At 39.8% G+C, this 57,671-nt stretch carries 47 protein-coding genes (2 of these 47 cut by a window edge); 5 read left to right on the plus strand and 42 right to left on the minus strand.

Annotated elements, in window-relative coordinates; all coding sequences use genetic code 11:
• The 6 genes from NSU15_RS26990 to NSU15_RS27015 form a co-directional block, all read right to left on the minus strand.
• A protein-coding gene (locus NSU15_RS26990; RefSeq protein ID WP_339288202.1) for a cation diffusion facilitator family transporter crosses the window boundary here: on the minus strand, window positions 1-491 show its 5' portion. Its footprint begins 520 nt before the window's first position; the window shows 491 of its 1,011 coding nt (coding positions 1-491); it begins with the start codon at window positions 489-491; its stop codon lies off the left edge, out of view.
• A gap of 238 nt (window positions 492-729) precedes the next feature.
• Window positions 730-1,446, minus strand: coding sequence for a purine-nucleoside phosphorylase (gene deoD, locus NSU15_RS26995; protein WP_042131124.1), 717 nt, complete (start codon window positions 1,444-1,446; stop codon window positions 730-732).
• Between the two features lie 114 nt (window positions 1,447-1,560).
• Window positions 1,561-2,382, minus strand: a complete 822-nt coding sequence (locus NSU15_RS27000) for a methyl-accepting chemotaxis protein (RefSeq protein WP_042131125.1) — start codon at window positions 2,380-2,382, stop codon at window positions 1,561-1,563.
• A gap of 221 nt (window positions 2,383-2,603) precedes the next feature.
• Window positions 2,604-4,133 (minus strand): alkyl hydroperoxide reductase subunit F, encoded by a 1,530-nt coding sequence (ahpF, locus tag NSU15_RS27005; protein WP_283909160.1) that lies wholly within the window; start codon window positions 4,131-4,133, stop codon window positions 2,604-2,606.
• Window positions 4,134-4,147: 14 nt separating this feature from the next.
• Window positions 4,148-4,711 carry an alkyl hydroperoxide reductase subunit C gene (gene ahpC, locus NSU15_RS27010; RefSeq protein WP_042131127.1) on the minus strand — a complete coding sequence of 188 codons (564 nt, stop codon included), beginning with the start codon at window positions 4,709-4,711 and terminating at the stop codon, window positions 4,148-4,150.
• Window positions 4,712-4,942: 231 nt separating this feature from the next.
• The gene (locus tag NSU15_RS27015; protein WP_339291485.1) at window positions 4,943-5,821 is read right to left on the minus strand and encodes an aminoglycoside phosphotransferase family protein; all 879 of its coding nucleotides are present in this window, start codon (window positions 5,819-5,821) and stop codon (window positions 4,943-4,945) included.
• Window positions 5,822-5,991: 170 nt separating this feature from the next.
• Here NSU15_RS27015 and NSU15_RS27020 point away from each other — a divergent pair, with 170 nt between their 5' ends.
• Window positions 5,992-6,585, plus strand: a complete 594-nt coding sequence (locus NSU15_RS27020; protein WP_339288204.1) for a YdeI family protein — start codon at window positions 5,992-5,994, stop codon at window positions 6,583-6,585.
• Window positions 6,586-6,667: 82 nt separating this feature from the next.
• Here the strand turns inward: NSU15_RS27020 and NSU15_RS27025 are convergent, their stop codons facing one another.
• The 4 genes from NSU15_RS27025 to yidC all read right to left on the minus strand — a co-directional run bounded on the left by NSU15_RS27025 (window position 6,668) and on the right by yidC (window position 13,250).
• A complete protein-coding gene (locus tag NSU15_RS27025; protein WP_339288206.1) occupies window positions 6,668-10,225 on the minus strand; it encodes an alpha-amylase family glycosyl hydrolase in 3,558 nt (1,185 codons plus the stop codon).
• Window positions 10,226-10,970: 745 nt separating this feature from the next.
• Window positions 10,971-11,375 carry a GNAT family N-acetyltransferase gene (locus NSU15_RS27030; protein ID WP_076120971.1) on the minus strand — a complete coding sequence of 135 codons (405 nt, stop codon included), beginning with the start codon at window positions 11,373-11,375 and terminating at the stop codon, window positions 10,971-10,973.
• Window positions 11,376-11,747: 372 nt separating this feature from the next.
• The gene (locus tag NSU15_RS27035; protein ID WP_339288208.1) at window positions 11,748-12,098 is read right to left on the minus strand and encodes a DUF6678 family protein; all 351 of its coding nucleotides are present in this window, start codon (window positions 12,096-12,098) and stop codon (window positions 11,748-11,750) included.
• Between the two features lie 309 nt (window positions 12,099-12,407).
• Window positions 12,408-13,250: a membrane protein insertase YidC gene (gene yidC / locus NSU15_RS27040; protein ID WP_339288210.1), complete on the minus strand. Its 843-nt coding sequence runs from the start codon at window positions 13,248-13,250 to the stop codon at window positions 12,408-12,410.
• Between the two features lie 23 nt (window positions 13,251-13,273).
• Between yidC and NSU15_RS27045 the strand changes: the two genes are divergently transcribed.
• Window positions 13,274-13,423 (plus strand): hypothetical protein, encoded by a 150-nt coding sequence (locus tag NSU15_RS27045; protein WP_170880363.1) that lies wholly within the window; start codon window positions 13,274-13,276, stop codon window positions 13,421-13,423.
• Between the two features lie 438 nt (window positions 13,424-13,861).
• Here the strand turns inward: NSU15_RS27045 and NSU15_RS27050 are convergent, their stop codons facing one another.
• From NSU15_RS27050 to NSU15_RS27065, 4 genes are all read right to left on the minus strand, one after another.
• On the minus strand, window positions 13,862-14,350 hold the full coding sequence (locus NSU15_RS27050) for a DUF2199 domain-containing protein (protein WP_076120972.1): 489 nt from the start codon (window positions 14,348-14,350) through the stop codon (window positions 13,862-13,864).
• Window positions 14,351-14,565: 215 nt separating this feature from the next.
• Entirely contained in the window at window positions 14,566-15,234 is a 669-nt protein-coding gene (locus tag NSU15_RS27055) for a Type 1 glutamine amidotransferase-like domain-containing protein (RefSeq protein ID WP_076300934.1), read from the minus strand.
• Window positions 15,235-15,339: 105 nt separating this feature from the next.
• Window positions 15,340-15,840 (minus strand): isochorismatase family protein, encoded by a 501-nt coding sequence (locus NSU15_RS27060; RefSeq protein WP_339291487.1) that lies wholly within the window; start codon window positions 15,838-15,840, stop codon window positions 15,340-15,342.
• Between the two features lie 100 nt (window positions 15,841-15,940).
• Entirely contained in the window at window positions 15,941-16,846 is a 906-nt protein-coding gene (locus NSU15_RS27065; protein ID WP_339288211.1) for an NAD(P)/FAD-dependent oxidoreductase, read from the minus strand.
• Window positions 16,847-17,371: 525 nt separating this feature from the next.
• Between NSU15_RS27065 and NSU15_RS27070 the strand changes: the two genes are divergently transcribed.
• On the plus strand, window positions 17,372-17,530 hold the full coding sequence (locus NSU15_RS27070) for a hypothetical protein (protein WP_170880364.1): 159 nt from the start codon (window positions 17,372-17,374) through the stop codon (window positions 17,528-17,530).
• A 498-nt stretch (window positions 17,531-18,028) separates the two neighbouring features.
• Here NSU15_RS27070 and NSU15_RS27075 read toward each other — a convergent pair whose 3' ends face one another.
• The 14 genes from NSU15_RS27075 to NSU15_RS27140 form a co-directional block, all read right to left on the minus strand.
• Window positions 18,029-18,994 (minus strand): glycoside hydrolase family 43 protein, encoded by a 966-nt coding sequence (locus tag NSU15_RS27075; protein WP_339288212.1) that lies wholly within the window; start codon window positions 18,992-18,994, stop codon window positions 18,029-18,031.
• A 154-nt stretch (window positions 18,995-19,148) separates the two neighbouring features.
• Window positions 19,149-20,003: a carbohydrate ABC transporter permease gene (locus NSU15_RS27080; RefSeq protein ID WP_042131138.1), complete on the minus strand. Its 855-nt coding sequence runs from the start codon at window positions 20,001-20,003 to the stop codon at window positions 19,149-19,151.
• Window positions 19,993-20,979, minus strand: a complete 987-nt coding sequence (locus tag NSU15_RS27085) for a sugar ABC transporter permease (protein ID WP_339288214.1) — start codon at window positions 20,977-20,979, stop codon at window positions 19,993-19,995. Before NSU15_RS27085 ends, NSU15_RS27080 begins: the two co-directional genes overlap by 11 nt.
• A gap of 62 nt (window positions 20,980-21,041) precedes the next feature.
• Complete coding sequence (locus NSU15_RS27090) at window positions 21,042-22,448, minus strand: carbohydrate ABC transporter substrate-binding protein (protein WP_339288216.1); 1,407 nt, start codon at window positions 22,446-22,448, stop codon at window positions 21,042-21,044.
• Window positions 22,449-22,649: 201 nt separating this feature from the next.
• Entirely contained in the window at window positions 22,650-23,906 is a 1,257-nt protein-coding gene (locus tag NSU15_RS27095) for an extracellular solute-binding protein (protein WP_339288217.1), read from the minus strand.
• A 66-nt stretch (window positions 23,907-23,972) separates the two neighbouring features.
• Window positions 23,973-24,776, minus strand: coding sequence for a response regulator (locus NSU15_RS27100; RefSeq protein WP_042131141.1), 804 nt, complete (start codon window positions 24,774-24,776; stop codon window positions 23,973-23,975).
• Window positions 24,773-26,524, minus strand: a complete 1,752-nt coding sequence (locus tag NSU15_RS27105) for a sensor histidine kinase (protein ID WP_339288218.1) — start codon at window positions 26,522-26,524, stop codon at window positions 24,773-24,775. Before NSU15_RS27105 ends, NSU15_RS27100 begins: the two co-directional genes overlap by 4 nt.
• A gap of 254 nt (window positions 26,525-26,778) precedes the next feature.
• On the minus strand, window positions 26,779-27,150 hold the full coding sequence (locus tag NSU15_RS27110; protein ID WP_339288219.1) for an iron chaperone: 372 nt from the start codon (window positions 27,148-27,150) through the stop codon (window positions 26,779-26,781).
• Between the two features lie 141 nt (window positions 27,151-27,291).
• Complete coding sequence (locus tag NSU15_RS27115; protein WP_339288220.1) at window positions 27,292-28,389, minus strand: Ger(x)C family spore germination protein; 1,098 nt, start codon at window positions 28,387-28,389, stop codon at window positions 27,292-27,294.
• Entirely contained in the window at window positions 28,386-29,504 is a 1,119-nt protein-coding gene (locus NSU15_RS27120; protein WP_339288221.1) for a GerAB/ArcD/ProY family transporter, read from the minus strand. Before NSU15_RS27120 ends, NSU15_RS27115 begins: the two co-directional genes overlap by 4 nt.
• Window positions 29,501-30,832: a spore germination protein gene (locus NSU15_RS27125; protein WP_339288223.1), complete on the minus strand. Its 1,332-nt coding sequence runs from the start codon at window positions 30,830-30,832 to the stop codon at window positions 29,501-29,503. The genes NSU15_RS27120 and NSU15_RS27125 overlap by 4 nt, the downstream gene beginning before the upstream one ends.
• A 175-nt stretch (window positions 30,833-31,007) precedes the next feature.
• The gene (locus tag NSU15_RS27130; protein WP_339288224.1) at window positions 31,008-31,793 is read right to left on the minus strand and encodes a hypothetical protein; all 786 of its coding nucleotides are present in this window, start codon (window positions 31,791-31,793) and stop codon (window positions 31,008-31,010) included.
• A gap of 5 nt (window positions 31,794-31,798) precedes the next feature.
• Complete coding sequence (locus NSU15_RS27135; protein WP_339288226.1) at window positions 31,799-32,770, minus strand: ABC transporter substrate-binding protein; 972 nt, start codon at window positions 32,768-32,770, stop codon at window positions 31,799-31,801.
• A gap of 127 nt (window positions 32,771-32,897) precedes the next feature.
• Window positions 32,898-34,514, minus strand: a complete 1,617-nt coding sequence (locus tag NSU15_RS27140) for a helix-turn-helix domain-containing protein (protein ID WP_339288228.1) — start codon at window positions 34,512-34,514, stop codon at window positions 32,898-32,900.
• 271 nt (window positions 34,515-34,785) lie between these two features.
• Between NSU15_RS27140 and NSU15_RS27145 the strand changes: the two genes are divergently transcribed.
• Complete coding sequence (locus NSU15_RS27145; RefSeq protein ID WP_339288229.1) at window positions 34,786-35,187, plus strand: VOC family protein; 402 nt, start codon at window positions 34,786-34,788, stop codon at window positions 35,185-35,187.
• A gap of 896 nt (window positions 35,188-36,083) precedes the next feature.
• On the opposite strand, the gene NSU15_RS27150 is transcribed toward NSU15_RS27145, so the two are convergent.
• The gene (locus NSU15_RS27150; RefSeq protein ID WP_339288231.1) at window positions 36,084-37,772 is read right to left on the minus strand and encodes a hypothetical protein; all 1,689 of its coding nucleotides are present in this window, start codon (window positions 37,770-37,772) and stop codon (window positions 36,084-36,086) included.
• An 813-nt stretch (window positions 37,773-38,585) separates the two neighbouring features.
• On the opposite strand from NSU15_RS27150, the gene NSU15_RS27155 reads away from it, so the two are divergent.
• Window positions 38,586-39,937 (plus strand): IS3 family transposase gene (locus tag NSU15_RS27155; RefSeq protein WP_139328450.1). Its coding sequence is split into 2 segments (ribosomal slippage): window positions 38,586-38,973 and window positions 38,973-39,937, totalling 1,353 coding nucleotides; the frame shifts between segments, so codons are not numbered across the junction.
• Window positions 39,938-40,247: 310 nt separating this feature from the next.
• Here the strand turns inward: NSU15_RS27155 and NSU15_RS27160 are convergent.
• The 13 genes from NSU15_RS27160 to NSU15_RS27220 form a co-directional block, all read right to left on the minus strand.
• Entirely contained in the window at window positions 40,248-43,829 is a 3,582-nt protein-coding gene (locus NSU15_RS27160) for a P-loop NTPase fold protein (protein ID WP_339288232.1), read from the minus strand.
• 119 nt (window positions 43,830-43,948) lie between these two features.
• A complete protein-coding gene (locus NSU15_RS27165) occupies window positions 43,949-45,532 on the minus strand; it encodes a TnsD family Tn7-like transposition protein (RefSeq protein WP_339288233.1) in 1,584 nt (527 codons plus the stop codon).
• Window positions 45,533-45,556: 24 nt separating this feature from the next.
• A complete protein-coding gene (locus NSU15_RS27170; RefSeq protein WP_339288234.1) occupies window positions 45,557-47,473 on the minus strand; it encodes a TnsD family Tn7-like transposition protein in 1,917 nt (638 codons plus the stop codon).
• Window positions 47,474-47,493: 20 nt separating this feature from the next.
• The gene (locus NSU15_RS27175; RefSeq protein ID WP_042131149.1) at window positions 47,494-49,209 is read right to left on the minus strand and encodes an ATP-binding protein; all 1,716 of its coding nucleotides are present in this window, start codon (window positions 49,207-49,209) and stop codon (window positions 47,494-47,496) included.
• Window positions 49,199-51,343 carry a Mu transposase C-terminal domain-containing protein gene (locus tag NSU15_RS27180; RefSeq protein ID WP_339288235.1) on the minus strand — a complete coding sequence of 715 codons (2,145 nt, stop codon included), beginning with the start codon at window positions 51,341-51,343 and terminating at the stop codon, window positions 49,199-49,201. Before NSU15_RS27180 ends, NSU15_RS27175 begins: the two co-directional genes overlap by 11 nt.
• The gene (locus tag NSU15_RS27185) at window positions 51,343-52,293 is read right to left on the minus strand and encodes a TnsA endonuclease C-terminal domain-containing protein (RefSeq protein ID WP_339288236.1); all 951 of its coding nucleotides are present in this window, start codon (window positions 52,291-52,293) and stop codon (window positions 51,343-51,345) included. Before NSU15_RS27185 ends, NSU15_RS27180 begins: the two co-directional genes overlap by 1 nt.
• A gap of 790 nt (window positions 52,294-53,083) precedes the next feature.
• Window positions 53,084-53,356, minus strand: coding sequence for a hypothetical protein (locus NSU15_RS27190; protein WP_339288237.1), 273 nt, complete (start codon window positions 53,354-53,356; stop codon window positions 53,084-53,086).
• 462 nt (window positions 53,357-53,818) lie between these two features.
• The gene (locus NSU15_RS27195) at window positions 53,819-54,259 is read right to left on the minus strand and encodes a MarR family winged helix-turn-helix transcriptional regulator (protein WP_339288239.1); all 441 of its coding nucleotides are present in this window, start codon (window positions 54,257-54,259) and stop codon (window positions 53,819-53,821) included.
• A 73-nt stretch (window positions 54,260-54,332) separates the two neighbouring features.
• Window positions 54,333-54,605 (minus strand): hypothetical protein, encoded by a 273-nt coding sequence (locus tag NSU15_RS27200; RefSeq protein ID WP_339288241.1) that lies wholly within the window; start codon window positions 54,603-54,605, stop codon window positions 54,333-54,335.
• A gap of 22 nt (window positions 54,606-54,627) precedes the next feature.
• A complete protein-coding gene (arsA, locus tag NSU15_RS27205; protein ID WP_339288242.1) occupies window positions 54,628-56,394 on the minus strand; it encodes an arsenical pump-driving ATPase in 1,767 nt (588 codons plus the stop codon).
• 26 nt (window positions 56,395-56,420) lie between these two features.
• Window positions 56,421-56,774, minus strand: a complete 354-nt coding sequence (locus NSU15_RS27210) for an arsenic metallochaperone ArsD family protein (protein WP_339288243.1) — start codon at window positions 56,772-56,774, stop codon at window positions 56,421-56,423.
• Between the two features lie 55 nt (window positions 56,775-56,829).
• Window positions 56,830-56,964 (minus strand): hypothetical protein, encoded by a 135-nt coding sequence (locus NSU15_RS27215; protein ID WP_339288244.1) that lies wholly within the window; start codon window positions 56,962-56,964, stop codon window positions 56,830-56,832.
• A gap of 226 nt (window positions 56,965-57,190) precedes the next feature.
• On the minus strand, window positions 57,191-57,671 hold the end of the coding sequence (locus NSU15_RS27220) for an FAD-dependent oxidoreductase (RefSeq protein WP_339288245.1). The gene runs 581 nt beyond the window's last position; only the last 481 of its 1,062 coding nucleotides appear in the window; its start codon lies beyond the right edge, outside the window — the gene reads right to left on this strand; its stop codon occupies window positions 57,191-57,193.

The following is a 57,671-nucleotide window of genomic DNA, read 5'->3' on the forward strand; positions in this document are numbered from 1 at the left end:
ATACATGCGATCAGCATCATAGAACCACTTGCAACCGTAGGCGGCTCGAAGAATCGGCCATAAGCTTCCACGATGATAAAACCAGCAACTACAAATAAGGTGACCCCATTCAATAGTGCCGCTAGAATTTCAAACCGATGAAATCCATATGTTTTATTAGGAGAGGCAGGTTTAGTTGCAAACCAGACCGCTACTAAGCTTAATGCTAAGGAGCTTGCATCGTTTAGCATATGCCCACTGTCCGATAGCAGCGCTAAGCTGTTAGTGACCAGTCCGCCAAAAAACTCCAAAAACATAATTCCTACTGTAATTATTAATGCAATCATTAGTCCTTTTTTGTTTCCGCTAGGATCAAAATGATGATGACCGTGAGGTCCATGGGAATGATCGTGTCCTGCATGGGAATGATTGTGATCGCTGTGATCGTGATCGGAGTGTTGCCCGTCTACATGCTCAATCTGATGATTGTGATTATTCTTCTTGTTCTTCATGATTTACCTCCTATTTACCTTCAGCAAAATATTATTTGTATGCGCGCGCAGTGGTATTCAAAAGCTCCAGATCATAATAACATATGAACAAGTGCTCATATGTTATTATGATCTGGATTTTTCTTCTTGTCAATAATTAACCTAAGGGGTATAGTCTCTTAAATCTTGAAAACGCAAAAAAACATCTCTATACAATTTCTGTATAAAGATGTTTTAGTTTATCTTTCACTTCTTAATCTTAAAGGGAAATCGCTGCTTCTAATGCAACTTCCATCATGCTGTTGAAAGAATTTTGTCTTTCTTCTGCCGTGGTTACTGCATGGGTAACTAATGAATCCGAAATGGTAAGAATACATGCTGCTTGTTTACCTAATACTTTCGCATTATGGAACAGTGCATAGCTCTCCATTTCTACACATACACAACCATGCTCATTGTAAAATTCATTGTGGCCTGGCACGTTGTCTTCATGATAGAACACATCGCTGGAATGAATTCTTGCAGTCAAAAGTGGCTTATTAATGCGTTTTGCTGCTGCTTCAATGATCTCATTCAATTCTTTACTTGGCAGTTGCACGTCTCCTTCTACACCACTTTGCACATAGGCGTATGTAGATTCACTCCAAGCACTATCCGCCAGCACTACGTCAAATAAGTTCAATTTATCTGTGTAGGCACCTGCACTACCGATGCGGATGATGTTCTCCACACCATAGTTTTTGTATAGTTCATAAGAATAAATACCGATACTTGGCATTCCCATTCCCGAACCCATTACTGACACTTCTTTTCCTTTGTAAGTACCTGTATATCCAAACATATTCCGTACCGTATTAAATTGGGTTGGGTTCTCCAAATAGGTTTCTGCGATATACTTCGCTCTTAACGGATCTCCTGGCATTAATACTGTTTTGGCGATTTCACCATTCTGTGCTGCATTGTGCGGTGTTGACATGATTTATTCCTCCTAAGTTTGTTACTCCACTACTATCTTACTATACCATCCATGAATTTAAATATACGTTTAAAATATTCTTTTGTTTCAACAAAAAAAGAACTGATTCTCTTACTACAATTTATTCGCAAACTCGTTAAGCTTTTGGGACATCATTTTTATTTCCTCAATAAATGCAGAAGTATGCTGAACAGATGCCGCCTGTTCTTGTCCGATCGCAGCTATCTTCTCTATCGAGTTAGCCATTTGGTTCGTAATCCCCTTAATCTGTAGCATGGTTTCATTTATATTTTGTGTTGAGGAAACGGTTTCCCGTGAAAATTTTCGAATTTCCTTGGCTACGACTTCAAATCCTCTTCCCTTCTCACCTGCATGCGCCGCTTCAATGGCTGCATTTAGCCCGAGTAAATTCGTTTGGTCAGCAACCTTTTTAATAATCGATAGGACCTCTGTAGTATTCTCCACATCTCTTCCAGCTTGCTGGGATTGTATAAGTAGTTGCTGAGTGTACTCCGCAAGTGAACTTGCGCCATATGAAATATTATCAATTTGCTCATTGGCTTGGGTTAGTGATTCTGAGATCTGTTCTACAATAGCTTTTAATTCACTTTGTCTGCGAATCTGAACTGCAATCCCGCCAATGACTTGACCCGTTTGATCGTGAAGAGGTGTCGCAGTACCCGTAAACTCGAATCCATAGAAGTTGGCCGGCACATCGGACTTCAAAGCTTGATTATCTCGCATAGCTAAGTAAAGTGGTTCTTCTTTGTTTAACAGTTGACCTTCATTAATGTTTAAATCAATGGTGTCGCCAGGAAAATAAGCAACAAACCTTTCCAGATCACAGATGGCTATGGATAAATCAGCCGGAATAGATAATTTAATAATAGGTATAAACGAGATAAATTTGTTTAAGGATTCAATGTTGTTAATCACAAAAATCTAGTCTCCATTCCAGCAAAAAGAATTTTCTAATCATGCTAAATTCTAAATTTTGCTTAGTTCATATTTGAAATATGTATTCGAGGAATCCTCATAAAATCCTCCAAAAAAGTTTACAAATCCCCTTTTTTCTCATACAACATACGGATAACATAACAAAAGCCCCCACTTTGAAGTGAGGGCTTTTGATTTCTTGCTTTTATTAACAGTATCGATTAGTTACGGATCAGATAATCAAATGCACCTAAAGCTGCTGTTGCACCTGATCCCATCGAAATGATGATTTGTTTATAAGCACTATTAGTGCAATCGCCAGCAGCAAATACTCCTGGGACATTTGTGGCACCATGGCTATCTACAACGATCTCGCCAACGCGAGTACGTTCAACCATGTCACCTAACCAATCTGTGTTCGGAACCAAACCGATCTGTACAAACACACCCTGTAATTCAATATGGTGAGTTTCTTCTGTCGCACGATCGATATAAGAAATACCATCTACCTTATCCGTTCCAGTAATTTCTTTCGTTTGCACGTTCTTAAGCACAGTAACGTTAGGTAGGCTGTAGAGACGATCTTGCAGTACAGCATCCGCTTTGAGCTCTGGAGCAAACTCCAGAACCGTTACATGCTTCACTATACCCGCAAGGTCAATCGCTGCTTCAATCCCTGAATTACCGCCGCCGACAACGGCAACATCTTTGCCTGCAAATAAAGGACCGTCACAGTGTGGGCAGTAGGCTACGCCTTTATTCTTGAATTCAGCTTCACCAGGCACACCCATATTGCGCCAACGAGCACCTGTCGACAGGATGACCGTCTTACTCTTTAGAACAGCACCGTTCTCGAGCTCAACTTCAATTAAATCATTCTTATCTAAACGTGTGGCACGTTGTAACTTCATCACATCAATACCGTACTCTTTCACTTGCTCTTCGAGTTTAGCCACTAGCTGAGGACCTTCAATGTAATTAACACTGATAAAGTTCTCAATGCCAAGGGTATCGTTGACCTGACCGCCTAAGCGTTCAGCGACAATCCCTGTGCGAATCCCTTTACGTGCCGCATAAATTGCTGCACTTGCACCTGCTGGGCCACCGCCAACAACAAGTACATCATAAGGAGCTTTGTTGTCAAACTCTGATGCATCCACAGTACTACCCATTTTAGCCAGAATTTCTTCAACCGTCATACGACCGCTTTCGAAAAATTCACCGTTAAGGTAAACGCTTGGAACAGACATAATTTCTTTGCGTTCTACCTCTTCTTTGAACACTCCGCCGTCAATCATAGTATGGGTAATGCCAGGATTGAAGATACTCATTAGGTTCAGTGCTTGTACAACATCAGGGCAATTATGACAGCTTAGGCTGACATAAGTTTCAAACTTATATTCGCCACTAATGCTCTTGATCTGATCAATAACACTTTGCTCAACCTTAGGTGCTCTTCCGCTAACTTGCAATAGAGCCAACACTAATGAAGTAAACTCATGTCCTAGCGGAGTTCCAGCAAAGGTAACGCCTGTATCTTCACCCACACGATTTACGCTAAAGCTTGGGGTTCTAGGCAGTTCGGTTTTTTCTACCGTGATCCTAGCTGACATTTTGGCAATTTCATCAACCAGCGCTTCCATCTCTTGAGATGCTTCGTCAGAGCCTGCACTGATTTTCAGTACTACGTCGCCTTCCAAGAGTTCTAGGTATTGAGCTAGTTGAGCTTTGATTTCTTGATCTAATTTCATTTAGCTTTCGCTCCTTAAATCTTACCTACAAGATCGAGACTTGGTTTAAGCGTTTCTGCACCTTCGGACCATTTTGCTGGGCAAACTTCACCTGGATGATTGCGTACATATTGTGCTGCTTTGATTTTGTTAACAAGTGCACTAGCATCGCGACCAATACCACCAGCGTTAATTTCAACGGTTTGGATAATACCGTCTGGATCAATGATGAATGTACCACGATCAGCAAGACCGTCAGCTTCGATCAGAACATCAAAGTTGCGGGAAATCACATGAGAAGGATCGCCGATCATAATGTATTTTACCTTGCCGATGGCTGCAGAGCTTTCATGCCATGCTTTATGTGTAAAGTGAGTATCTGTGGAAACGGAATATACTTCAACACCCAGTTGTTTCAGGGTTTCATATTGGTTCTGCAGATCTTCAAGTTCAGTTGGGCATACGAATGTAAAGTCAGCTGGGTAGAAGCAAACTACACTCCATTTACCTTTAAAGTTTTCTTCTGTAACATCGATGAATTTCCCATCTTGAAATGCGCTTGCTTTAAATGGTAGGACTTCTGTTCCGATAAGTGACATATTATTTAAATCTCCTTTAAGTTTTATTTTTTTTGTGGATACAATATTCAAATCTGCAAACATCACATATCTGAATACTATTTGTAATTATTATAATTAACCAAATTAAGGCCTGTCAAGTTATTTATAATAATTCTAATATGATAATCGTTGTCAGTCGCTAAATGTTCATAAATTATCATACTTATGAACTAGTATGGGCTAGTTTAGACGTTTTATGTAGGGCAATTTCTACAATTCGAAGTCATCTGCTATGAGATTAATTATTTTTAAGGATTCCCTCGCTACCTTTGGGTTAAAATATCGATTTCCATTATATGTGATTAAAGCTTTCCATAAAGCCCATCCTCTTGCTCTATTCCAAGTCTCTTCATCCATCTGTAATACATCCTTAAATACCTTTCTGCTATCCTCATCAAAAAAGGTCCATGCCATTGCCGCATCACAAGCAGGATCGCCTACACCCAAGATTCCGAAATCAATGACTGCACACAGCTTTCCATCTTTGACTAGTAAATTCCCTGGCGCAATATCTCCATGAACCCAAACCGGCTTGGAATTCCATTTAGAAGCTAATGCCAGTTCCCAGATTCCTCTCAATAGCTTCTCATTAAAAATATCTTTATTATGCTCAATCGCATGTCTAGACTCTTCATCATATACAGCTAAAGCTCCACCTCTATAGAAATTATGCTCTCCTGCTAAAGGTCCTCCACTAGCATCAATAGATTGTAACTCTATTAAGAATGCTCCCAAATCTCTTGCAAACTGATTAAGATTATTAATATTTTGGTACGTTAATGTTTCACCCTCTACCCACTTATTGATAGACCACGGCAATGGATATTCTTCGTTAGGCTTCCCTTTGGCTAATGGTATTTGAATAGGTAACGTGAGTTCTTTACTTAATATGGGCAACCATAGTTGCTCTTTCTCTACTTGTGGAGCATAAGCTGCTGCACTTGGTAACCTCACGCTCATATGCTCGCCTAAATGAAACGTTCGATTATCATTCCCACTGAATTTTACTGGTCTAATCTCTAAATCGGACCACGCGGGAAATTGTTCATTAATTAATCTTGCAACTAAATCGACGGTAATTGTATTCATAAATACCTCGCTAACATAAGTTTTACTAGCCATTTCCATATGAGACATCTAATATTATGTTAGCTATACTAGTGTCTGTATGCAAACTATGCAATTAGATCAACCGCAAAAGGGACAAGCTAAGCAAATAGAAAGCTTTATATAATTACGAGGAAGAAGGGTGTTCCTTAATGACAAATAGCAGAACCAACGCTAAGGTGGACGGATTCTTAAGAAAAGTAAAACAGTGGCAGGAAGAATACGAGACGTTGAGAAATATCATTCTTGACTGTGAGTTGACCGAAGACTTTAAATGGATGCATCCTTGTTACACGTTTGAGAACAAAAACATAGTCTTAATCCATGGATTTAAAGAATATATTGCACTGCTGTTTCATAAAGGTGTCTTATTAAAGGATACCCATGGGATTCTGATTCAACAAACGGAGAATGTACAAGCAGCACGCCAGATCCGGTTCACCAATGTTCAAGAGATCCTTGAAAAAGAAAGCATCATAAAAGACTATATTTATGAAGCCATCGAAATTGAAAAAGCTGGTTTGGAAGTAGAATTTAAAAAGAATACTGATTTCATCATTCCTGATGAATTTCAAACTAAACTCGATGAACAACCTGCCTTGAAAAATGCTTTTGAAGCCTTGACGCCCGGGCGGCAAAGAGCATACCTTCATCATTTTTCGGAACCCAAGCAATCCAAAACCCGTGTGTCTAGGGTTGAGAAATGGATTCCGCAAATTCTGGATGGTAAAGGATTAAATGATTAAGTTGTATATGAAGAAGCAACCTTAGATCGGTGAATAATCCGAACTGAGGTTGCTTCTTCTCTTTTTACTAAAAGACTTTATTCTACTTCAGGTAGGTTCCGGTTACTCCAATTCCACCGCTACCGTTCAATACATACACTCTCGCATTTCCTTTTCCGGAGCATACCAGAGTGATTGTGCCGTTAGTAACGTTTTTGGTATCGCCAGTCACCGCATCCACGTAAGTTCCGTTCGGTATTCCGGTAAATGTCGCATTTCCTGAGATCGTAACTAACGCAAAGCTATCAATACCTTTCGCGCTGTCGGTATATCTTCTTTTAAACGCCAAATCACCGGATACATTTTCTGTGGAATACTGGCCTTTTTGCAAGGCTGGAACAGCTCTTCTGATTAAATTGAGTTGTCTGATATGTTTTGCCAAAGGATAGTTCAATGAATCGGCAAGTGTACCAGTAGCATTTGTATACTTACCGTAGTCCTGTACCGTAACGCTACCCTCAATATGATCTCCAAAGTAAGCACGCCCTGTTGAGCTTAGGGGTGCATTTGGACCTACATCGATGACTGATCCTTTTTTAAACTCGATTTCAGAACCATAATAGATCGCAGGTATTCCCCGGAAGGTGAACATCAGCGAGAGATTCTCAGCCCAAGTGTCTTGAGTCCCTGCAAATCGTTGATTCTCAGGGGCTTGGTCAGGTGCATAGTCATGAGAGTCAACATAAGTTACATTCCAAGTAGCATCGTTATAGTACTGATCACCGCTCTTCATACTGAATGCTTCCTGTGCAGTCTTGAATGCCCAATGCATTGGGAAATCAATAACATCCATACCCGATTTCATCGAATAGTCAGGTGCATGATAATTATTGCCTATTAAAAAAGCATTATTTGAGGTTGGTTGCCCCGCTGTAGTAGAGTTATCTGCCCACTCTTGTTCTACTGACAGCTTGTTGGAAGCGTAGTCATTTTGTCCGTCACCCGGATAGGCTTTCGAGCTTTTCCAAGTATAGAATGGAGTCGATATTGCCGGAATTCCACTATTCCATACATCTCTGTACCGAGTAGCCACTTCACCAAAGACAAAGAAGTTTGAGCCCCCTCTTGTTTTCCAGGCAGGAACAAAGTATTTGTTAAAAATATACCGGCTCACATGCTTCACAGTATCGACCCGGAAAGCATCAACACCCATATCAATATACTGATTATAGCTGTCAATTAGATACTGATTCACTACAGGATTTTCCGTGTTCAAGTCCACAGCGTCTCCTGCAATCTGTCCTGTCTGTACGGTGTAAGATTCCCAGGAAAGACTTTTTTCAGTATGATACATGTTATTGTTGGTTTCCGCATTTTTCATGATTGCGAGTCTGGCCTGATATTGCTGATCAGGGGTCATCGTATCATAGTTAGCTGGCAGTTTATCCGTAATTTTGATCATGTTATTCACAGTGTCCGCTGCAGCCGGATCTTTTTTGAACATAGGCAACAGATTCTCTTCCCCAAAATTACCGGTATGATTTACAACAACATCCTGAATTACCTTTATCCCTTTGGCATGAGCTGCATTAATTAATTCCTGATATGAAGCTCCTGCTGACTCATACCTTGGATCTACTTTGGAAAAATTAATCGCATGATAGCCATGATAATCATACCCGCTGGCATTCTGCACAACTGGGGTAATCCAAATAGCACTGAATCCGAGCGCTTTAATGTAGTCGAGCTTTTGAATCAGTCCTTTAAAGTCACCTCTCCAAGCTGGGTCTGAATCCGGATTGCCTGCCTTGGCATCCTCCCATGAATGCACGTTATTACTCGGATCACCATCATAGAATCGTGAAGTAATCACGAAATATATGGTGTCTTCACGGAAATCGCCTTTATTTCCAATCGTATAGACAAAGCTCTGTTTCGTTTCATTTCCGGCACCGTCGACCACCAGGAATTTCAGTGTCGTCGTCTTATTAATAAGAATGGACGGTCCTGCCAGAGCAGTTAAAGCATTGCCAGAGATATAGAGATTTGAACTAGTAGTTGGTTCCGTACCATTATCTGTGTAATATGCTGTGGTCGTTGCTGCTTTGTTATCTTTTATATTAAAAGAGACGGTAACCGCAGAGCTTGAATTCCCAACAGGTAGATTAGCTGTTATGGTTGGGGCTTGCAGGTCGAGATTTAGGTCAATGACATAAGCAAAAGTGCCTACACTGCCTGCTTGACCTAAGGAGTTAACACCAAAAGCCTTAATAGTTGTAGTAGAGGCTACTTGAATTGGTGTCGTGTATAAGGTAGAAGCTGTCGTAGGGGTCGACCCGTCTGTCGTATAGTAAATTTTATCGCCAGTATTGATACTGGAGAGCTTCACAGTTTGAGCAGAATCATATGTTTTCGGCGTAGGAGAGACTGAAATCACAGGAATCTTCGGAATTTCCGGATTAGCGTCATACCATACGTTATCTGAAGAATACCAGCCCTCTTTTACACTGCGGGACAAGTCAGCAGTCTGTTTGCCGTTGCCATCATTGAAGATAAGGCTTGTGCCAGTAGCGTTGGAAATAGTATAGCTGTACCAGTCATTTCCGTCCGATTTCATCAGAATTCCCGGCCAAGCCCCGCTTGTTGGAACCGTTGACGGACTCAGATTCCAGTAATGAATTCGGATCGTTGAACTCCAATTTGCTGGTTTCTTAAAATGAACCGTTAAGCCAGCCGTAGTTGGCGTTGGGGTTGGCGTCACAGTTGGGGTCGGCGTTGGTGTAGGAGTTGCAGTTGGTGTTACGGTCGGCGTTGGCGTTGGTGTAGGAGTTGGTGTTACGGTCGGTGTTGGTGTTGGTGTTGGTGTTGGTGTTGGTGTTGGTGTTGGTGTTGGTGTTGGTGTTGGTGTTGGTGTTGGTGTTGCGGTAGATGTTGGTGTTGGTGCGTTTGAGAGAGTTACATAGTCAATATTTATATTCCCAGTATCATCCGAGTCATATTTGTAAGCGATCGTATTATTGCCTGCTTGTAAGGAGAGCGTTTCTGTTTGGTCCCCCCATTCATCCCAGTTTGCCAAGTTCGCTAAAGTGGTCTGCTTTACCTTTACTCCATTCACATAAATAGAAACTTTCTTGGCACTGCCCGTCGCATTGGCATAGTGGAGCGTTGCGTTATAGTCACCTGCAGCAGAAGACTGAACGTTAAAGGTGGTTGTTGCTCCTGTAGTTGTGTATCCATCAACAAAACCGGTGCCAGTATATCCGGTGTGATTCGTATTTATTTTTGCGCCACCTGACAAGGCTGCGCTCTCAGCTTCGTATTTACCAGCAACCGGAATAACAACCGTCCAGTTCTTCCCTCCGTTGCTGTCCCAACTATCCGTTGGGGCTGTGATGTGATAACAATATATAAGTGTGGCGCCCTCCTGAACATTGAGGTTGGCCGTAAATGTGGTCCCATTTTTAGTCATGACCGTGTCGGTAATATTCGTCCAGTTATTCGTGGTCCAATGTAGTGTTACAGCAGATGCTGTGGAGTTCGTATAAGAGACTGTATAATCAGTGTTGCTGGCTGAAGCCCCGCCGGATAAACCGAATAAACTAAAAATAAGCGAAAAAATGATCAACCAAGAAACAAACCGCCTAGATTGTTTACGTACCAAATAAATAACCTCCTCATTAATTTTTAAGTGCAAAATCCGTTGTGCAAACGTTTGCAAAAATGAGAAAAAAAGAAACAATCTAACTTATACAATCTCCTCCTTCTAAGAAAACATGGAAAAACCTCATTGTATGCGTTTACATATAGGACTGTTGAGAAATCCTCAGGTTACAGATAGCTCTATATCTAATGAATTTTCCCTGTTTATGATTATAGGCTCCAACCTTTTCCGGGTCAATGCATCTTTTAGGCTAAAAATATATAAATTTAGTGGTCTAATTTCAAAAGTTCAATCGTTTTCATTCATCAGTTGTTCAAGGCATTTTAAAAATTTTAAACTACCGCTATTTATAGAACTATAGTTTCCCGTTTGTTGAACGAATGATTATCAAGACTTGGGTGACAACTTCTTCGTACTTACCCAGTACTTCCGAAATCAGTTCTCGGGATCATGTACTTTATTCACCCATCCGTGTTTTCAATGGTTCTAAAACTTCCGTTAATGATACGGAAGACCCTCCCTTCTTCGCAATACTGTTTAAGACTGTACAAAAAAATAGCCCAGTTATAATTACATACGCGATAAAATGAGGTCACTTCCACCCATTTCATCTGACGAAGAATGATTGACCGTTGAAGCTGGAACATTCACGGTCTGTAAGTGCTCGATATTTGCCATATTGCTCATCCCTTTTTATAAGGATTTAATTTATGTAATTATTTGTATACAAAAATTATACCATCAATCATATCAACTCTGAGATAAACATTGGTGTAGCTCCATCCTCTGTATTAAAGCCAAATTTATTATAGAAATCCACTGCATGAGGATAAGAAATTAATACTTTTGTTTTACACCCTTTATATCTATCAAGCATTATATTCATCATTTTCTTACCTATACCGATACTCTGATAACTCGGATTAATAAGCATATAATGAAAATATACCGTTAAAACACCATCTGACAAAGCATTTATTAAACCGACAAGCTTTCCTCCTTCCCAAGCGGTAACAATTGAATGAGACCCTCCGATTGCTTGTAAAAGCTCGTTTGGATACTTGCCAGACTCCCATTCTACCGAAAGAAATAACTCTTGGAGTGCATCCTTAGTGATATCCTCTTTGCTTGAAGCGTAATAAATGCTCACTCTATACCTTCCTTTCATAAAACTAACTACGGCACAACATCTGTTTTAAACTCCCATTTGTCGATGGATTTGCAATCCTTAAGAAGCCATAAAATAATACCGACATAGCAATTTCGGATTTATCAAAGTGAATAATTACTTTATTTACCTCAATATACTCTTAAAAATATGTATAGATAATGGATTAACTGAAGTGTAATTTGTATTTATTTACATTAGAGAATTCTTGAGAATACTTCTTTTACCTAAGCATACTAATCCTAAGAGGTTTATAGCGTTAATCTGCCCGTTAGTTGAATAAAGGCAGCTGATGACGTTGACTGACGGCTGCCTAATCGTATTTGAGCTAACGCTACCCGTTGGTGTAATTATTCAAATATAACCAATGAATTCATTAGTTTTGTTATATCCATAAATTATGATGGAGTCGGTAGTTACTTCACCTGGAACATGTATTTTTTTCAGGAATTGAATTAAATCAGTTTTTATCAAGTCATCTTCAGCATGAATTTCTAACCACTCAATAAATTTGTAGCCACCATCTGAAAAATGGTAATACCAATCTCCATCCCAAAGGCTGATATAGCCAGTATCAATGTCTTTAGTTCTCCATTTGGTTGGAAAGGCATAGTTGAGCATTGCTTGTCTTATTTCTTCCCATTTTGTGTTGTTCATTAAAGGTTTTAGTTCATTTGAATCCATATATTCACCTTTTTCTCCCATCAGTACTGCAAGTGTTTATTCCAGCTTATCATTTTCTCTTGTACAAAGCTGCCGATTCAAGTCGGCAGCTTCGTTCTGATGTTATTGAGCTATAGTTTCCCATTAGCTTAATCGTTATTTATGATACGGTTCTCTGCGCTGTCTGTAACGGTAAGTTTTAGGGCCATCCTTTTGTGGGATGGCCCTTTCACTTTTCTCATTATGTTGAACTATGTTCCCCGTTAACGAGCCGCCAACATAAAAACAGAGCATCCGAGGTCGCGCCTCAGATGCCTTGTATTTAGTATTGTTTTATGACCTGGTTCAATTTTATAAATCTTCTACACCGGTGGGTAAGTTTTTACTCGCTACATTTGGCTTCGTGTACATTTTATTGAGTATGATCGTTTGCACGATAATGAATATACCGCCAACTGCCCAATATAATGGTAACGCGGCGGGCATCTGAAAAGAAAATACACCCATCATAATTGGTGACAACAATCCGATGAAAGCCATTTGGTTATTTTGATTTTGCTGATACTGCGCTGAAACGGATTGAGACACGCGGAACTGAATGTAATACACCGCAGCGGCAATAAGCGGCAAAATCATATCTGTTTTCCCCAAGCTAAACCACAGAAAATCGTCCGCTGCAATCTCTGGGGTACGACGAATGGCGTAGTAAAATGCGAGGGTGATCGGCCATTGGAGAAGCATCGGTAAACACCCCATATTTAAGGGATTAAATTGATGCTTCTGGTAGAGCTGCATCATCTCGACTTGCTGTTGTTTTTTTGCATCCGCACTGACGTCGTTCTTATACTTCTCCTTAAGTGCAGTTAACTCCGGCTGGAGGACGGCCATCTTTTCTTTCATGTCCATTTGTTTCTTGGTTTGATTCATCATGAGCGGCATGATCGCGAGTCTGATGATGAAAGTCATCAGCACGATCGATAATCCGTAGTTTCCGTGAAATGCATTCGCAAAGAATTTGATCAAGATCGAAAATGGATAAATAAAAAAGTGGTTAAATACCCCTGCTGAATCGGCATTAATCGAGTTTGAATGAGATGCTGTCGAACACCCGCTGAGCACAATGATCGGAATAACTCCAATCAACATGACGAGAATGGGCTTGGCCCATTTTTGAAACAACAAAATCTTTTTCATCGTTGTCCTCCCTAATTGAAAGTATGGAATATCAATGTGGGGAAGGACTATGGTCTTCTTCATTAGGTGCTTCTCTTCGTCTGGCAGTACGTACTATCCACCGCAGAATGCTGCTCGGTTGTGACAGTCTGACAGCCACAAACCAAGTTAAACCGGCTGGAGCAATTTCGTAACCCCAGTGAATCTCTTGTGTAGAAAAAAAGGTGAATGGAATTGACACTAAGGAATAGATGAGAGCGATCGAGAACGCCAATTGAACCAAGTCATAAAAATGCTCCAGTCAAGTTCACCTCTGTATGAGCAGTATTGGAAAAAATTTGAATAATGATTATACGTTTAAGAAAACTGTGTGGTTTCACTAACCTGCCCGTTAGTTGAACAAATAAAAAAAAGGCTGCCGAAGCAACCGCTATTCCACTAATGTGCCCCGCTAGCTTAATCGACATTACGCACCGAGTCCAATGGATTTAGCCTTGCGGGGTTATCTGCTGATTACGCCTCACCGAAAACCGCTTAGTAGACCAAGGAGAGCAGTGACGCGGCGTAGATACGATTTTATAAGCTGTCGGCACGGCAGCTTTTTCGACCATACTTTCTTTCAAATTCTTCTCTTACAGACTATGATTTATTAAATGAGCAATTTCTTTAACTCTCCCCATTGTAATTCCTTCTCTTTGTTCAACTGCAAGTGGATGATTCGTTTGTTCTAATTCTATTAACGGAACAGCACCAACTTCTTGTGTATGTACCATTGTCTTTAACGATAATGTGGTTATTGGATATATTGAAAGTTCAGTCGATAACCAACCAAAATAAGGTTTTTCAGTTTCCCTTCCCTCTACGTGCAGTAATTCATTAGATTTCAAAAAGTTCTCTTCACTAAGAGAAACCCAAACACTCCATATAAATTTCTCTTTACTATCAATTATTGGTATTTCAATATGTCCTCTAATAAAGAAATGCTGTTCATCAATTACACAAAAATCTCTAATTAATTCTGTTCTTTTCTCTTCTGGTACAGTGTGAAAATAATAGGGTGCTTCACTTCCGTAACATAAAGGAAGTTCATTTAATTCGTTGTTACAGTGAGGGCATTTCATGTTTTCTGCTCCTTATAGTTTCTCGCTGATTTCTTATAGCGTCTTATTCGCGAAATTACTGAGTTATCCTGCCCCTTACTTCAATAAAATGGGCAGCTAGCATCTGCCGGACATAGAAAGACCGCCATTGAAGGCGGTCTAAAAAATTTATCATTTTTGCCCAACAATAAGTCCTGGGGATTTTAAAAACCTGAGATGATTCGCTGTAAGCCTAATTAGAGCGTCTCAACCAATTTCTGAATCTTTGAGTGGGAAATTAAATATACAGGACCCATTATTTCTATTTTTCCGTCCTTTACACGCATTGCACTCTCCTGTTCTGCCGCATAAACATCAATCTCTTCAGACAAGGGGAACAGGTAACCTTGAACAAACGTAGCGTAGTCGCGTTTAGAATGAGATTCATAGGCAAAATGATCAAAGCCAATACCATCATAAATAGTACTTGTTTCAACTTCATTGCCAGTGTTTTTCAAGCATAACCATTTTGCAGCCATGTTTATCGCACCGGCGCTGGCACCCATTATAACGGCATTGCTGTTCTTAATAACATTTGATAATTCATAATCGGCCAAAAAATCATTTTGCAAAACAGGATCTCCACCGCATAAAAAAATGACAGAAGCGTTGTGAATTAATCGCTGAGCATCTTCCTTCTGCATGCGGTAATCAATGAAATGATATTCATCAAAAATAATGTTAGCCTGATTTAACCATGTACATTCAGAAACATCATCAATGTTAATTTGCTCACCTGTATAACCAGACGGTTCAGCGCTAATCATAACAAGCGATTTTCTGTCTTGTATATCCTCATGCAAACAATGGACCAGCTTCTCTGGAAAAAAATTATTAAACCAACTGAGATAGTAGTGAGTACTCAAACTTAATTACCTCCATATGTATTTTTACAATTATAAAATGGAGTTACATATTAGTTATCTAATACGTAACTCCAATTATAAACAATAGCTTCTGTTAGTAGAATCTCAAGCAATGGTCTCCATTAAAAATTCGATCACCGGGTAAGAGATCATATGCCGATCACGGTAAATCGAGTTAATGGCATCTGGCTGTGTGCTAAGGATACCCTTTTGAAGAATGGCTGCTTGAAAGCCTCTTTCTTGTGCACCGTTTATAGTAAAGGTTATACAGTGTTCTGCAGCGAAGCCTGCAACGATAATAAATTCAACACCATGTTCACGTAGCACCTGTTCCAAATCTGTTTTCCAAAAAGCATTAGAGAACTCTTTTTCTATCTGGATATCCGTAGGTAACACTGTAATTTCCGGAATAATATTTCTTGCTTCTGGATCCGTATCTGCGTTTGCCCCTTCCACGTCTTTTATATGAACGACAATTTGGTCTTTTGCACGAAGTAACCCCGACACATGATTAATGTATTCACAAGCCTGGCTTACATTTAACTTCTCCATATGATCGTGTAAGAAAAGGTTTTGCATATCAATAATTAGGAATCCAACTTTTATTTTAAACTACCCCTCTCAGAACAAATATAGTTTCTATATTAATCTGGATGTAAGTTCAGCTCAAGGGAATAAATGAATTAGACTATTTTGTACAATAGCATCAGATGTTACGCCATTCCTCTTCATTTAGTTCGTTGTTAATGCCCACCCCAGCTAAGGAACCCATAGAAGCGGCAATAATAGCTTGATGAAGATGTGTTGCTGCATCACCGGCACTATAAACGCCTGGAACGTTCGTTTTACCGAGATTATCGACAATAACTGTTCCAGCTTCTGTGATCTCGCAACCGATGGCTTGCGGCAAATCTGATCCGATCATTAGCTTTGGTCTGAAAAATATCCCTGTACATACGATGCTAGTACCATCCTTCAGCACAACTTGCTGTACCATACCATTGTCAGATTCGATCGATTGAATCGGCAAATCATAGACCGGAATGTTATGTTGTTGAAGTTCCTCGCATTGTGCATTCGTCAAGTCATCAGATCCATTAGTACATATGGTAATGTTATTCGTCCAACCAGATATCACTTGGGCCATATGCGTTGCATCCGCTCCCTTAACAATTACTACAAGAGGCTGATCTCTTAGCTCCCATCCATCACAATAAGGGCAGATAAAGGCGCTTTTGCCATACACATCTGAGAGCCCCTTAATTTCCATCGGAAGATCCTTCATTCCTATCGCAAAGAGCAGCTTTTTACTTCGATAGGTCTGACCCTGAACAGTCGAAATTTGAAAATCACCATCGGTTCCCGTAATCGATATAGCGGTATCTTCCGCAAAAGTAACGGATGGATAGGCACTTATCTGCTCCTTCGCAATTCGTCTAAAATCGCTTGGACTTATAGGATCTCTAGTAAGAAAGCCATGTGTTTCTCGAGTAACCCTATTCCGGGCGCGTCCTTCATCAATAACAACAACGTTTTTTCTTGCCCTGCCTAGCACCAAAGCAGCATTGAGACCTGCCGGTCCTCCGCCGATAATCGCACAATCGTAATTCATTTTCATTCTTCCTTTCACTTTTCAATTTATATTACAGATATTAAAGACTTATATTGTCCATTATAGTCTCAAAAAAAGAACGAACCTCACTTCGTTTTAATTAAAGACTTCACGAATCCATAATAACCTCAATATATTTAAAAGGCAAGGATTTATTCTATTCAATCATTCCCCCTTCATAACAGCCTATAGTATTCTGAGTCTAATCATGCAAAGTCTATCCTGCTGAAAAAATATCCAAAGGAAGTCATACGCCTCATTAAGACAGCGGACCTGAACGGGGACAAAAAAGACGAAAACATAATACTTGCGGACTCCGGAAATTTATTTTTAGTTAATTCTAAAAATGTTGTTGTACTTATTAATACAAACGTAGCCTATGAAGAAGATGACGCTTCAATTAAGCTTATTACCAAATCACCAAATGAAAAACATGTAGCTATACTTGTAGACTATTTTCCTTCCAATACCCAAGTCTATGTATATCGTTTAGAACAAGGAACATTAGTTAATAAGCTACAATTTATGGCTGACTATTCTGCTGAGATCGATGAAAAGGGCCGATTCCATCAATACTGGAAAAAGTACGCAACAGAAGGCGGATATAGTTTAGTCCATGGGACTTTTACATGGGAAACTAAAAACAACAAATACAAAGCTAGCGGTCAGTTTGTACTTCAATAACCAATTAATATAGCTCCTAGCGTAATCACCCACAATAACGGAATAGCACTAATAAAAAAGATAGTTAAAGATTTAAATCTAACCCTAAAGAACCAAGATAAAATCGAACAAATAACAACAGCAACTGGATACAATGAAACAATTATCATTATTGATATTCCCCATGCTGAGATCCCATTGTCAAAAACCATAAAGGATAATCCCCAAATTACGAACCAAGGAATTAGAGATAATAAATATAAGACTTGAATAATAACCAGATAAAATTTCATCGCTTCAAATCCTTTGCGTTTTATTCCATGATTATACATCTGTGATCCATAGGGCGATAGCCCTGCAAAATGAATACAATATTAGAGGATGCTATTTACCTTCTAAAATCATAGGGCCCTGACGAAATATAAAACAACAAATAAGGATGTCTCAGAAGTATTAGCTCCAAGACATCCTTAAGTTATTTCATAATACACCCTATAAAAAGGGAGGCTCTACCTTCAATTAGAGTATTACCGGCCGGATTCTGCCGTCTTCCTCATAATGTAGCTCTGTAAATTTCATACTGCGTTTATGATCTACGCCGCCAGACAAAGATGCGTCATGGTAGAACAAATACCATTTCTCGTTAAATTCCACGATGGAATGATGGGTCGTCCAGCCGATGACTGGATTCAGGATCGTCCCTTGGAAGACAAAGGGTCCGCAAGGCTTATCACTTACCGCGTAGACGATCTTATGGGTTGTACCCGTGGAGTATGAGAGATAATATTTCCCCTGATACTTGTGCATCCATGGACCCTCGAAATACCTCCTGTCCTCATCACCCGCAAGAATTGGGTTTCCCTCTTCATCAGTAATAATGATTTCCTGAGGGGCAGATTTAAATGCCAGCATGTCTTCACTCAGCTCACCCACCCAAGGACCATAAGCCGGCTCCTCTGGGCTCTTTTCTACCGCATCTTGCTGAAAAATACCGTCCTGCCACTTTTCTAATTGTCCGCCCCATAAGCCGCCAAAATACATATAGGCTCTTTCATCCTCGTCCACGAATACAGCGGGATCGATGCTGAAGCTACCTTCTATATAGCTTTCTTGAGCCTGAAAAGGACCCGATGGTGAAGCTGACGTAGCCACTCCGATGCGGAAGATCCCCTCCTTATCCCGGGCCGGGAAAAACAAATAATATGTCCCCTGCCGGTATGCGGCATCTGGCGCCCACATTTGCTTCGAAGCCCAAGGCACATCCCGAAGATGAAGTGCCTCTCCGTGATCTACACAGGGGGATGTAGGATCTTCCAAGGAAAACACATGATAATCTTCCATCGCATATTGGTCACCATTATCATTTGTAGGTCCACCATGGTCGATATCATGGGATGGGTAAATATACAGCTTGCCCTCAAATACATGAGCGGAGGGATCGGCTGTATAGAGATGGGTAACTAACGGCTCATTTGGGGTTGCCATAATAGGATTCTCCTCCTCATTGAGATTACGCCTGTTGATTAGCCAAAAAAAGGTACAATAAGTCTCTTTCAGGGTATTTTTAGCTAATCAACAGGCCTAGATTGGAATAAATTAATTCCACGGTGCTGCCCTTATTCGAAGCCAGCAGCCGAGGTTATTCTTTGACGCCTCCGAGCGCTACGCCCGCAATAATGTATCTGGATAACAGGAAGTAAACCACAAACAGCGGTAAAGCTGTTAAAGCCAGCCCCATATAAATCGAGCCGAACTCCATCTTGTAGATATCACCTCGGAGCAAGCTTACCATGATCGGCATGGTGTATTTCTCCTTCTGCGTTAGCAATATCAGCGGCATGAACAGGTTGTTCCAATTGGCTACAAAGGCAAAGATAGCTTGTGTTGCTACTGCTGGCATCATCAACGGTAAGATGATCCGGTTGAATGTAAAGAACTCTCCAGATCCATCTACGCGTGCAGCTTCCACGATCTCTATCGACAGAGTTGCAAGAAGGTATTGGCGCATAAAGAACACTACCGCCGGTGCAGCAATCGCTGGTAGAATCAGCGGAAGAAAATTGTTGGTCCAATGTAACTTATACATGAACTGATAGAATCCGATAGCGCTTGCCTGGGAAGGAATCATCATCACGCACATGATAAAGGTAAAGAATGGCCCCCGCAGCTTCCAGCTGTAGGTTACGAGCCCATAGGCCGCCAAGGACGAGAAATAGACTGTGCAGAGGGTTGCAGAACTGGCGATAATGAATGAATTCATGAACCCTTGAAGCGGATCAAAGCTCTTATCGAGCAATACTTGCAGATTGCTCATCATATGGCTCGAAGGAAGCAGTGAAAGACCACTTTGGATTTCCGGTGTAGAGCGTGTGGCATTTACAAACATGACCCAAAATGGCAGAATACTGAGTACCGCCAAAGAGATGCAAACCACATAGATAATCGTCTTATTTATCTTTCGGTTAACGGTTCCGCTTTTCTGATTATTTGCCATGTGTTACGCCTCCCTCACGGGCTGCTATAGCAGCTTTTCTATACTTTTGCTTTTCTATTTTTTTAAGTCTTGACGCGTCGCGGTCACGCATCACATAGAACAGGATTCCAGCCAATATCGCCGAAACCAAGAACATGATCATGCTCGCTGCTGCAGCACGATTATACATATAGCTGCCCTTGAATGCTTGCCCATAGATAAACATGGACGTAGTAAGCGTAGAATCGTCCGGTCCGCCTGCAAGGAATAATTGCGGAATATCGAACATGGTCAAACCACCCACCATAGATGTAATCAATGTGAACAGCAATATCGTACGCAGACTCGGCAGTGTGATGCGGAAGAAGGTTTGAAACCCGTTCGCCCCGTCAATCGATGCGGACTCGAAGAGCGCAGGATTTATACCCATAACGCCAGCGATCAGGACGATCATGGTGTTGCCGTACCACATCCAGAACTGGATGAACGCGACAATGCCCCGTGCAGTCGTCTTATCCTGCAGGAAGAACACTGGAGCGTCTGTCCATCCCAACATTTGAAACAAACTGTTTACAGGACCCATCGGATAGGCGAATAAAGTGCTGAACAACACGGCAATCGTACTAGCAGTGATGATATTAGGCATATAGAGCAGAATCTTGAACAAGCCTTGTCCCTTTATGTTAAGACGCTTATTCGTGAACCATGCGGTTAGCAAGAGCGCGAGAAGCATCTGGGGAACAAAGTTAGTAATCCAGAGCAATCCGGTATTGAACAAAGACTTCCGGAATGAGGGATTATCAAAGAGAAGATCTTTGAAGTTTTGAAAAGGATTATCAAGAATATGGATTGGTTTGGGTATTATTCCTTTCATATCTGTGAATCCAATGACTGCGGTATATAAAATGGGATACAGTGAGAAAATCAGAAATGCAAGGACAAACGGGAAGGTAAAAATATAACCGTATTTCGAATAGTTCACATTTTTGCGGCGCATGCTCTCACCTCTTTAGTTGATATGAAGGGGCGGGATTACTCCCCCGCCCCTCCGAATCCTTCTTATTCGCTTTCAATGCCAAGTTGGTCTTTGACTTGTTGCTTAAAGGTTTCGATCGCTTTGGCACGGTCCTTGTTGCCCGCGGTGTATTCACGTACTTGATCACGCCAGAGCTTGTTGATTGTTTCGTCGTACTGGGTCAAGTTCTTACCTGAAGCGTTTGCATTGGCCGGTACAAACACATCGAACATATTTTGACCACCGAGCAGTGGAACTTCACCGTTTGACTTCGACATCACAACTGAGGATGCAACGCTGTCCTTGGTTCCTTGCTCGCCTTCCTTCATGGTACCGTTAGCCCAGTAATATTGGAGTCCCGTTTCTGAGGTGTCGAGTGTAACCCACTTCACAAAGTCCGCAACAGCCTGTTTCTTGGCCTCATCCTTCGTGACGTCTTTGTTGGCAAGCAGCCAAGTGCCACCCCAGAAGAAGCCTGTTGGTGGTTCGGAAACCGCCCAGTCGCCATTCGTGTCTTTTACTTGACCGTTCATCACGTAGTTGATGAGCCAAGCAGGACCGAAGAAACCGAAGATCGGTTGGGCGCCGGTACCGGACATATCCGCATACCATGCTTCCGTCCAGTCTGTCGTATCGTTATGATAGCCATTGTCTTTCAGCTTTTTAGAGAGATCCAGGAACTCTTCGCGCTTCGGATCGATATGAAGCTTACCATCAACAAGCCAACCCTTGTCCGAGCTGTTCTCGATTGGATGCCAGATATCTCCGTCACCGGAAACGATGCCGTATCCTTTAGCTTTCAGCTTCGCAGCTGCATCGTAGAATTTATCCCAGCCTGGTCCAATTTCATTCTTGATGGTGGCTGGATCATCTGTTCCAAAAACTTCCTTCGCAATGGAGCGGCGATAGATAAAAGCGCCGCCAGTCGCTTGATAGCCGAGGGCTTTCAATTTACCGTCTAGACTACCGATGTCAACCGAGTATTGGGCGATGCCAGCGTCTTTAACCATTTGGTCATCAAGGCCTATATCAGAATAGTTAGCTGCATAGCTTGAGGCGTCGCCTTGTGTATACTTGAGCACAAATGCTGATTCAGCTGCAAAAATGTCAGGGGCATCTTTGCCTCCAGCTGTCAGAGCCTGATCAAGAGCAGGCTGATAAGCTCCGTCAGTGGTTGCGATAACTGTAGTTTTGAACTCTACATTTGCGTCAGGATGGATTTCCAGATACTTCTTAGTCATGTTAGGAATTTCGTCCGTAAAGCTCCAAAGATTGATGGTGACTTTCTCACCTGTTCCTTTTGCTGGAGCTTCGGTAGTATTGGCTGCTGGTGCAGGCGCTGAACTTGGGCTAGATGAGTTGGAATTTGAGTTCCCACCACATGCTGCGAGAGCAGATGACATCACGAGCAATGTAGAGATCCCCACTAAACTACGTTTCATACTTTTCATACTTTGCCTCCCCTTTTATATTGATCCTCGGTTTTATGTAACCGCATACATAATTATAGAGCCTATGATTCTCTAGCATAAGGACACCCTCTTTAGGAAAACTTCCACTATTTTTAGATTCAGTTCTATACAACGCAAAAAAAAGAGACATCAAGGCATTTGTACCTTGGCGTCTCCATTATCTGTTTATATTTTTGATCATTACTTATCCGCTTTTAGCGCATCATCCTGTTTCTTAATGAATTCTTCTGGCGTGACTGCTTCGCCGAACAATGCCTGAATCTGGTTCATGTGTATAGTAGAAGCGACGGGTTTCATTTGTGTATCCAGATAAAGAGTTACTTTATTTGCCTTATTTAACTCGTTTAAAAGATCAATGAACATTTGCGGTAGCTTGATGGTCGCAGTATCTACTTTGGTAGCCGGGATTACGCCAGCATTGACAACAGAATGCTCTCCCCACTTTTGAACGAAAAAGCTGACGAATTTTTTGGCTTCGAGAGCATGCTTAGAATTCTTGGAAACGAACAATCCATTACCCGGACCACCGACCCAATCATCCACGTTGCCTTTGCCGCCTACAACTGTCGGGAACTTGAAATAACCGATGTTGACTTTAAATTCTTGGGCTATATCCGTAGTGGTCGTAAAATCCGGCAGCTCCCAAGTCCCTGTTACGAACATGGCTGACTTTCCATTCATGAACTGTACCTTGGCTTCATCATTGGATAAGCCGTTGTAACCTTTGATGAATGTGTTCAAGTTTACCAGCTCTTGCACTTGTCTTGCCGCCTCTAGCAAGGAAGGGTCTGTGAAGTCCTGATCCGCAACAGCCTTATCCATCAGGTTGGGTCCCCCAATACGATCAGCTAGATACATGTACCAAAAGGAAGCCGGCCAACCGTCCTTGCCACCAAGAGTAACGGGTGTTATACCATTGTTATTTAGTGTTCGAATGATCGCTTTGAGATCATCCAAGGTCTGGGGAGGCTGTAAATTGAATTCTGAAAATATCTCTTTATTATAATAGACTGGGACTATGTTCAGTTCGACAGGAAGAGCATATGTCTTCCCATCAAAGGAATATCCCTCCGTCGTACCGGCTACGAATTTCCCCTTCAGCTCATCCTGTAAAAGATCGTCTACGGCTGCAAACTTGTTTCCTCTAACATAAGGATCCATAAAGCCTGCCGCCCAGGTGAATCCGATGTCCGGTAGATCATTAGATGCGGCAAGCACCTTCAGTTTGCTTTTATACTGCTCATTTTCAAGAACTTCCGTCTTGATGGTGATATTCGGATTAGCTTCTTCAAATTCTTTGATGATTGCTTTCACCATTTTGTTTTGCGCGGAGTTATTGCTATCCGGCCACAGATGCATCATTTTTAAAGTGATCTTCTCGCCGTCGCTCTTGGTGCTATTCCCTTGGTCCCCATTGCAAGCTGTTGTTATCAACAACAATGTTAAGAAAAGTGTACTGTATAAACCGATTCTCTTCGTAGATATTCCCCCCTTGCCGAGTCATTATTGAATATTCGCTTCTATACCATTCCTCATGGAAGAACGATACTGCCCTGGACTCATTCCTTCGTACTCCTTAAACAGCTTGTTGAAATACTTAACAGTCTGGTAACCGGTAAGGCTTGCAATTTCTGCTATGGGCAGATTTGTTTTCAGTAGTAATTCCTTCGACTTCTGCAATTTTCTGCGGGCGACGTATTCGCTGAAGTTCATCTGGCATTGCTCCTTGAAAAGGGAACTGAAATAACTCCCATTCAGATGTACTAGTCCAGCTACTTCCTGAAGGCTGATCGCCTCCTCTATATGCATTTCCACATAGTCTATCGCCTGGCGAACCGGGTCACTTAATGTGGCATCTTCATCTCTTATGGCCATTAATTGCGGATCGGCCATCTTCCGCATGAAGCCGATATGTTCCTGCTCTTCCCCTGCCTTCAGGGCATCCTCCACAGATGCGATCAGCTTTTCCCGGCTAGCTGGCTTGAGCAAATATTCCACTACGGACAACTGGATCGCTTGTTGAGCATACTCGAACTCCGCATGACCGGAGATGAGAATAACGGATGGCTGACGCTGTATTTTTTTATCCCTTATTTGACTAACTAAAGAAAGACCACTGATTCCCGGCATGCGGATATCCGTTATCATAAGTTCCACCGGTGTCTCCTCCAGAATTTCTATAGCGGAGATCCCATTGCTTGCCGTAAGGATCTCATATTGACCGGCTGCCCACACCTCAAGTATTTTCTTCATTCCTTCTCTTGATCTTGGTTCATCGTCGACAATAAGAATCTTTCGGCTTCTCATGGCGTTATGTCTCCTCGGACAGGAATTTTAATGTTTATACGGGTGCCTTGACCCTTACGGCTATCTATGGTCATTACTGCACCCTGTTCGTTTTTTCCTGAAAAAAACAGTTGAAGCCTTCTATGCACATTGGCAATTCCAACGCCGGAATCTTTAGAAGAAGACACCTTCCCGCTTTCTAGCCCTTCCACAAGAGAGCGCAGCATCTCCTCGTCCATTCCCATCCCGTCGTCTTCCACCGTAATGGTGATCCATTCTTCGTCTCCAGCGACCGTTAGCTTTATCCATCCCGGTTCAATCTTGCTCTCGACCCCGTGTAATACAGCGTTTTCCACGAGCGGCTGGAGTAACAATCGGGGTAACTCCACATTCGAAAATTCAGAAGGAGCAACAATTTCCCACTCCAAGCGATCTTCAAATCGCATCTTCATAATAAGCAAATATCGCTTTACATGCTCCAGCTCATCATGTAACTTCACCCATCCCCCTTTACTCGAACCGGTGATAGTATAGCGGAATAAATCAGACATGGCGACAACGTACTCCGCTAGCTGATCTTCATCCTTATCCAGCAGCGACCAGTACAGAACATCCAGAGTATTAAACAAAAAATGCGGATTAATTTGTGCTTGAAGTGCTTTTAACTCCGTATGACTCCGGGATAACTCCTTCTCATAAACTAACTGGATCAGCTCATTGATATTATCAACCATTTTGTTATAAGAATAATTCAGCTCCTGAATTTCCATAGTGGAAGATACGTTATCGATAGGCTTCAGAATACCAAGACGGGTACTTCTCATAGCTTTGATCAACTTGAACACAGGTCTCGTAATAAGAATTGACAGGAAAAATGAAAGTAAGGTGAATAACAAGGTACCCATCAAGGCCGATACGACGATGGTCGTTCGCAAGACCGATATCCCCTTGGTAATGACGTTAACAGGGGTTAAGATGAGCAATGTCCATCCCGTTACGGAAGATCGCTGTTTGACGACGATAAAGGACTGCTTGCCGATAGAAGCGATCTGATCGTCGGATTCTTCCACCAGCTTTGCTGCTGTCTTTTGCGAAATAGTGTCATCGTTGGACGTGATGAACTGGCCATCAGGAGCAAGGAGCAACACCGTTTCTCCGTCTCCCTCCCCGGACAGGGAACCCTTAAGCGCAAACTTGTCACGGTCTGAGCGGATGAGTAAATACCCGCCTGTCATGAAATGCCGATCGATAAGGCTGATCTGCCTGATCGCCACAAGCGAAGTAGAATCGAGCGGATCGATACCGAACCAGACAAGGCCACCTTCCTTACTCGTCGTCATTTCAACCCAATCCTCCGGTACCTTATCTCTGAGGGTGCTGCCATCGAGCGGATACAGCCTCACTCCGTCTTTGTTGTAAAGCTCCACAGATTTAATACCATCCGTATAGATTTGGACCAAATTGATAATAGATGGCAGCGCTTGCCGTTCTGTAAAGGTAGCGGGATGACCTTCTATATCCCGTAAAAGCAGTTGCTGGATATAATCGTTGGTAGATACCAGCGTCGTCAGAGAATTAATCTGTTCGAGAACGCTTTCCAAACGGCCGTTAGCCTGAATCGCAGTTTGCTGAATATGCTTCTCAGCATTGTTCTTGAGTAGCGTCGAGACCGAATGGAACGTAATCCCTCCAACAAACGTTAGTATGATGAGCATGACGGCGAGAAAACCAAGCAACATTTGATTTCGCAGCGTATTTAACTTTAACATTAATAGTATCCGCCGCATGCAGTCTCTTCCCCTCTTCGTCATATAAGCAAGGAATGATCGCCCCTATCCGGAAAAAGTAAGGGTTTTCAACCTTTTCAGTCATTATATTAGCATGTTTGCTAATGATCCGCTAAGGAAGAATTAAGGAATCGACAAAAACAACTAAAAAAAGTCCCGATGATGTTTTCATCATGAGACTAATCCGTGGTTTATGATATTCATATCACTAGTAAATCTGTAGCTTTTCTAAGTTTTCATTTTCGCCAAAACGTTGTACAGTCTGCCTTATCCATAATGTTAAACTCAATCATTTGCTCAAGCAATGAGTAATCAACCGGATGATCACACCGGATCCGTAACAACTGCTTAGTGTGATCATATCCAGCCTGCACAATTGCGTCAGAGAAATGATTAATCCCTGCAATTTCAGGGGCTACAGCCATATGTTGTTTGGATACGCTAAAGCCAATTATATAAGTGTCGTGATCGGTGAACATAGGTTGATTCCACGCAATTTTTGGTTTTAGTTCTGTGAATTTCTTAGTTACCCAACCCAACACCTCTTCCATTCGTTCCCGATGCTGCGGGTTATCAATTTGCGCTAAATATTCTGCAAATACCTCCATGTTGATCACTCCTAACCTCAAAATCGCCGTTTGTATAGGCGTAGTTTGTACAAAAAACACCCCGTTAGATAATCATATCCAACGGGGTAAAAGGGTGCAACTTTTATTGCTGAAGGCTAAAGTTCCATGAAGTCCATATTCTCAGATCAACAATCCGTGATTGTAAATTTTCACTTTAAAGTGTGGATTAATTGTTATTTTTGGATACTCCTGATTCCAGTCTACCGATTTCCATCGATCGTTTAAATGCGCTCTTACTTCAAGACCAATGCCAATGCCGTCACAATTAGCTTCCTGCAATAGTTTAATCGTCTCTTTGGCGCGAATGGTCAGAAGATCCTCAAGATTATGAGCCATCTTCTGAATCATATCTTTACTAAGCGGCTCTCCCGTAGGGTTGTCCAACAAAGCACATTTTAATGTGATATGAATATCAGCAGATATCTCATTCTCCGCGGTAGTCAGCCTGACTCTTTGTTTTGTGCGTTCGAATGAAAAAGTCACGTATGAATTTCGAAAGCCAATTCGTTCGGTAATTGTGCCATGAGATTTTTTATCCTTCATCATCACATAGACCTTAGCTTGAGACTCATTGAGCCTTCCTGTCATCTGCTTCCCATGCAATAAAGCCAGTCCTGAAATTTTTGCCCGATTCTTTTCTTCACTGATTATGACCAAGGGAAGCGCATTATCAACACCAGGCGTAAGCATAATGGAGGGAACCAGAAAAGGAGAATCCTTAGGAATATTGCCTTGCTGCTCGCTTGCTCCCAAAAGATCATGCAAATACTCACTGAGGAGTGACCGGTCTTCAACATTAAGCTGTACAACCTCCTGCGCTGGGCTTTCCGTGATGGCAAGTAACACATTTATAGGAAAATCGGCTTCCCGAAAAAAAAAGTCCAACGCCTCATAAAGGTTGTTTTTCGCAAACTTCTCATTGATCAGGAGCACCCGAGTTTCACGCAGATCCATATGCTGAGAAACAATTCTTTGCAGCTCAGAGCTTGCCTCCTGAACAGAGTGCCCTTCCCCGCTGATTTTTGGGGTGATTACATTCCCTTGTGGCTCAATAGGTGATTTTATCGTCGGAATCGATACGGTCAGCCGAATCTTGCCCTCATCCAGCATATCAATGCCTGCAGTATGGACCATCCGGATATTCTTCAACTCTCGTTGATCCCAGCACCCGGTCAAGAATAGCAGCAGCGTCAGAAAGATAGCTATTTTTCTTTTCATGGCAATGGGTTATCTCCTCCAGATTTTCTAAAGATGCCTGCAAACCGTAACAGTAACAGAATAACAATGATCAAACTAAACGAAAAAAAAGGTCCAAACCGGCCTATCAGTCCATTCACCATATTCAATTGCTCAACGGTTAATTGGTAAGCACTTGCTGTGAACAGCAATATAGCGCAAACGATGGCAATGGGAAGAGGTGCGGCTTGCGGTTGCTTGAATATTGCCGAAATCGAGGATACAAACAGCATAAAGAAGGAATAAACGGAAGTGAGAATAAATAGGATCCAAATGGAGATAACGATCAGATCAAAACGCTCAATCACATTAAACGAGATTGCTTTCATTTGATAGAGAAGCGGTTGTCCTATATATGAAATCATATCCGTTCCGAATAAGGCTGTAGAGGAGAACGTACAAAAGGCAATAAATATAGTGGTTGCCCAATTTCCATACAAGGTCATTCGCAACACCGTCCGCATATCCAAATGCTCATAGTAACAAGGTAGCAATAGCAAAAATTCAATACCCATCAAGGCCCATTGAGCTGTCAGCGATCCATTCAGAATTTTCAGCCATCCCGATTCAAGCACCGGCATTACATTGTAGTGGTTCCAATCCTTTACCGTAAACAGCGATAGGAGTATGAAGAAAGTCATGAAAATGGTTGCGAGCACAGAAAAACGGGCATATACCCTGATCGGCTTTCGACTCATATAAAAGCAGACACTAATTAGTGCAAGCAGCAAAAACCAGACCGGAGTACGGGGATAAGCCCACAAATCAGTTGTAACTATCCAATTCGTCAACACCAAATAGCTAATTAAGGCATAAAAGACCCCCATGATGATCAGAATCCCGCGTCCAATGAATCCTCCCAGGCGCTGCATCAACATTTGCATTACATTCATTCCCTTAGCCTTTCCAGCTAGCTTCCACATGAGATATGCGTAAAAAGTGTTTATTATGCCACTGAGCAGGCAAGACACCCATGCACCCGTTCCCGCTTTTTCATTGAGCGCATGCGCGATCGTAATGATTGCTGAACCAAACTGGGCCTGAATGATCATACAGGTCAGCTGTAATTTTCCGATGACATTGGGATTTCTGGTCATTTCGCTCTGCTCCTTATCGGCAAACAATAGGGAACTCCAAACGGCTCAAGACTAAAAAAGTGAATTAAGAATGCAGACGTAAGCATTACAATCCCATAAAAACCCAAAATCCATGCGCCGAACACAAGTAACATTTGAATAATAAACGTGAAAATGCGCATTTGATAGGTCGGAATCATGAATGAACCAATTACAGATAAAGCAACAATAACAATATACACATTGGAAACAAATCCAACCTTAACAAGCGATTCACTGATGATAATACCTCCCGCAACACCAACCATCTGCGCGATTTGGGTAGGTAGCCGAATTGTAGCTTCCGCAATCATCTGAAAAATAATAATCATCATTACAGCTTCGACAATAGGTGGATAAGGTACATTCTCTAACGAACTTTTGATGCTGATCGCCATTTGTGAGGGAAGCACTTCATGATGGAAGCTGACTATCGCAATGTACAGGCTGCTGATGAAGATGCTAAGAAACACACCAATGCCTCTCAAACTTTGCAGTATAACCGCTGTTCCATCCCCGAGCAGTAAAGAATCCACAGAACGCAGAAATGTATAAAATGAGACAGGAACAATCAGACAGGTTGAGCTATGATCACATAGAATAGCCACACGCCCTTGCATTATCAAATTACTGGCCATATCAACTCTCTCTGTACCATAGACCTGCGGGAAAATCGAATACTTCACTTCCTTTAATACCTTTTGCAGCCTCCCAGGGTGTACTTCCATCGTGGTCTCTAGCGAGGAAAGACGGCGTATGGTTTCCTTTACAATCTGCTCATCTGCCACTCCGTTCTCCCACACAATGGCTACTTTATAGGTGGAGTGCTTTCCGAGTGTTATATAACTGATCTTCAGTTGCGGAGAGGATGCACGGCTGCGAATCAAATTCAGGTTTACATTTAACTGCTCAACGAAGCCGATACGTTCGCCGATAATCGAAGGTTCGTTGACCGGCTCTTGCAATGACCGGACATTATTTTGTTCAGTATTAAGTGAATACCATACATGATCAGCAGAAATATAACTTACTAAGGCTTTTCCTTCCAGCAGGGCATGAACGATGTCATTCATGTTATTACAAATACCAATGTCAGCAGCTGTAACCACATCTAATAGCTGCAGCTTGGAGAATTCTTCGTTTTTAACCTGAAACCATTGCTTAAATACACTGATTTCTAGTTTGGATGTGTCGCATAAAGATTCCAGATAGATCAGCTGTGCAGCCTGATTATCCAACTCAAAATACCTAACGATGAAGTCCTCAGTGTGAGATAGCTGTGTTTTTATCTGCTCCAGCATAGTTTCCATGTGTTTCCCTCCCCCGCTACTAAAATTCTATAAAGGGGATTATACCCAGATGAAATAAAATTATGTAAATTTGAAATAGCCTCTTATTATAATATCGATGCTTACGCAGAAAAGCCCTCGCCTCTAATTGGCGAGAGCTTGCGGAATATAAATCAAAAAAAGAGCATTTTTTTACTCAATCAAAACATCCATTCGCCCTCATCAAAGCCCGGTCCTTCTCTTTTAATCGCGGACAGGTGTAACAGTAGCCAAATTCGCTATCCAGGCGATAAGCCAGACAACAAGCTGGTTTCAGTAACATTTTTTGATCAGGAATATGGAGATCTTCAATGAAGATTGGTTTAAAATCAAACGGATTTTTCCGGAGTCCGAACGCGCTAGCATCGACACCCTGTGTAAGCATTTTATTAAAATATATGATCCTTGCCCTAACATCATCATCTGACGCTTCCGCAACTGCTTCTTCCATTTGAGCATAGATCACACTAACGATTTGTCCCCATAATGGAATCGCGTTTATATGAGCCAGTGGAGACAAGGTTCGGAAGATCGGCGTAATCTGTTCCCTATAAAAAGAATCGAGCAGCTCCCTGTAAGCATCATTACGGTCCAAAATAGGAACTTCGATAAATCGCACTTCGTTCACTTGAAATGAAATAAGCGGATAAGAGTCATCTACATACAACTGTATTGATAGATTAGATAAGGATAAATCCAAAAGCAACCCGTCATCTTGATACAGCATGTACTGCATCGCACCGCATATCCCAGCATACCAACTCATAAAAAAAGCTGCGGCTGTAGAACGTTCTTTTGCTTTAATGAGCGATCCGTAAGTATCGATTACTTGTTCCATCTTTTCATTTTTTAATAAATCTAAGGCAGGAACGGTAAGCACGGTCTCTTCGAGTTCATTCAAAGTAAGGTGAAATTTCTCTTCCAATTGCTGAAAATCAATCATACCCACTATTTTTCAAAGGCATGAACGATGTCGTCAATAGCATTTAGATCAGCAAGTGGTGACATGCCAATACTAAACCATTCCTTCCCTCCCATGATATGCACCTGCTTTTTCTTCACGGCTGTCATGTTCTTCCACAAAGCGTTGTTCAGCATTTCCTCAGATCTGTTCCGAACTTCTTCACTAGATTCATCATCTAGCTGCAAAATGATATGGTCAGGATTATATTGGAGAATTTTTTCTAATGAAATTGAAAGACTTAACTCATCCTGTGGGAAGGTTTCAACCGGCTTTAGACCTAGCTTCTTATGAATGAAGTTTCCTCGATCACTATTTACGCCATAAATAACGATCTCTTTCGCCATAATCATCATGTACATGACTGTCTCGTCACCCACTAAAGAATCGAGTTTTTCCTTGGCCTCGACTTCTTTTGTTTGCAAATCTTGAATGACCTTGTCAGCTTGTTCAACCTTGCCTAGAACTTGGCCTATATCCCGTAACTCATCACGCCAATCATCCCGCTGCGGCAAAAGTACCGTTGGTGCTATTTTGGAAAGTTGATCGTAGTCTTTATCGGACCACCATATAGGAGCAATAATTAAATCTGGCTCAGATGCCAGAATGGCTTCAAAATTAGGGACTTCAGCAATTCCCATCTTCATTGTGTCTTTAAACGGTTCCTTAATATAAGATGGAAAATCCTGATGATAGTTCTGTACAGCAACGGGTGTAACGCCTAGTGCATATAAAAATTCTGGATAGACAACAGAAAGTCCAATAACCTTTTTGGGCTCAGTTGGAACACTAATATCACCTTTTAAAGTATTAATAACACGTTGTTCAGGCATTGCTTTTCCACTCGTTTTTCCATCATTAACAGCTGTGTTTCCGGCATTATTAACTCCGCAAGCAGTACTTAACATGACTAACCCTATGATGATTAACCCTAAAGTTATTTTTCGTATTTGCTTCATTCTTCGATGATCCCCCTGATAATTTGATTTATTATGACAACCTCTAGTTAATATTGATTATCATTATCATATATTAGGAGTATAGATGAATTCGTGAATTCCGGATATTGACGATAGAGACTTTTTATTATGCACGATCACGCCAAATCTTTAATACTTCATCCAGCATAAGCTCATGGGTAAAGGCCGTATATTCAACCCAAGGATATGCAGGGAGAAAGTCCACCCTACTGTTCCTGACAGACCTCAGATCACTCCATAACTTAGCGTTCATAAGTGTTCGCCAGCTCTTTTGTGATACCGTATCTTCATCTATAATCAACAACAAACGATCCGGATTACAAACAGCTAGCTGATCCAGCGTGATTGGCTGATCCTCCAAAAAATCGATGTTCTGCACGGGCATAATATGCAGATCATCATAGAATACCGTACCTAGACTTCTCTTCCCCAAAACATTGTAACGATCACCGGAGATTCTTAGAATGAGAAGACTTTCATCCTTAAATACGTGTTGCACCTGCTCTCTTACGAATATTGCTTTACGATCATATTTTTCAAGCCAAGTCTCCGCTGCTGCTGTCTTATCGAGAAATTGCCCAATTAACCGAAAATGCATTCGCCAATCATTCTTCTCCCAAGGCACAAAAAATGCAGGTGCAATCTGCCTCAGTATCTCCTGTTCCTCGGGCGCTACCAATATATCAATGCCGATAATAAAATTAGGTTCAGCTAGTCGAATTTCTTCTCTCTTTATCCATTGATTTGAACTTAACGGCAGCATGGAATCCATTTGATATTTCCGTCTGTAATAATCGGTCCATGGGTGATCGGCCGGTGCGGCGCAAGGATTCATCTGTAGCGCAATCAATTGCCCTATATTGAGACAATCGTAAGCGACGATTTTTTTCTTACTATTCTTAATGAATGTCGCTGGTGGTACGCCTGACACCTGTTTGAATTTGCGCCGAAAATAAATATCATCCTGATAACCTACATGTCGCGCAATATCACGAAGACGATTTGGCCCGCCCGACCTCATCAGCTGTTGCGCCTTTTCAATTCGGAATACTGCCAAATAGTCAATCGCGCTATATCCGTACCTTTTTTTAAATAATCTCATGAAATGTCGAGTACTGATTCCCGCCACCTTAGCCAAATGATCGATCGTCAATTCTTGTTGATAATGCTGCTCGATATATCTTTTAGCGTATTCCAAGCCTGATTCCGAATCATTCTCTTTTACAAGACTAGTATCTTGCAGAATGCTGAGCAATAGTTCTTGAAAGAGAATTTGGCCGCGAAAACGTTGTAGAGAATCCCCGTCCATCAAGCATTGGCAAATGCTGTCGCACAATGCGCTGACGGAAATCGGAGACTTAACAACAACTTCCCTTTGTATCGGGAACGGGCTGTCTTTCTTAATCATCTGCATAGAATGAACAGAAGTCCCCTCATCGACCAGAACATCGAATCGCATAAAGAAGATTCCCCGCTCATCAAAGCTGTTCATGGCTGCTTCAACTAGCTGTCCTGGCTTACATATGTAAACACTACCCTGGCGTAGTTCGGTGAATCGCCCATCAATATTTAGCCCCCCTTTACCACTAGCCGCAACGAGAATCATGTGGGATTCGATAAACTGAAGTCTTAATTCCCAATCATTTGTTTGGTTTCTGATATGTTCAATTTCACGAAGCTTGAAGCACAAACCTTCGAGCGATGCATATTCGTTATGTTTCAAGTTCTTTTCTATCTCAACCAAGCTATCTCACCGTCCCTATCCTAGCTAAAAATCATTTTAGCCCACAACTTTTTTCATTGCAATTTCTTCGTGCTCTGAGATAGAAAGTTTACGGATGACCGAAATAAACAGTAAATAACTTAACTAAGAAAATAGTAGGATGCATGACAGGAATATCATACCTTACGCTTTCTTTTACACGATTCGCTTCTGCTGCGAGAAGTAGGGTATAGTAGGAATAGTTTAAAATATATTACAGGAGGCTACAGCCATGTCACAGGAGATTTGGATTAACCTGCCGGTCAAAGATGTTGTGAGGTCAACTACCTTTTTCAATGAGATTGGATTCCATGCGATGAGCGTTGGTAACGAGAGAGCCAAGCTTTCCATCGGTCAAACAACAATTCTGCTGTTCCTGGATGCGGCATTTGAGAAGTTCACAGGTTCAAAAATCGCAGATACTTCTAATTGCGCGGAAGTAATATTTTCCATTGGTGCTAAAAGCAGAGAAGAAGTAGATGCCTTTATTCAAAAAGTTGAGTTTGCCGGAGGAAGCATCTTTGGCAAGCCGAGTGAAACTGACGGCTGGATGTACGGCGCAGGGTTTGCCGACCTCGACGGTCATCGCTGGAACCTGCTGTACATGGATGAGAGCAAAATGCCTAAACAATAATATGGAAACGCCGGTCACCTGCTTAAGGTCACCGGCGTTTTTTACACCTCGTATAGTCCGGCTTCCGATCGTCGCACCGAAGAGCAGATTAATGACTGGGAACATAAGCTGAAAGGCAATGAATTAGCCTGAGTAAAGGCATTAGCAACTTCTGAGAAGCCTTTGTAGGTGCGGGAAAGTCATTCAAATAAGTTTAGATACTATATTCGAGAAGTTCTCTGTATGGGATGAAATCAGAGAAAAGAAAAAACCGAGCAGACAGCGGGAAATAATCCTGCATCTGCTCGGCTCTGATACGACTTTATTTTAACAACAATTACATGTCGGATGAAATAAAAGCTTGGGAAAGATTATTCTGAGTATATTGATGGGTACCAATATACGTTTAAAACACACATTCCAGTTGAAATAAGAGACATTTCAAGAGATGTTTTCTTTCATCAAGGTGGATATGAGATCGGATTTTTTATAGATGAAAATTTGATGAATATTCTCTTAAATCAAAATTTCGAAGAAATTCTCAATTATAAGGCCAATGAAATTAGACAGATAGTAATGTATTAATAAATTAATATATTACATACCCATAAACGACTAATGGCCCCGCCTTTTTAGGCGAAGCCACTAGAATTAAGTTAAAAGTGATGTCTAGATGTCGATATTTTATATTTATCCAAAATTAATAGTTTTTAAGCACTATTCTTATAATGAGCACCTCAATTATTCGAATATTTTTTGCTTATGTTATTGGATTATTTGATATAAATAATGAGCGCTCTGACTAAAACGTCTTCTGCTCTCTCTGATCCTACTATTATTAAACTGACCTATCTCGTTAGCCCAACCTGAATTTCCTAATACGTTGAATTATAAGTATATAAGAGCCTTTCTGCTTATTACTCGAGATTTATTTGAGACGCGAGATTTTCTCTCTTATATTGCAAACCCAATTTAAGTATAATGCTTTTTATTGGTGCATAGGCTGTTCCCTCATATAAAATGACTTGCTTGTCTTTCAAATCAACTGTTGCCGTCTTCCCATTTAAGGTAAGTTTGACCGCACCAGATTCCACCTTAATATCTGCACCTAGGCCGTTGGCCAGATCCTTCAGAGAACAATAGACTAACCCATTCTCTCCTTCAAAGGATGGCTGCTTCGTATACTTAATTAGCTTTTCTTGATAACGAATTTCCAACGGTCTTGCAAAAGAAAAGTAATTATCTCTATCGGCTACGTCTATGAAGTATGCATTCTCTATCTCATAACCTCCTGGCAGATCTTTGGTTATAATTCCTGTAAGAATTTCCACATTGACATTTCTAATGTATGAAGGATTATTTGTTGAGAACGGCCTATATTGGAGTACAGTATTGGAATGCCAAATAATGTTGATAGGTGCTTCACGATATGGCAATTTTATAACACGAACCTCTTTTTGTTTATTGATATCATAGATGCGCACCTGGTCTTCTTCATATTTTGACTTTTCTTTATTGTACGACGCCTCAAAGATGGCTAAATACTTATGATCTGGCGAAACGGTTACTTCACGCACAAAAGTGTAACGCTCGGACAACTTTGTTACCTTATTGTTGTCAGTACTTATGATGTAATCCCATCCATTAATTCTTCTTTCACCGAATACATGATTGTTGACGACAATTCTCCATTGGTATTGCCACCAATCATAAGTTGTTTTTTTAATTTCCTTAATTGAATGGTTCTTAAGTATCTCATAGTACCTTCCACTCTTCATAAACACGACATTATCATTAAATGAAGTGCTCTCATTCGATTCGAAGCAACGACTGTTACGAGAACATAACGTCAGGGTTTTTGGACTAAGTATCCCTTCGGGATCGAAGGGTACGGTAGCCACATATGTATTTTTTGATAAAGAATATAGAACTGTTGTCTTCGAAGTATTATCAGAAAGCGAATACAAGTCCGCATTTATAAAAAGCTTATCCAAACTTGTTCCTGAATTGATATAATCCCATGGATCCATAGATTTAAATTTTTCTTTCGTTTTTAGATCGGTATGATAAGAATAGGTGATAGGACGAAGCTTCTCATACAGAGTGGACTCTTTTAATAGCTTTAATTCTTTTGTAGTATAGTTGAATACATACAATCGTTTACGGTTTATCCCATCCTCTTCTAACGTCACCCACTCATCTACAACCTTTTTTTTATACGATTTCCCTTCATATAAGGCATACCCCATTATCCCTTCTGTAGTGTTCACTGTGTAACTACTGTAATTCATACGAAAAAACTCTGGCACCATATCCTTCTTTACCTGCACAACTTCCCATCTATTTTTAACTTGAAACCCTTGCGGCAGATTGAACGCCTGATCATTGAAGAGAAAGGTCTCTTCTTTTGCCTCACCGGTTGAGAGGTCAATCAAATGTACATTCACTTCAGGCACAATCTTGTCAGATCCCTCTGCTCCGATAAAATCAACCTGAATACTTATACGCTGATTCGCGGCTTCTACAGTTTTCGCAAACGCAAAGATACTGATAGAGAAAAACAAAATCATAAATATACTGCTATGTAACCATCTGGATCTTAACATATAACCCACCTTTTCATTTTTTTATGAACCAATCTTCATATAATCTATTTAACAGAGCGCCCCCCCTTTAGAGACCATATCCATAACTGTATCATAATAGTTTATATATTCCATACAAAGAAATTAATCGAAATTCTTCTTAGTTCAACCGGCCTATGAATTACATCCTGATCGTACACTCGTTCTGCCACAGCTCTAACCCTCGTAGACCCCAATCCATTTTATTTTAATAAGGACTTTGGACAAAACACCAAAAACACCTTATTGTTTTTCTTCCCTTGCAAATGAGCTTACCTTCACCACTCCCACCAATATTGCTCCACCTCACTCCCACAAGGATTCCCACCATTTTCTCACTCGATTTTTATTAAATTAAACCACCATAAGTTTGATGCAAAATCTGAAGTGAAACCGAGTTAAAAAGGCCAAGTTGCTTGACGTGAGGGCAAGAAAAACATTTGAGAATCGAATATGGAGTCGAGGAAACTCCTAAAATCCGATCGACTCAGCGGCAATCTTTTTTAATGAGTGTTTTTTTTGTGAGATAGTTGGAAACTCAAATTGCTGGGGACATTATTTTCAAAAACAAATGTTCTACATCAATAGATAACGAAAATCGCCCGATAGCTTAATTAGACACCATAAATCTAATACTTTATTTCTTCTACAATAAACATTTTCCTTTTTGAATAAAGAAAGTCCCGATGATTATTCTGAACTGTGACCCGTAAGATGGAAACTTTGAAAAAAGTGACCCTCTTACGGGTCATTTTGTGTTTTAATCGAAATATCGAAATAACGGAGGAAGCCTTCATGAATAACAAAACAAGAGGAAGCTCAAGGATATTCAACGAAAATGAGATCAAACAACTAGAGAACAATCCAAATGTAGAGAACGTGACGGAAAAGAGTATTACCTATTCACCAACGTTTAAGTTGGCTGCGGTTAAGGCCTATAAGGAAGGCCAAGCCCCAATGGAGATCTTCCTTAGCGCGGGATTTAACCTAGATATTATCGGTCGCAAGAAGCCTAAGCATTGCCTAACCCGTTGGCGTAATACGTATAATGCTCTGGGAGAGGCTGGACTACTAGAGGAACAACGAGGAAAAGGATCCCCGGGCAGACGACCGGCAGGGGAACTTTCTACCGAGGAAAAGTTAAAACGTGCAGAAGCACGAATCAAGCTTCTGGAGATGGAGAACGACTTCTTAAAAAAGCTGGAGGCGCTCGAAAAGCAGAAGATGCAGAGGAAACGTTGACCCCCTCCGAGCGCTACGAAATTATTAACCAAACGATACGTAAGCACGGTCTGCAGCGAATGACGCGTTATTTGTGTAAGCTAGCTTGTGTGAGCTTAAGCGGATATTACCGTTGGCAAGTCGCTGAGGAAGCAAGACAGTTGCGAGAGAAGGCAGACGAACGAGACGCTTTCCTTATCAAGAAACACTATGACGCTTTGAATGGTAAAGCTGGAGCATTGGTCGTGAAGATGTGGCTGGAACGGGAGAATGGTATCATCATGAATCATAAAAAGATTCGAAGATTAATGCGAAAATATAAGCTTGTTGCTACGATCCGGCAAGCAAATCCCTATCGCAAGATGGCAAAAGCCACACAAGAGCACCAAACGTGTCCCAACCTACTCAAGCGCCAGTTTGACCAAGGAGAGCCTGAGAAAGTTCTGCTGACGGATATTACCTATATGCATTATGGTAATGGACAATGTGCTTATTTATCCGTGGTGAAAGACGGGGCTACGAGACAAATTTTAGCTCACTACCTCTCTTCTTCATTGGCTATGCCAATTGTAGAACGAACACTGGAGAAACTACTTGAACGACTGGATGGCAATATTCATCCAGAAGCCCTTTTACATTCGGATCAAGGAATGCACTATACTCACCCTAGATTCCGCCTTCTCGTACGCGAAGCTGGGTTTACACAGTCCATGTCACGGAAAGGGAACTGCTGGGATAACGCCGCCATGGAGAGCTTTTTTGGCCATATGAAGGATGATTTGGAGTACAAGACATGTATGACTCTCTTGGAATTACGAACAAAGGTTGATGACTATATCGCCTACTATAACTCCGAGCGATATCAATGGACATTAAAAAAGATGACTCCCGATGAATTCAGGAGTCACCTATTAATTGCTTCTTAAAGGTCTTCTTTTTTCAACTTTCCACAAATACGGTCACAGTTCATTCACATCATCGGGACTTTCTATTGGTTCACGACTCTTTTTACTGGTTCACGACTTTCTTTACTGGTTTGTGACTTTTTTTACTGGTTCACGACTTTTATTTCACTGAATGTTCAGTGACATTATAGTTGTGAAATAGAAAACCTTGAATTAATAAGGTTTTTTTAGTTTTTCACCAATAATAAAGTTACATTAAAGTTGTGAAATAACTATTCATCTCAATTTTCAGTAACATTAAAGTTGTGAAATGCTCAAATCCTTGTAATAGTTAGAGTTTAAAGCGATAACCAAAATGATTTACAAGCTCAGGAAACTCATTATAATTTCGGATTATCTTTTCTCTGAAATATTTCAAATCACTCTTACTTAAATCCACTTTTGATAATACCGTCAATGCAAGCTTAGCTCTTTCTTGCCCTAAATCAAGTGCAGTCTCTAACGCAGATTTTAAAGAGCTAAAGTGCACTTTACCTATTTCAGCAGCATATTCAATTGAAAATCCCTTCCACTTTTGAAACCCTTCTCGATTCATAAAGCCAATTGTTTCTAACGTCCAACTTATACAATCTTCAAATGCCATGTTCTTTATTAAACTTGTAAGGTAGATCTTTCTATATTTTTCTTGTAAATCCCATTCAACAAACTCATTTAAAAAGTTAACCTGTGGGTTATTATTTAATTGCTTGATAAGCAATTTGTTACACGCCTCCACTAATTCTTCAGATTGTTGAGAGAGTTTTAGTATTACTTCGTTTCTAAATGTTTTGCTGATAACTTCCCATCTATTAAATACTGCTTCTCGATGGTTATTAACAGCAAGATCATAATAATCTTTCAATAATTCATTATAAGTTGTACTACTTATATCGCAACGGTTGCTTAATTCCCCAATAACTCTTGGTCTTGTAATAGAATCTAATTGGCTAAACAGATTCAGCACACCATTACTATTAATAGTCCTGATCTGTTTCCAACTAATTATTGTATTCTCCCAGTCAATCTCGATGAAATTAGATACAATCTGACTAATTAGAATATTAAGATAACGCGACGAATTACTCGAATATGACAATCCTGGATTATAATACCCTGCTGCTATATTCACCATCACATCAACACATTCTAACATCCAATCCATAGCACTTTCATCATCTTTATAGAGTATAAAGAATAGGTCTAATCTTTCTACAAAGACTTCTTCACCCCAATTAAACCACATATTTTTGTCACTGAGTGACAGTAATTCTTCCCGGATGTTAAATAGAATTTTTTTATAATTATCAACCTGTTGAAGTGTGTTAATTACTTCAATTACATTTGATTTCTTTTGTTGTGATGCTTTGACATTTAGTTCATTCTTAATATTTTTTATTACATTACTTAGATTATTATTACTGAGATGAACATGCCGATTGACAATTACGCTTAAATACAACTCCAAGGTCAAACTGTCTAGCTCAAAATTGAAGTTTTTCACACAGAAACCCGGTATGCCAGGAGAATCCGGGAAATAACTCAAATATTTATTAATCTTCGCTTCTTCATCTTCCTCAGAAAGATACTCATTAACTAAGTCCCTTAAATCATTATAAGTCACATTTTTCATAAATGAATTTATCATGGAGAGATCTTCCTCATCAAACCCTGAAAAAGAATCATTGGCAAATAACTGAATAAATCCACCAATCTCTTCAACGGTTCCAGAATAGAGTGAACACCATGTTTTCCCAATTCCATCAATAAACTCTTCTGTCTTAAAATCATATAGATCTAGAAAATGATTCAGTAAATTAGCAGTAATATTACTATCCGTTTTATTATTGATCTCTTTGATACATGCCTCAAATGTATAGTCATCAGGACTATAGTTAAGCTGCAATGATTTTTCAATTACTTTAATCCATTCAATCTGCGAGAGCATTGAATGCCCCTCATTTAAATCAAAGATTCGTTGAATTAGTGTATATCCATCATTATCTTCAATTTTTGAGTTTGATATCTGTTCCCCAAGATTCTGTATACCAAACTTCTCAACACTTGACGGATGGTTGACCCAGAGTTCAATTAAGTCTTCTAAATTCCCCTCCACATTTAACTTAGAACCGTAATCTCTCCATGTTTTATTATCATAAGATAGATAATTTAATACATTACAAACTTTAGAGGGAATGTGTTCTACTAAACAATCAATATTTTCCCTTAATAATAGATCCCAATTATGTAGTTCCATATCCGAAACCACCTCAGAAAGATCTACTTCAGATTCAATCAAACTTTTTAAACAATTCTCGACTTCGATTCCAGGGTTATCATTAAGATCAGAAATAGCTGAAGAAAACAGAATTTCCTTATCACTTGCTGTGAGTATAGAAAAGGAATTTTTAAATTCACTTACTTGACCGTTCACTAAGAAATTCATCACTTTCTGTACGTCTGGTTTACCGGTCGCAGGGTTCAATTTCTCATTACTGAAGTAAATAAATGGTCGTGGATCATTTTTAGGGATAAACTTTTCTACCCGACTTAAATAAGCTTTCAAGTTATCCTGATTCCTTGTATTGTCATTCCGAGTAATTAAATAAGGGTCTTTAATTAAAGATTCATAATAATCAGGATAATCAGTTTGAAGGACCGTAAACATAGCAATAGCTTGAGGTTCTTTTGTTAACAATTTTATTCCGGATTCATTATCTCGTTTTTTGGCCAGTTCCCAGTTAGCAACAAACGAATTAATCAATGTTTTCACTTGCCTTGGAGTCTTGGTTTCAGAGTGTATTAGTACACCCATAATTCTATTAAGGTTTATTACCGGTTCGTCAATCCATGATAATTGCTGCTCAGTTACCAGCTCTCTTGCATATGTTTTCATATTTCTTTGTTCAACGATTGGTAAATGAATAATATAATCAAATGTCTTACTCATAAAATCTGATACGTAACTTTCATCACTCTTTTGAGATTCACCTTCTTGAATAATTTCTTTTTCCTCAAATGCTATTTTGATCCCATTTCGTAGAACTGTTTCATCACAAGGCAAAATAAAAGCACAGTTACTAGAATGCAAAAAGGTTTTAATTGTATTAAGGGCTGCTAATAATTGTTTGGGGGGCAACCTATCTAAATCGTCAAAAACTAATATCAATTTTTTTCCGTTATTTTTCTTAAGATATTGTTCAACGCTTGCTTCAAACCTTGCCTCATACTGGTCACTATGCAACAGCGCTAGGGTTTTTCTTCCTACTTGGCTGGTTATTTGAAAATTACCCAAAAATATTTTAAGAGCACCTATTCCCAAAGCAAATGTCGCGGGAGAAATCAGTGCTAAAAGTATTGCGTTAACTCGAGGTAAATGTATTACGACATTCGTTACGATTATTGCAACTAAAAATAAGATGTAGAAAATCGCACTTATTCTAAAGGATTTATTTTTTATGAAAAGAGCAAATATTCCCGACCCCATTGCAGTATCTGTATTGCTGGATTCTATTGATAAACCCTCTTCATTAACAACCCCTAGTTCTGCTTGAACTTGACGAACAATTTTTCTGTGTAATGATGGTGCATCATCTGCAAATTTCCAAACACTTAAGGTTTTGAGAAGATATTTTTCACTCGTATTAGTATCTGAATTAATTTTATTCTCCAACAATTTAATCACTGATGTTTTACCTGATCCCCATGGGCCAAAAAGACCAATATGTACAGGGAAATTATTTTGCTCTAATACGTCACAAATCACTTCCGCAACTTGAGTATATTGAAACTTATCTCCGCTACTATTTTTCAGTGGCCTATCTTCAAGAAACAGTTTTTTCGTAATAGGACTAGTTGGTTGTGAACGATTGAACATATATTTTCACCACTTATGGAAGAATGTACTATCGATACAATTCTACATTATTTGCAATAGATTGTAACTATCTTCCTAATATAATGTCGTGCTGCTGTGTATGGAAATATAAATACTTTTCATTTAACTCCCTTCCGTGTTAACATATTTAATCGTTCCGAAGTACACGGCAGTTTATCCAGCTTTGTGCGTAACATTGTCGAACAGTTTAGAAGTCTTCCTACCTCGTTTTTAGACACAGGATGCTTATTCGATTTCTTAACATCATTAACAACTCGATCAATCTCTTGCGCAAGCAGTTCATCCCTTGCACTCCAGTCCACTCTTGTCCACTTTTTACCGACCTGTTTTTTGGAATATATCTTAATTGACCTGTTCAGAGGTTTAAGTAATGCCGGTAATTTGTGTGAGATTATTGGAATATTAGTTTCTAGTTTTTCAGTTTGCTTCTTGATCGTCCCAGGATCAACTCCTAATCGTCTAGCCTTCTCACGTAAGCCAAGCGTTTTATCTTTATTCAACTCTTTTAATTTATCTATCCATACCGGACCAAACTGTTTAATTCGTCCAATATGAAGCTTATCATTATCCTTAACATTAGAATCCGGCCCTCTTCTTGAGTAAGTAAACCCACATCCACAAATAAACGTTCCAACAGGCCTTCCCGTATTGTAACACCTTGTTACGCATACACTATCAATTACCTCTTCTCGATAATGCATTGCTACCTTATTCAAACATAGCCAAGGCCCTTCGCCAAATGGATTAATAGAAGCTGTTCCGCTCTCCTCCTCATAGTTACCTAAATCAATTTTTAAATATATCTGTACAAGGAGGTGTCTTAGAGGATGTACGGCATGCCGGGGTTTTCGAAGCATTTTATGTAACCAGGTATGCTGTCTGTCTTCATCAATAGAACAACCAAGTGTATGTAGATAATCTTTACCATAAAAACTAATAAAGTCAGGTAGCAATTCTCGGAATTTAATATTCCCCCTTGCAGTTAACATCCCTCTCTGTGCCAACCTTTGAAGGTATTTTTTCCTTAAACTGTCTTGGCCTATATACTGCTTATTCATTTGCAATAATTCAGTTGAACGCGTAGCTATCAAAAATTCATTTTCCCCACCTTGACGAGTTAACGAAGGTCGTTCATCATCTACTATTGACTCAAGCATGATAAACTCATGCTTATTTCTTCGTTGGGCATACAGAATCGAGGAAGAAACGAGAAATAGGTTATGGGTTGAACAGACCGATACCCCAGAAAGTTGATGACTTCTATGCCAATACGCTATTCCATATTCTCCACGATCTAATTCTACACATGCCGGGCAATATCGAAGATAACTTGGCTTAATTACCCCACTGGGCGGAAGTCCCATTTTCATATAGATTGATTGTCCCTCTCCATAAATCATTTCCTCAACTATCCAAGTATATCGCTCTGATGGAATAAAAGACTGGAAATACGGCAGTAAAGTGTGTTCTTCCAACAAGGTAGCGACAGAAATGGCATTCCCGGGAATAAGCGAGTGAAGTTGCTGAAGGTGTCCTGGCAGATCAGTCACTGCACAAACAGTCTTTTTGCCGAACAAATCTCTCATTGTCATTTTAGTATTCTCGTTACCAGATCGAGCATGATATCGAGCTGAAACGCTATATAACAACTCGTCTGGAAATGGTGGTGGAAAATAAATCATTGATAATCCCTTCTCTTTCAATTGTTACTTATAGTATTTATGTGCTTCTTGTACTGCCCATTCTAATACTTCAGGTGAACATTTCTTATATACTCCCGTAAATGTCTGAAGTCGCTTTATGGTTAACTTTCTGTATCTAGATTTCAAAAATTGCTCAACTACATATGGAAATATCCTAATTGCGTAATCATCAATAGATTCTATATTTGATTTCAGTAGTTCTGTTGTACGAGGCAAATGATTTTGAAAATTATAATAACGAGCCTTAAGAAATTTAGGTACGACTTTAAAGAAGGAACTCATGCAAATTGGTCTTGTAGGTGGATCGTTTTTCACCGTCTCTACAGCCTTCTTCATTATTACGAACATCTCTTCATCTACCTTATTTATTTTAATTTTCTTAGGTAACGGTTTTCTCGATGGTAAGCTCTCCTCCATCCACACTCTGTCATTTTTCATTAACCAATCATATCGGTGTATGTTATATTTTCGAATGTTCTGTCGTGAGGCGCTGGACCCCAATGTAGCTAGGGCCTCCTTCAAAGTATTTCTACACTCCTCAATCTTTGGCAGTTCAGTTGCAGCCGCTTGACGATACCCAAGTTCTAACACAGCAGCCGGATCAATGTCCCCTGGATATGCCTTACTTCGTGTTAACCCCCTATGTGGCATAAGGTATTTCCTTATTGTTGTTCGATTAGATAACAGCTTAGTCGCTATTTCATCTAACGTCAGTCCATTTTCATAATGGTGAACTGCTTGTTCAATAAACAAAGAGCCCATAGTCTCGATACTATATTGAGTTTCATCTTCCGTTTTAGGCATTCCACTCCTAGTATAAATCATTCCACAGTAAGGACAGGTTAATCGAGCTGTAACCCACTCATGTGCTTTTCGTACCAATTTTGAAATAACCCTCTTATTGTATTGAGGACAGATTGTATTGATACATAGCCATGGTCCGTTCCCAAAAGGAATAGGAATAGAATAATTCTCATCTTTGACAAACCAATTCTCTACTTTACCTGCAAAAAACCTCATGACCAACAAATATAAGATGAAATTATCCTTGAGACTATTCTTTTGAAGAAATCGTACTAATACTTTTTCGCTCATAAGATAATCTAGATTAAGTCCAAGTGATGTTAAATACTCAGAACCGTAGAAATCTCTTAAATCAGATAGTAGTCTTTTTTTATAAATAAAGTCACCTCGAAAGTGAATATAACCTTTTGCTCCGGCATAAGAAATAAACTTAATAAAACTAGTATCTAAGTTAGAGTTTTTCTGCTTCATTAAAACGGCTATATCATCAATTAAACGTTGGTCGTCATCCAGGGTTTTGCCGGAATACTTATCATTTGCAAAAATTTCATGTCCGTTAGGGCATACTGGCTCAATAAGCATCTGGCTGCAGTTTTCGTTAGTTAAGGAGATATCGCATATAGGGCATACATCGATCAGCTTTGAGTTATGTTTGAGGCATTTATGCAAAAAGGAAAATTGATGAATACGGTGTAAATAAACAATTCTATATTTGTAAAAGTCCTCATTCATACAATCAGAACAATACCGAGGAGTAGAATGAATAAGTGATTGGATACGTCTAATAAGCAGGCTTCTACTTTTTTTTTCGTAATTACTTAAATACATAACTTCCCAAAACCTTAACTGTGTTTCATTCTGGATAAATGGTCGCAAAAATGGATAGAAGGTGTGATTCTCCACAATCATTTGCGCAAATGTACCTGTAAGCCCAAATTGGTTTTCAATTCGGGATAAATTAAGAGGAATCAATGCAGCTTTCGCTGGACCGTATTCGCCAAAAAGTTCATACTTTGTTTTTGTGAAGGTAATCGGAGAACGAAGATAATATCGAAAAACAATACTACGGAAATCCTCGTCAGGATACGTTAAAGGAAAAGAAACTAAATTCCCCATAAAGTCCTCCTATCAACGCTTTATACAAACTCATCAAATTCTCCAACTAACCCCGCATTACGAAGCGCCTCATCAACACTTAGATTGTCTAATTTTCCTTGAGAAACAATAGTCCGAATATCAGTTTCGTCTAAATCAAGCTTTATGGGCTTATTGCTTCCCTTTTTCCTTGTAGTTCTAACTACTTCTGTAACACTTTCTTTTGGTTTATCTGATTTACCTTCGAACACAAGCTTGGCCAATTCTAAGTACAACAATTCCATATCATTACCGACTTCCCGATTGTGTAACTCGACCTTTTCTGCATATGTTAATGCAATATCTTCAGCACACCCCATTTTCATCGCGAATGTAACAAGTTGATCAATTAACACTCTACGATTATGCTGCAATAGGATAAGCTTGTGTTCCTCCGAGAGGTGTCCGTCTATAGTGATGCGGTGCTGTGCTTCCATCAGGTATTCCTTAAAAGTGATCCAATCTGGTTTTAAATCCTCATATTCTGCGGGATCAATGCCTTCCCCTCCCCTGATACGTTCAAAGATCGGCTGAACTAGTCTGAAGGTTGTGTTTGCTACTTTTTCTACCAATTCAGCAGTGATTATTTCATCATCTTCATATAGAATAGCTCGGCATTGAACATGCATAAACAATTTTACGGCAAAGTCGGGTATGCCAAGGGTGTGATAATACATTCTGGCTTTAAGCTCTGGAGTTAGTGGTGTGAACTTATTCGTGTATTGAAGTTCCCAAAGTCCTCCTAGGAACATCTCCCACTCTATTTCATCCTTCATCCGATCCGTAATGTTTTCCGCATAACCATCTGGAATCCCCCTCCGGGTGTTAGCCAGAGAATTCTTAAATAGGTAGAGCGCTTTAAATGTACCAATTAGCACAATTGGTATACCAATCGAATTTGTAAGTTCAGTAATAAAATCAATCATTTTCTCCTCGCCACCGGAGTGCCCTCTGTGTATCCGCTGTATTTCGTCAATCACAAGTACGCCTAAACTAATTTGTCCAGCTACCTTAGACATCCTTTTAGCAAGGACTTCTGCACGTCCATCTTTTTCAGCCAGATCTTCGTAATATTGTGTCCCTAGTAACTTATCAACCGCCCAGTAAAAATTCCGGCAAAGTGCTCCAACAGATTTATTACTTGGGCATTCGATATGAAGCCATACCACCTGTTTACAAGGAAATGGCTCATTTTCATATTGTGCGTGGTGAATAACTTGTGGAAACATACTTAATAGTCTTTCATATGATTTCGATTTCCCCATCCCACTAAGTCCAATATCAGCCATCATTTGAGCCGTTTGTAAATTACCAGCTAAATTCCGCCCGAGTTCATCAGTTCCAGCTGATAGAATTTTATCAAGCCCAATCGCCATTTCTCTCTGGTAAATAGCTGCTAACGGATTTCGGGATTGGTAACCAATTTTTATCATGTTATATAAGTTTCTGTATCTTTCAAAATGAGTACTAAGCGGTTTCCAATACCCTGGTTTGATTTGTTGGATGAGTTCTACACGTTCTTCAGCATTTAGTTGATTGATATCTCCAGTGTAGCGAGGTACTGAGTCCAACATCTGATATAACTGTTCTTGTGATTTTCTGGGCGGCAACGCTTCAATAAAAGGATTTCCTTGATAGGCCTCTACAATCTGTTCACGGTATTCCGCTTTAACTTGTCTGCCCTTTAAATAGTTAAAGCGTTCTCGACTATTGACCATGATTAGACTCCTTTTCTTTGCTCTGGGTTAAAAGAAACATCTGCATCTTATTTAATTGTGGCATTTGTTTATTTTGAGGGCTTTCCTTCCGTACAGTTGCAACGGGTGAAGTTGAATTATTTGAAAAAGTAGTAGTTGCAGTCCAAGCATTTGCACTCGACTCACTTCTTTTCTCAAACTTTCTCTTGATCCGTTTGTTCTTATATCTGGAAGATTTAGGTTTACCTTTCTGGGCATCCTTTGTTTTGATGAGTCCTATTAGGTTTAACTTTTTGGCCACCGCATCCAACTCGCCCTCTATTTGATTCCTTTCCTTGTTTGCCTTTTTAAGCTGATTTTTCTTATAATCCATAATGGTTTTTACGTCATCAAAATGTAGCCCTTCATATTCTTTGAATTTTTCGGTTAAAAAAAGTTGCTCTTCTTTCCCATCTTTGAGCTTTATAAATACACTACTGCAATTACGTGGATCGTAACTCACTGTTACTTCCTTCTCACCCTCGATTTGCTCATCTTCAAACCATCCACTGTCTTCCCCACGTTGACTGGCGTAGCCCATTTTCTTCAACATCACACCAGTTCGAGTAACCCGACACTCTTCCTTAGGAAGTAGCGCATGACGAATCAAAGCACGTGGCTGCTCTTGAAGAAGGTTTTTTTTCATGCCCCAATTCCATATCGCCAACGGTGTTAGTTCAACATTGTCTATAAATTTTTCCTTAGTCACAAGGTACTCTTCACTTAAAGCTTTTTTATTAAATTCCAATACAAACAAAATCACCAATTGTGTAAATGCTTGAAAGGTAAACACCGCTTTGTCTCCAGGGTTTCTATCCCCTCTCTCCCTATGTTCTTTATGCACACCCCCCAACATGATTTCTTTTATGCGCATACAAAAGCCTCTGAATTGCTGTTCGATATAAGGCTTTAAGTCCGCACGGTAAGAAGGTGGATTCCCAATACGAACGTTAAGAATTCCTAGATTGTTGGAATTTCTACTTTTCATTTCTCCACGATCACCAACAATATATCTAGGAAGATGTTTGGCAGGCCAATCTTCCTCTGATATTGGAATCCCATGTTGAGCACAAAATACCACTTTATCGGTTGAGGCATTCTCTAATGCAACCATCGCCTCTTCCCATGATGGGTTCTTACATACATGCATGCCGGTTATTAATCTGCTTTCGACATCTTTAACAAAATAAACATGAGGTCTTCCAATTTCAGTTTTATGATCTATCGATAGTAATAAGCCATCTGCAGGCGTTGAATCAATTTCGTAATATTCCCCAACTCCTTGGACATCACTGCTAACAGACTTGAGAAGAGACCTAGAGCTCATTTCTGCCTTTCTTACTCCGAATTTAGCTACTGCTTTTTTCTTTTTGTTGTGCTCTGAATGGTACCAATAGAGAAACTGACGATACGAGGGTCCGCCGGCAATTGGAATCAGTTCTCCATACTTTCGGTAGTGACCATCTGGGTAATAGTCTTGGCACATATGCTTATGAGTTGCTTTTAGGTTCATCCCTAGATCTGTGTGGTATTCCTTCAATGCTTTCTTAAATATTTCTTTTTCTTCGCTTGTCACTACAAAATCATTACCATCTTTGGGCTTTGGACCGGAGTTTTTACTTCTCCTCCTTTGTTGAGATGGAACACCAACATCATGATAGTCATTTAAAAGACCATTTATGTTTTTTCCATAAAACCAATATTTTCGCAATAATGTATAGACCCAATTTGGCTCTTTATCGAAGGTCTCTGCTGCCTCTTTCACTAACTTTCCTCTCAGCTCCCGAATATAAATATCAGGTTCTTTACTTACAATGCTCTCAATGATTGCGAATTTCTCGTCTCTTCTTTTCGAGTATTTACTGAGGTACAATTCATCCGGGACTATTAAACGAAGGTCAGGATCTACTGACTCGATAGTAACTGCCTTGTCTTCTAATTGCGTAAGTAAGTCATTATATTGTCGAAAGTGAGGAAATGGTACTTTCTTTTTGTCATCTATATTAATTAGCACCACTTGTGAACGATCGGGAGCTATCCATAAAACACGTTCTAAAGACCTCTTTTTGACCAAATCCACTTTATTGAAACTAATGATTGAGTTTTGATAAATCATTAGTTCACCACCGTAACTTTTTTGGGTAGGTCTAAGGATAATGGAGCACTTTCACGTATCCGAACGTTCATATCGGCTATCCAACGTTTATTTGCAAGCATGTGTTTAACCATAAACATTGAAGTCCCCGGCTCAAGACCAATATGAGCATCACACTTTAAACAACTCTTGCTAATTGATATGGCAGTACCATTTTTTTTAAGTCGTTCAAAGATTGGTTTAGCAACCATTTCAACCACTTGACTATCCAAGCCTGGGCGAATGTCGGGACGTTTTGCATCATGTAACCAGTCAATATTTTTGATGAAATTAATCGGCCTTCCTGTGTCATACACCACTTTCCAATGAAGCCCATTTTCCTGATAAAATCGTCTCTCAATTTCAAACAATTCAAGCGTTCTTTTGGAGAGTTTGTAAGTCGGTTTAACCGTTCTAGGAAGTTCAATCTCTAAATCCTTCCTGTCAATTGACGTCAGCATAAAATCCGAACTTAAAACAACATCATGTCCATCCAAATGTGGATGTCTAATATTTAATTTACGTGCAATTCGCTGGGTTTCTTCAATAGGAAGTGGATATTGTTCACGTATGTCTATAATTGGTTCAGCCCATTCCTGCATAAGAAGATATTGAAATTCATATTTAGAGAGCGTATGATGTATCCGATTTGAATGCCAGCCGGGAGTACGAGTTAACCACCCTTCAGAAGCTACCTTGTTATCGTTGGCTTGGATAAAAGGTATGTAATCCTCCCCCCTCCCTTGTCCTCTCCCGTCCTTGAGTCTATTAAAATGTGTTTTATAAATTGAATTCTCCATGATCTCAACTCCTAAGATAAAATAAAAGACGCACAACATTTTCGTTATGCGTCTCTCGATGTATTCATTATAAGAAATTATTAACCCATTATAGTTATCTTCAATCTCAATGGATGATTTTTTATTAATCATTCAAACAGCCTCTTATCAGTATCTATTTAATAACATAAGCATTATCTTTTTTTTGAATATTTATTCCACGCAAAAAAATATCAACAGTGATGATTTCGGAGTAACTTCTAGTAATAATCATTACATGAAAAGTTTTATAACGAGGCTTGATGCAATTACAAAACCTCTTGGATGTACTAATTGGAGTGTATGCTTAAGTACGCCAATGTACGGTGACTTTTTATGCTCAGATAATCCAGTTATACGAAATATTAATGCTGTTAAACGGATTTTCAGTTCTCATGTATGGATTTCTAAATACAAAATTAGTTTTCCTTTGAGCCAAAGGGTGGTGATGTGAGGACGATTCGAAGACTACCTTCCCCAGTTGGCTGGGTACCAGATAGTACGTTTGCTGTGCAGATGAATAGTTGAGCATCGATGTATGCTGAAAGGTATGTTTTTTCTAAAGATGAAGACTTTCTATGGTGTGATCATAAGGTAATGTATGTACAATAGAAGGATATAAACAAAGATTAAGCAAAAAAAGAGTATAAAATGTATGGTATTTTATTTACGAAAAAACTTTAGAACAAGGTTATCTGTTGTAGAAATTTAATTGAAGACTAAGTACATTTTGTTTAACTAACGACGATAGTCCATAAAAAATCGGCAGTCATGGACTTTATTTTCTCGTCCATGACTGCCGATTTTTCTCTCATTGAGGTCATTCCAATACTTTTTATGAAGTCTGACCGATTTCACAACTTTTCATCATTATTTATCCCGTCTTATCAAAGTATGTTTATCTTCAATTCTTTGAGTTTATTCGACTTTTCAAATGCCCTATGAAGATCTGATTAGGATCAGAGGAATCGAATTCTCGATTTACGGCTTTATCAAGAGAATCAATTTCCTTAGCAAAATCGAAAGCATTCGGCCCAAACCCCAAACTTCTCTTTATCGGTCTATAGTATTTGATTAGAATCTCTTTAGCACGATCATCCTCATGTCCCATAAGCTTAAGTTCACGAATGACTTCTTTAATATAGGGTCTATTCAGCATGTGTCTCGAATTGATCATGAAATTACCACCCGTTTATTTTGAGTTAACGCCTATGTGAATAAGATTCACTTTTAATTTATAGTATCACTTAAATTACGATATTTAATTCCCATAAGAAACATTCAGCTCTAGTTGATATTATTATTGTATCTTAATGAGCCCTGATCAAAGCAACCCTACATTTATTTAAGCAAGTTGCACACGCCCTATTTGATTATTATGAAGCTCTCCATATAAAAGACTTCTTTCAGTAGATACCCACTAATAGAAGTCTTTAAGTTTTTATGACATTACGATTGTCTAAGAGTATTTAATCAATTTTCTCAAGTGATCATACTTTCGATATCTTCAGCTGCTATGTGATCGATCTGAGCTGCAGGATCATATAATTCCTTGGCTAATCAACAAAATTTCCTCACTAATTGAAAGACTTAGATGTTATGAATCATCAAAATGCAACGATACGATTGTTTCATATCCTTATGGTGAACAACACACTTTTGACTTAGCCATAGATTCATTAAGCAACTGAATGGAACGAATCACAGTTTGGCGCTCAAACTCATTCATATGCGAAAATACTTCCGTTAAATATGAATTCATTTGTTTATCAATCGTTTCAGCAATAAACATTCCTTCAACGGTTAGGGAAAGGACATAGATACGACGATCACTAGGATCTGGTGTCTTTTGTACAAGCTTCATTTTAACTAAAGTTTGGATCTGACGGCTAAATGTTGTAATATCTGTTCCAAGTGTATCGGCTACTTGCTGTATGCTAGGATTATGCTGTTTATCTATTTCATATAGGATGTGGCTCTGTATAGGAGAGATATCAATTCCACCCGCTGTACAGCATACTTTATTCAGTACTCCGAATCTCCGAGTCATAATCTGAAACATATCCCGCAAATTATCCAAGTGACTTACCTCCTGTCCTTTCCCTTAGTTATACTTTATTTATTTGCAATTTGCAAGTATTACATATTGGAATTTAACAGCAGCTAGATCCTTCATTCAGTATCACTAAATTCTCTTCATCTAAATCTAAAATAATGTTGTTTAAAACAGTAACTGTCTCTGGCTCTATCACAACTTGAATATCATTAATGATTTGAACCTGATCCTCTATTTTCGCATCATCCAATGCAAAGTTTACATTTGGACCACAACATCCTGAACTTGTTTGGGATATACGAAGGATCTTTCCTTCATTAACTTTCATGATGTTCTCAATGAATACCTTAGCACTATCCGTAATCTTCATAGCTTCTTCCTCCATTTCCTTTTTAGCTTGTTACTAATTGTTTAAGCGCTTTATAACCAATAATCTCTTGATTTTGCATTGGAATAACAGCAAATTTTCCATTGGATGTATCATTCACGCGCTGAATCCATGGTTGTTCTCCCAATGCTCTTGTGTGAAGAATTGGATCTTGGGTATGCGTCATGATCATACTCTGGTTCACAACCCACCACTTTGGTGTAATCCCAGCACGTTGTAGATCCACAGACAATCGTTCTGCCTCATAAACCGGTGTTGTCTCTGCAAGAGTTACAATAACAATACTTGTTTCTTGTTCATTCCGTAATCGAGGTAATAAGTTTTGAACAGATACAGGGACTTCACCTGAGGAATTCGCAATTTCTTTATGATAAGATTCGGTAGCATCGAGTAGAAGAAGTGTATGACCTGATGGAGCTGTGTCAATAACGACAATCTCATCGTTCGCACGCTCAACGATATTAGCAAAAGCACGAAATACTGCAATTTCTTCTGTACACGGAGAGTTTAGTTCTTCTTCTGCGTATGCAACACCTTGCTCATCCATGGTTTCACGTGCTCTTGTTAGAACTTCATCTCTATATTTTTTAACTTCTTCTTTTTGATCAATCTTACTCATCGAGATAAGGGACTTAATATCTTCATGCATAACATAATCCAGATGAGCAGCTGGATCTGTTGTTGTAAGATGCACCTTTTTATCGCGTTCTGCTAATCCAACAGCGATTGCACTAGCTACCGTTGTCTTACCAACGCCCCCTTTACCCATCGTGAAAACAACTCGTTGATTACGCTCCATAATATCATCAAGAATGGTCGTCAGATGAGGGTAATTAACGTCATTAATTTCCGAAGTGTGGTCTGGGATCATTTGAGTTTCAACAAAAAGTTTACGCACATTTCTAACACCCGTAATATTAAACGGCACCAGTGGGACAGCCCATGTTGGAAGTGTTTTTAATACTTCAGGGATACTGTTTAAAGCTGTTTTTTGACGAGAAGCAAAAGCTGCTGCAGTATCATCGGATAACATAGGATGATTCAGTAATCCGTTAATGATAAGCATTTGATTACGAATACCCGTTTCAGCTAGTTCCTTTGAAGCACGAGCGGCTTCTTCTAGTGGTGCAGTATCTGCTCTTGTGACGAGCACTAACGACGTTTGTTTTGGATTAGATAATACCTTAACCGTTTGCTCGTATACATCTTTCCGTTCATTTAGCCCAGCAAGCAATCCCATACTTGTGGTTCCTTCTGTACTATCCTCTAAGAACTCATTCCATGCATTGGGTAGTTGCAGCAATCTTAAAGTGTGTCCAGTTGGTGCTGTATCAAAAACGATATGATCGAATTCAGCTTGGATTTTCTTATCCGTCAACAGTGTAGAAAACTCATTAAACGATGCGATTTCTACTGTACATGATCCGGAAAGTTGTTCCTCCATTTGTTGAATGACCACATCAGGGAGCTTCCCACGATAAGGACCAACTACGCTTTCTCTATATTCTTGAGCCGCTTGATCAGGATCTAAATTTGCAACAAAAAGATTTTGAACCTCAGGTATTTCTTTGTAATGCATATCTAATTGCGTATTAAATACATCTTGTAAATTGGATGCAGGATCTGTGCTTACCAATAGAACTTTCTTTCCTTGATCTGCTAAAGAAATAGCTGTTGCACATGCTGTTGAGGTTTTACCAACTCCACCTTTGCCAGTGAAAAATAAATAAGGTGTAATATCAATTTTATTAACATCAAATAATGGAATCATCTGTAGTACCTCCTAAGCAGTTTTAATTATTTTCCTTTGATTTGAATATTCACCGTTTGTTTTTTTAATATCTCTTCGACGGAAATATTAAGCCATTCTGCAAGCTCTTCATTAGATGGGAAATCATGAGTTTTAATTACTTCTCCATTAACTAGCGTAATCGGTAGATTATTTAAATCAGCATCCATTAGCGTCTTTACTTGTTCATTAGAATTAAATACTTCTGTATGGCTTAATAAACTATATCTGTTAATGTCATATCCTTTTACAAATAAATTATTAGCAGCTGCAGAGAAACGAATGGAATTCATTTTAGCTTTGGGATCTGTAACGTTGGTTGAACAACATCCCCCTGAATCAAAAACATCAATTTTTTTCATGGTAGTGGTCTCCTTTTTCGATTCAAATCAATGATTTAACCATAAATACCAACAACTAATTCTCATCGGTAGGACAACAGCCCTTATCTTCGGATTCATAACAACACGATTGTTCATTCTTGATATTTACATTTGGTTGGGCATCTGGACAACAAGTATCATCTGTTTGCTTCACTGAATCATTAGTCATACTCTCACCTCCTAAGTTCGGTTCAGCTAATTATTTGCATCATGCAAATAATGAATGAGAAAAGACAAAGAAGATTTCTTTCCAGAGCATTCATATAAACCTAAAAAATATAAAATCGAATAGTTTAGTTCCTTATCGATATTTTCATTATAATGTTTTTATTTGCATTTTGCAAATAATATATCTAACCACTTCTTACCATCAATAAAATTTGTTAAGAAGTGGTTTATTGTTTTCCAAGGAACCGTGTTATATGTTGTACAACATATTTAGCATCTGCCCCTACGCCTCGTATCGTAGCTGAGGCAAATGAGCGTTGATTAGCCAACCCTACATAATACAGCCCCGGAACTTCCGTGCTCACACCGGCAACATGCAGAGGTCTGCCATCCATAGCAAGCGCACCAGTCTGATGAAGAAACGGAATATTAGGACGATAGCCCGTAGCAAATATCACACTGTCTGCGGGTTCTCTATCTCCATTCGCCCAGATGATACCTTTAGGATAAAAACCAGAGAACATTTGTTTTTGATTCGGATTGCCGTTGTGTATTTTCTTACGGTATCCACCAAGGTCGAATACTGAAATGGGACTTGGAGGTTTCTTGCCGATTCGATAGAAAGGAAATGTGTCAACTCCAGTCATCTTCAACCAGAAATGAAGATCAAGCCCTAGAAATCGTTGACGAGTAAATTTGACTGGATCT

This window comes from Paenibacillus sp. FSL E2-0201 (assembly GCF_037963325.1).
In the GTDB taxonomy this organism is placed as follows: domain Bacteria; phylum Bacillota; class Bacilli; order Paenibacillales; family Paenibacillaceae; genus Paenibacillus_AQ.

Bases quoted from the DNA above. Each gene is read 5' to 3' on its own strand.
- deoD (WP_042131124.1), bottom strand. From the start codon at position 1,446: ATGTCAACACCGCACAATGCAGCACAGAATGGTGAAATCGCCAAAACA.
- ahpF (WP_283909160.1), bottom strand. From the start codon at position 4,133: ATGAAATTAGATCAAGAAATCAAAGCTCAACTAGCTCAATACCTAGAA.
- ahpC (WP_042131127.1), bottom strand. From the start codon at position 4,711: ATGTCACTTATCGGAACAGAAGTCCTACCATTTAAAGCAAGCGCATTT.
- NSU15_RS27015 (WP_339291485.1), bottom strand. From the start codon at position 5,821: ATGAATACAATTACCGTCGATTTAGTTGCAAGATTAATTAATGAACAA.
- NSU15_RS27020 (WP_339288204.1), top strand. From the start codon at position 5,992: ATGACAAATAGCAGAACCAACGCTAAGGTGGACGGATTCTTAAGAAAA.
- NSU15_RS27035 (WP_339288208.1), bottom strand. From the start codon at position 12,098: ATGGGAGAAAAAGGTGAATATATGGATTCAAATGAACTAAAACCTTTA.
- yidC (WP_339288210.1), bottom strand. From the start codon at position 13,250: ATGAAAAAGATTTTGTTGTTTCAAAAATGGGCCAAGCCCATTCTCGTC.
- NSU15_RS27045 (WP_170880363.1), top strand. From the start codon at position 13,274: ATGGAATATCAATGTGGGGAAGGACTATGGTCTTCTTCATTAGGTGCT.
- NSU15_RS27050 (WP_076120972.1), bottom strand. From the start codon at position 14,350: ATGAAATGCCCTCACTGTAACAACGAATTAAATGAACTTCCTTTATGT.
- NSU15_RS27065 (WP_339288211.1), bottom strand. From the start codon at position 16,846: ATGAATTACGATTGTGCGATTATCGGCGGAGGACCGGCAGGTCTCAAT.
- NSU15_RS27070 (WP_170880364.1), top strand. From the start codon at position 17,372: ATGGCTGACTATTCTGCTGAGATCGATGAAAAGGGCCGATTCCATCAA.
- NSU15_RS27075 (WP_339288212.1), bottom strand. From the start codon at position 18,994: ATGGCAACCCCAAATGAGCCGTTAGTTACCCATCTCTATACAGCCGAT.
- NSU15_RS27080 (WP_042131138.1), bottom strand. From the start codon at position 20,003: ATGGCAAATAATCAGAAAAGCGGAACCGTTAACCGAAAGATAAATAAG.
- NSU15_RS27085 (WP_339288214.1), bottom strand. From the start codon at position 20,979: ATGCGCCGCAAAAATGTGAACTATTCGAAATACGGTTATATTTTTACC.
- NSU15_RS27090 (WP_339288216.1), bottom strand. From the start codon at position 22,448: ATGAAAAGTATGAAACGTAGTTTAGTGGGGATCTCTACATTGCTCGTG.
- NSU15_RS27100 (WP_042131141.1), bottom strand. From the start codon at position 24,776: ATGAGAAGCCGAAAGATTCTTATTGTCGACGATGAACCAAGATCAAGA.
- NSU15_RS27105 (WP_339288218.1), bottom strand. From the start codon at position 26,524: ATGTTAAAGTTAAATACGCTGCGAAATCAAATGTTGCTTGGTTTTCTC.
- NSU15_RS27110 (WP_339288219.1), bottom strand. From the start codon at position 27,150: ATGGAGGTATTTGCAGAATATTTAGCGCAAATTGATAACCCGCAGCAT.
- NSU15_RS27115 (WP_339288220.1), bottom strand. From the start codon at position 28,389: ATGAAAAGAAAAATAGCTATCTTTCTGACGCTGCTGCTATTCTTGACC.
- NSU15_RS27120 (WP_339288221.1), bottom strand. From the start codon at position 29,504: ATGACCAGAAATCCCAATGTCATCGGAAAATTACAGCTGACCTGTATG.
- NSU15_RS27125 (WP_339288223.1), bottom strand. From the start codon at position 30,832: ATGGAAACTATGCTGGAGCAGATAAAAACACAGCTATCTCACACTGAG.
- NSU15_RS27130 (WP_339288224.1), bottom strand. From the start codon at position 31,793: ATGATTGATTTTCAGCAATTGGAAGAGAAATTTCACCTTACTTTGAAT.
- NSU15_RS27135 (WP_339288226.1), bottom strand. From the start codon at position 32,770: ATGAAGCAAATACGAAAAATAACTTTAGGGTTAATCATCATAGGGTTA.
- NSU15_RS27145 (WP_339288229.1), top strand. From the start codon at position 34,786: ATGTCACAGGAGATTTGGATTAACCTGCCGGTCAAAGATGTTGTGAGG.
- NSU15_RS27150 (WP_339288231.1), bottom strand. From the start codon at position 37,772: ATGTTAAGATCCAGATGGTTACATAGCAGTATATTTATGATTTTGTTT.
- NSU15_RS27160 (WP_339288232.1), bottom strand. From the start codon at position 43,829: ATGTTCAATCGTTCACAACCAACTAGTCCTATTACGAAAAAACTGTTT.
- NSU15_RS27165 (WP_339288233.1), bottom strand. From the start codon at position 45,532: ATGATTTATTTTCCACCACCATTTCCAGACGAGTTGTTATATAGCGTT.
- NSU15_RS27170 (WP_339288234.1), bottom strand. From the start codon at position 47,473: ATGGGGAATTTAGTTTCTTTTCCTTTAACGTATCCTGACGAGGATTTC.
- NSU15_RS27175 (WP_042131149.1), bottom strand. From the start codon at position 49,209: ATGGTCAATAGTCGAGAACGCTTTAACTATTTAAAGGGCAGACAAGTT.
- NSU15_RS27180 (WP_339288235.1), bottom strand. From the start codon at position 51,343: ATGATTTATCAAAACTCAATCATTAGTTTCAATAAAGTGGATTTGGTC.
- NSU15_RS27185 (WP_339288236.1), bottom strand. From the start codon at position 52,293: ATGATTAATAAAAAATCATCCATTGAGATTGAAGATAACTATAATGGG.
- NSU15_RS27190 (WP_339288237.1), bottom strand. From the start codon at position 53,356: ATGATCAATTCGAGACACATGCTGAATAGACCCTATATTAAAGAAGTC.
- NSU15_RS27200 (WP_339288241.1), bottom strand. From the start codon at position 54,605: ATGAAGATTACGGATAGTGCTAAGGTATTCATTGAGAACATCATGAAA.
- arsA (WP_339288242.1), bottom strand. From the start codon at position 56,394: ATGATTCCATTATTTGATGTTAATAAAATTGATATTACACCTTATTTA.
- NSU15_RS27210 (WP_339288243.1), bottom strand. From the start codon at position 56,774: ATGAAAAAAATTGATGTTTTTGATTCAGGGGGATGTTGTTCAACCAAC.
- NSU15_RS27215 (WP_339288244.1), bottom strand. From the start codon at position 56,964: ATGACTAATGATTCAGTGAAGCAAACAGATGATACTTGTTGTCCAGAT.